Origin of the sequence: Pseudomonas sp. TH15 (assembly GCF_016651105.1) — a bacterium.
Lineage (GTDB): Bacteria > Pseudomonadota > Gammaproteobacteria > Pseudomonadales > Pseudomonadaceae > Aquipseudomonas.
This window is the reverse complement of record NZ_JAEKEL010000001.1, coordinates 2936364-2993834: the sequence shown is the minus strand read 5'-3', so window position 1 is coordinate 2993834 and position 57471 is coordinate 2936364. Positions and strand designations below refer to the sequence as shown.

The following is a 57471-nucleotide window of genomic DNA, read 5'->3' as shown; positions in this document are numbered from 1 at the left end:
AAGGGCTTCTTCGAGCGCCTGTTTGGAGGTAGATAATGAATCTTTTTGACTTCTTTCGTGCCAGCAAAAAGGTCAGCACCGCGTCGGTAGCGAAAGAGCGTCTACAGATCATCGTGGCGCATGAACGCGGCCAGCGCAGTACGCCGGACTACCTGCCAGCCTTGCAGAAGGAACTGGTGGAGGTGATCCGCAAGTACGTCAATATCGGGTCCGATGACGTGCACGTCGCCTTGGAAAACCAGGGTAGCTGCTCGATTCTGGAACTCAACATCACCCTGCCCGATCGCTGAGTCGATCCGGCAGGAACGACGGCGGTTCAGGGTCATTTCCATACGGGAATGACCCTGAACCGCCGTTGGCGTTTGTTACGAGGCTGTTTTAATGCCGTTGTCCAACGTTCACATCATCCATCAAGACGATGCCGTTCTGGTGGTGAACAAACCGACCCTGTTGCTCTCTGTCCCTGGCCGGGCCGATGACAACAAGGACTGTCTGATTACCCGTCTGCAAGAAAACGGCTACCCGGAAGCGCGAATCGTCCATCGGCTGGACTGGGAAACCTCGGGCATCATCCTGCTGGCCCGTGACCCGGACACCCATCGCGAATTGTCTCGGCAATTTCACGACCGTGAAACCGAAAAGGCCTACACCGCCCTGTGCTGGGGTCAGCCGGAACTGGACAGCGGCAGCATCGACTTGCCCCTGCGCTACGACCCGCCGACCAAGCCTCGGCATGTGGTGGATCACGAGTTCGGCAAGAATGCCCTGACCTTCTGGCGTGTGTTGGAGCGTTGCGGCGATTGGTGCCGCGTCGAACTGACGCCGATCACCGGCCGCTCCCATCAGTTGCGCGTGCACATGCTGTCCATCGGTCATCCGCTGCTGGGTGACGGGCTCTACGCTCACGAACAAGCCCTGGCTGCCTGGCCACGCTTGTGCCTGCACGCCAGCATGCTCAGCTTCACCCACCCGCAAAGCGGTGAGCGTTTGCGCTTTGAGTGCCCTGCACCGTTCTGACGGGTAATGAATGGTTTATTGTGGTGAAGGGGCTTTTGTGGCGAGGGAGCTTGCTCCCGCTGGAGCGCGAAGCGCTCCCCAAAACCAGCAATGTCATTCTGTCTGGCACACCGCGCGTGCAGGTTTTACGACTGCTACGCAGCCGAGCGGGAGCAAGCTCCCTCGCCACACTAAACTTCCCACAGCACAAGTGCGGTGCCCGCCCCGCACTTTGCGCTTTCAATACGTTAAACTCCCGCCCATTGCTGTCTGGAGTTTCTTATGCGCGAAGAGTTGAACCAAGGCCTGATCGACTTCCTCAAGGCCTCCCCTACCCCGTTTCATGCCACTGCCAGCCTCGTTCAGCGTCTGGAAGCGGCGGGTTTTTCGCGTCTTGATGAGCGTGAGCCCTGGACCATCGAAAACAACGGTCGTTACTACGTCACCCGTAATGACTCCTCGATCGTCGCCTTCAAGATGGGCCGCCATTCTCCGCTGCACGGCGGCATCCGCCTGGTCGGCGCTCACACCGACAGCCCGTGCCTGCGGGTCAAGCCGCAACCCGAGCTGCAACGCCAGGGTTTCTGGCAACTGGGCGTCGAAGTCTATGGCGGCGCGCTGTTGGCACCGTGGTTTGACCGTGACTTGTCCCTGGCCGGCCGCGTGACCTTCCGCCGTGACGGCAAGGTCGAGAGCCAGTTGATCGACTTCAAGGCACCGATTGCCACCATCCCGAACCTGGCCATTCACCTCAACCGTGAAGCCAACATGGGTTGGGCAATCAACGCCCAGACCGAGCTGCCGCCAATCCTCGCGCAATTTGCCGGTGACGAGCGCGTGGACTTCCGCGCCGTGCTCACCGACCAACTCGCCCGCGAACACGGCCTCAACGCCGACGTGGTGCTCGACTACGAGCTGAGCTTCTACGACACCCAAAGTGCGGCGGTCATTGGCCTGCATGGCGACTTCATCGCCGGCGCACGCCTGGACAACCTGCTGTCGTGCTACGCCGGCCTGCAAGCGTTGCTGACCACCGAAACCGACGAAACCTGCGTGTTTGTGGCCAACGACCACGAAGAAGTCGGTTCCTGCTCGGCCTGCGGCGCTGACGGCCCGATGCTGGAGCAGACTTTGCGTCGCGTGCTGCCCGAAGGTGATGAATTCGTACGCACCATTCAGAAATCCCTGCTGGTCTCGGCTGACAACGCCCACGGCGTTCACCCCAACTACGCCGAGAAACACGACGCCAACCACGGCCCGAAACTCAACGCCGGCCCGGTGATCAAGGTCAACAGCAACCAGCGTTACGCCACCAACAGCGAAACCGCCGGGTTCTTCCGCCATCTGTGCATGGCCGAAGAAGTGCCAGTGCAGAGCTTCGTGGTGCGCAGCGACATGGGCTGTGGCTCGACCATCGGCCCGATCACCGCCAGTCATTTGGGCGTGCGCACCGTGGACATCGGCCTGCCGACCTTCGCCATGCACTCGATCCGTGAACTGTGCGGCAGCCACGACCTGGCTCACCTGGTCAAAGTGCTGAGCGCGTTCTACGCCTGCCACGAGCTTCCATAGCCCCTGTAGGAGCTGGTAGGAGCTGTCGAGGGAAACGAGGCTGCGATCCTTTGATCTTGCCTTTAAAAAGCAAAATCAAAAGATCGCAGCCTTCGGCAGCTCCTACGATTCGAAATCGACCTAAACTTTAAATATCCCCCACGACAAGGCAGTCACCCATGATTTCGATGTCTTCGTTCCACGCCATGCTCATCCCCATTCTCGCCGGGATGATCATGCTGGCAATCGGCTTTAACTTTCGTGACAAGAACGCCGGCGTCTTCGCCATGTGGGTCGGCATGCTGGTGATCCTCGCCACCGTGGTCTACAAGATCCTCGCCAAGCTCAACGAATAAATCCGTGCGCCTGGCTCGCATTGATTTTGACGGGCTCGTACACTCGGCCGATCCGCTCTTCCTAAGGTTGACCGCCTAGTGTTCGCTCGTCTTTTCGCCCTTCCGTGTTTCCTCCTAATCTGCCTGATGACGCTGCTGCCGATGGCGCCTGCCCAAGCGGTCAGTTTGCCGGGGCTGCTCAGCAACTCGGCGAAAACCCAGCCCGAAGCCCAGGAACCGCTGGGGCAATCCCTGGACGAAGTAATCAAGTCCCTGGAAAACGATCAGCAGCGGACCAAACTGCTGGCAGACCTGAAGAAACTGCGCGACGTCACCAAACAGGCCCAGCCGGCCACCGAGGTCGGTGTTCTCGGACTGATCGGCGGTACCCTGAGCAGTTTCGAAAAGCAATTTTCCGGTGCCGACAGCCCACTCACCCGCTGGTCTGAAGAGTTCGGTCTGGCCAAGGATGAACTGTCGGCCCTGATGATGCCGGCCAATGAGTGGCTGCCGATCATCTTTGCCTTCGCCATGATCCTGATGGTCTGGAGCCTGCTGGCCGCCGCCCTGATCTGGCTTGGCCATCGGGTGCGCATGCGCTTCGGCCTGACCGAAGAACTGCCGCAACACCCCAAGGCCCTCGACATGTTGCGCTTTGCCTTGCGCAAACTCGGGCCGTGGCTGATTGCCTTGGTGATGACGGTTTATATGACTTACGCACTGCCTTCGTCATTGGGCAAAAGCCTGGCGATGGTGCTGGCGTACGCGTTGGTGGTCGGCACCTGTTTTTCGGCGATCTGCGTGATTGCCTTCTCCGTGCTCGACGGCCCGCACCGCCATCGCGCCTTGTACATCCTGCGTCATCAGGCTTTCCGGCCGTTGTGGCTGATCGGCAGTTTCGCCGCGTTTGGCGAAGCCCTGAACGACCCGCGCCTGGTCGCCAGTCTTGGTGTGCACCTGGCACACACTGCCGCCACCATCGCCAACGTACTGGCGGCGCTGTCCACCGGACTGTTCATCCTGCGCTTCCGCCGGCCCATCGCTCACCTGATCCGCAACCAGCCACTGTCCCGCCGCCTGACCCGCCGCGCCCTGAGCGACACCATCGATATCCTCGGCACCTTCTGGTATGTGCCGGCGCTGGTGCTGGTGTGCATTTCGCTGTTTGCCACGTTCATTTCGGCGGGCGACACCAGCACCGCGTTGCGCCAGTCGCTGATCTGCACCGTGCTGCTGGTGTTGTGCATGGTCATCAACGGGCTGGTACGCCGGCACTCGCTCAAACCGCAACGGACCATCAAGCGTCACGCACTGTATTCCGAGCGACTGAAAAGCTTCTGCTACACCCTCGCCCATCTGTTTGTGTGGCTGGTGTTTATCGAACTCGGCCTGCGGGTCTGGGGCATGTCACTGATTGCCTTCACCGAAGGCGAAGGCCATGACGTCAGCGTCAAACTGTTCAGCCTCGCCTTTACGCTGATTTTCGCCTGGCTGATCTGGATCCTCAGCGACACCGCGGTGCATCACGCCCTCACCCGCTCGCGCAAAGGCCTGGCCAATGCCCGGGCGCAGACCATGATGCCGCTGATCCGCAACGTGCTGTTCGTGGCGATCTTCATCATTGCGCTGATCGTCGCGCTGGCGAACATGGGCATGAACGTCACGCCACTGCTGGCCGGTGCCGGTGTGATCGGCCTGGCGATTGGTTTTGGTGCGCAATCGCTGGTCGCGGACTTGATCACCGGGCTGTTCATCATCATTGAAGACTCGCTGGCCATCGACGACTACGTGGATGTCGGCGGCCACCTCGGCACCGTCGAAGGCCTGACCATCCGTACCGTGCGTCTGCGGGACATCGACGGCATCGTGCACACGATCCCGTTCAGCGAAATCAAAAGCATCAAGAACTACTCCCGGGAATTCGGCTACGCGATCTTCCGGGTGGCGGTGCCCTACAACATGGAAATCGACGACGCGATCAAACTGATGCGCGATGTCGGCCAGAAGATGCGCACCGATCCGCTGCAGCGGCGCAATATCTGGTCGCCACTGGAGATTCAGGGCGTGGAAAGTTTCGAGTCCGGCAGCGCGATTCTGCGGGCTCGGTTCAAGACCGCGCCGATCAAACAATGGGAAGTTTCCCGAGCGTTCAACCTGTCGCTCAAGCGCCATCTGGATGAGGCTGGACTGGATCTGGCAACACCGCGCATGAGCGTACAAGTGATCACTGCCGGTGGCGGCCAGCCGAAGGAATAGCACGCACGCGCGCGCGCGGTTGCAGTCACAGGCAGAGAAGCCCTAACAACAATAATCAAGGAGAGCCCGATGCTACTGACGCGCATTGCCCAAGCCGTACTACTCACCCTTTTCGCCGGCCACGCCGGCGCGGCGACAATGGACAGCACCCGTACGCAAATTGCCGAACAAGCGCAAAAGCTCGAACCCGAATTGCTGGAAACCCGCCGCGACATCCATGCCCACCCCGAGCTCGGCAACAACGAAAAGCGCACGTCCGAGTTAGTCGCCAAACAACTGAAAGCCATGGGCCTGGAAGTCAAAACCGGCGTCGCCCGCACCGGCGTCGTTGCCATCCTCAAAGGCGCCCTGCCCGGCCCGACCGTAGCCCTGCGCGCCGACATGGACGCGCTGCCGGTCAAAGAAGTCTCCAACCTGCCCTTCGCCTCGAAAGCCAAAGGCACCTACCTCGACAAAGAAGTCGACGTCATGCACGCCTGCGGCCACGACGCCCACACCGCCATCCTGCTGAGCACGGCAAAAATTCTCACCGGCATGCGCGACACCCTGCCCGGCACCGTGGTGTTCTACTTCCAGCCTGCCGAAGAGGGCCCGAGCGACTTCATCCCCGACGGCAAAAACACCTGGGGCGCGAAAATGATGGTCGAGGAAGGCGTGATGAAATCACCCAGACCCGACGCCGTCTTCGGCCTGCACGTCTGGGCCGGCGTCCCCGCCGGCCAAATCGCCTACCGCCCCGGCCCGACCCTGGCCAGCTCCGACGACCTGCGCATCAAAATCCTCGGCAAACAAACCCACGCCGGCCGCCCCTGGGACGGCATCGACCCGATCACCGTCGGCGCCCAAACCATCGTCGGCCTGCAAACCGTAGTCAGCCGCCGCACCGACATCTCGTCTTATCCATCGGTGGTCAGCATCGGCACGATCAATGGCGGGACGCGTTACAACATCATTCCCGAATCGGTCGACATGAGCGGAACGATCCGCTCCTACGACTACGGCATCCGCCAGAAACTGCACGCCGACGTACGCCAGACCATCGAAAAAATCGCAGAAAGCGGTGGTGCGAAAGCGGACGTCACCATCATCGAAAAATACGACCCGACGATTAACAACCCGGCACTCACCGAAAAAATGCTACCGACGTTGAAGTGGGCGGCCAAGGACGACGTGGTGAATGCCCCGCTGGTGGGCGGCGCAGAAGACTTTTCTTTCTATGCCAAGGAAGTGCCGGGATTGTTTGTATTTCTCGGGGTGACGCCACGGGATCAGGACATGAGCAAAGCGGCGCCGAATCACAACCCAGGTTTCTTCGTGGATGAATCGGCACTGGTGGTGGGCGTGAGGACACTCGCCTCGTTGGCGACCGATTATTTGTATGCCAATGCGGGGGTAGGCAAATAAGGACAGGGATTAGGGCGATTGTGGGGGCGCTTTCGCGAGCAGGCTCGCTCCTACATCTAGACCATGTGCAGCCTGCCAGAGATTGGTCGGCTGTTCGGGCGCCTTCGCGAGCAGGCTCGCTCCCACATTTGGACCATGTGCAGCCTGCCAGAAATTGGTCGGCTGTCAGGTTGCCATCGCGAGCAGGCTCGCTCCCACATTTGGACCATGTGCAGCCTGCCAGAAATTGGTCGGCTGTCAGGCCGCCTCGCGAGCAAGCTCTGCTCCCACGAAGAGCAAAAGCAGAACCCGCAACGCCTCTGCTCCTCACCACTCAACACAATGAGCGCAAGCTCGAGTACCGCTTTTGACCTTGCCGTGCTGGCCCCTTCGGCAGGCTGAGTGGAGGGATTTATCCGGGGGTGGGAGCGCAGCGACCGTTCGACGAAGTCGAACACATCGAGAGGAGGTGCAGCGAAGCAAACCGTAGGCGATGCCCCCGGATAGATCCCGTAACGAAGGAACCCCGAGCCCCAGCGAGCGGGCCGAACGCCGGGGCCCAGCGTTTTGGTTACTTTTGGGCGTCTGCAAAAGTGACTCGCTGTAAAAGCGAAACCGGAGAGTGTCAGATTTTTTGTGTGCGGGCCGTTAATGGCCTGCCGTCAGGCAGGCCTTCATTTCACCAGTTAGACCTGATGAATCGGTCCCCGTACAAAACCGCAAATTGATTCATAGCGTTTTTCCAGTCATGGGCGGCGCTTCCCCAGTTGGCGGTGATGTTTTGCAGTGCCAGCCAGATCAGTTTCGTCGCGGCTTCGTCGGTTGGAAAGTGACCTCTTGTCTTGATGATCTTGCGCAGCTGCGAGTTGATACTCTCGATGGCATTGGTGGTGTAGATCACCTTTCGTATGGCTGGCGGGAACACAAAGAACGGGATAACTCGATCCCAAGCGCGTCGCCAGGCTGCAACCACCGTTGGATATTGCTTGCCCCAAGGCCCCGATTCGAAGGCATCCAGAGCTTGCTCGGCGACTTCGGCGTTGAGTGCTTGATAAATCGGTTTCAGGGCCTTGGCCAGTTCGCGACGCTTGTCCCATGCCGCGTAATCAAGGCTGTTGCGGATCAGGTGAACGATGCATGTCTGCAACGCTGTCTGAGGAAACACTGCACTCAAGGCTTCAGGCATGCCTTTGAGACCATCCGTTACCGCAATCAGGACATCTTCGACACCTCGGGTTTTAAGGTCGTTGAAGACTTTCATCCAGAACTTGGCGCCCTCTGTGTTCTCAATCCAGATGCCCAGAATGTCGCGGGTGCCGTCCGGAAGTACGCCCAGAGCCAGGTAAATCGCTTTGTTGCGAACCACGCCTTCATCACGGATTTTAACCCGCAGCGCATCAAAGAAAATGACCGGGTACATGGGCTCGAGGGGCCGTTGTTGCCACGTACTGACTTCCTCCAGAACAGCGTCGGTAACGGTGCTGATGAAGTCATGGGAGACATCTGTTGCGTACTGTTCCGAGAGAAATGCACGAATCTCACGAACGCTCATGCCGCGGGCATACATGGCAATGATCTTGTCATCAAAGCCTGTAAAACGCCGCTCGTGTTTGGGGATCAAAATCGGAGAAAAGCTGCCGTCACGGTCTCTGGGAATATCCAGACGCAACGGGCCGTCATCGGTCAGCACGGTTTTGCCGCTCTTGCCGTTACGCTGGTTACTCGAATCCTCAGGGCGCTCCGCGCCCTGAGGATAGCCAAGGTGAAGTCCCAACTCGGCACCAAGGGCTCTTTCGATAAGCGCCTTTTTGAACGCCATCGCGGCATCCTGAATCGCTTCGGCACTCATCGTCTCGCTGAGGAACTGGTCGATCAGCTCTTTTGGAATGGACGGAAGGTCACGCTTGGCCTCACGGGCCGGTTTCTTTTGGTTGGCATACATGCACCTCTGCAGCATGTTATGCCCGAACACAAAATTTATGACACTCCCCGAAACCGCCAGCCGCAGCAACCAAAGAAACGGATATTCACACAGCCCCCAAAAGCCTGGTCGGCCCACAGGCCGCCAAGGCAAAAGCCTCAAACCACATCGACACCCACATGAATCGCATCATGGCGCCAAAACTCCAGATCACAGTCGATCAGCCGCTCATGCTGATCATAATTGACCCGGGCAATCCGCAACCCCGGACTCCCCACCGACACCCTTAGCGCCGCCGCCGCATCCACCGACAACGACGTCGGCACGATCTCGAACCGCACCCGCCCGTAGTGCAAATCGTAGTGCCGCGCGTACAGCTCGGTAATCGACTGATTCAAATCAAACTCGAGAATCCCCGGGAAAAACTGTGGATTCAAATAGTGCTCCACATACAACACCAGACGCCCGTCGATGCGCCGCGCACGGCAAATCTGAATCACGCTCGACAACGCCGGCAACTGCAACCAGGCACACACCGCCGCCGACGCCGGCTGCAAACGCGCTGAAATCACCTCGGTGGACGGCACTCGCCCCTGGGCACTGACCATCGCGTGAAAGTGGCTGCGCTGCATCAAGTTGTAGGCCAGGCGCGGCGGCGAGACGAACCAGCCGCGGCGCTCCTCGCGATAAATCTGGCCCTGCGCTTCCAACTGTAACAACGCCTCACGCACGGTAATCCGTGTGGTCCCGAACAACTCACTGAGCTTGCGCTCGGCCGGCAGCTTGCTGCCAGCCGCCAGCAAGCCGTGGTCGAGCTGCTCCTGAAGGACCTGGCCAATGGCTGTCACTGCTTTTGTTGCCTCATCACGCATCAACGTTACCTATCTGGACTAGACCAGCACTGTTTCGGGGCAGAACCGCGCGGCAAAACCCGCTTATCGAACGTTCTGCAAGCCTAGGCAGTGCAGATGACTGAGAGATGACAGCTGCCCAACGGTCATCTTTAAATTCTTTTCAAACCCTGCAATACATCGGCCAAGTCCCTTGTGTAGCGGGCCTTTGCCCATGGTCTACGCTTACCGGGCACCCGCCAATTCCGGGCAAATAAAAGTCCTGCTGGGCGACGACCGACATGAAAGTGTCATCCACTGCCCTTAAATTGGCTCAGGTATTGCTGACCTAGACCAACACAACCGCAATCGCAGCGTTGAAAACGCCCAAAGGAGCTTCGGATGAAACAGCTTTTCCTGGCATCACTGTTAGGCTCGACCATTGCCATGTGCACCGCCGCCATGGCTGCTGATACGGATTTGAAAACTTTGGAAGCCGCTGCGAAAGCGGAAGGCGCCGTCAACAGCGTCGGCATGCCCGATGACTGGGCCAACTGGAAAGGCACCTGGGAAGACCTGGCCAAGACCTATGGCCTGAAACACATCGACACCGACATGAGCTCGGCCCAGGAAGTGGCCAAGTTCGCCGCTGAAAAAGACAACGCCAGTGCCGACATCGGCGACGTGGGCGCCGCTTTCGGCCCGATCGCCGTCAAACAAGGCGTGACCCAACCGTACAAACCAACCACCTGGGCGCAAGTCCCGGACTGGGCGAAAGACAAGGACGGCAACTGGGCCCTGGCCTACACCGGCACCATCGCTTTCATTGTGAACAAAAAACTGCTGCACGGTTCCGAAGCCCCGAAAAGCTGGGCTGACCTGAAAACCGGCAAATACAAAGTCTCCATCGGCGACGTGAGCACCGCCGCTCAAGCCGCCAACGGCGTCCTGGCCGCAGCATTGGCCAACGGCGGCGACGAAAAGAACATCCAGCCTGCATTGCTGATGTTTGCCGAGATCGCCAAGCAAGGTCGTCTGTCGCTGGCTAACCCGACCATCGCCACCATGGAGAAAGGTGAAGTGGAAGTGGGCGTGGTCTGGGACTTCAACGGCCTGAGCTACAAGGCCAAGATGACCAACCCGGATGACTACGTGGTGCTGATCCCGTCCGATGGCTCGGTGATCTCCGGCTACACCACCATCATCAACAAATACGCCAAGCACCCGAACGCCGCCAAGCTGACCCGCGAGTACATCTTCAGCGACGCCGGCCAGACCAACCTGGCGCGCGGCAACGCCCGTCCAATCCGTGCCGAGCACCTGACCCTGCCGGAAGACGTGAAAGCCAAGCTGCTGCCGAACGAGCAGTACAAAAAAGTAACGCCGATCAAAGACGCCGACGCATGGGAGAAGACCTCCAAGGCCCTTCCTCAGAAGTGGCAGGAAGAAGTCATCGTAGAGATGAAGTAATCCTTCATCTGTAGGAGCAAAGCTTGCTCGCGAACCGCAGCACCACGGTTTATCGAAAACCGCGCCGCGCCCTTCGCGAGCAAGCTCTGCTCCTACAGTTTTTAACGACTTTTATTGTTTTGCGGAGTCATCGCCCCTATGAAGCACAACGTCATCCTTGTCGTGCTCGACGGCCTCAACTACGAGGTCGCGCGCCACGCCATGGGGCACCTGCAGGCTTACGTCGGCGCAGGACGCGCAGCGCTCTACAAACTGGAGTGCGAACTGCCGGCCCTGTCCCGACCGCTGTATGAATGCATCCTGACCGGCGTAACGCCGATCGACAGCGGCATCGTCCACAACAACGTCTCGCGCCTGTCCAACCAGCGCAGCATCTATCACTACGCCCGCGACGCCGGCCTCGTCACCGCAGCAGCGGCCTATCACTGGATCAGCGAGCTGTACAACCGTTCGCCGTTCGTGGCCGCTCGGGACCGTCACACCGACAACCCGGAACTGCCGATCCAGCACGGGCATTTCTACTGGAGCGATCACTACCCTGACTCGCACCTGTTCGCCGACGCGGAAAACCTGCGCCTGCGTCACGCACCGAACTTTCTATTGATACACCCCATGAACATCGACGACGCCGGGCACAAGCACGGCCTCGACACCCCGCAATACCGCAACAGCGCCCGCTCGGCCGACATCATCCTCGCCGACTACCTGCAAACCTGGCTCGACGCCGGTTACCAGGTGCTGGTGACCGCCGACCACGGCATGAACAACGACCGCTCCCACAACGGCCTGTTGCCGGAAGAACGCGAAGTGCCGCTGTTCGTCCTCGGCGACGCCTTCAGTTTCAACGCCGGCGCCGCACCGAAACAGACGGAAATCTGCGGCACCGTCTGCGAACTGCTGGGCGTGGCCCACGACAAACCTGTGTGCCAGGAGCTGCTCAAGTGAACGCCATGACCCGTGGTAAATGGCTGGCAGCCTTATGCCTGGTGCCCTTCGCGATTTTCTTTATCGTGTTCGAGATCGCCCCGCTGTGCTGGGTGATGATCAACAGCGTGCAATCGGAAGAGTTCGGTTGGGGCATCGAAAACTTCACCAAGATCTTCAATTCGAAGTTCTATTTGCAGGCGATCCAGTACAGCCTGGAGATCAGCTTCTGGTCCAGCGTGTTCGGGATCATCATCGCGGTGCTCGGCGCCTACTCGCTGCGCCGGGTCGATTCGAAGCTGCGCAACTTCGTCAACGCCTTCGCCAACATGACCAGCAACTTTGCCGGCGTGCCGTTGGCCTTCGCCTTCATCATTCTGCTGGGCTTCAATGGCAGCTTCACGATCATGCTGAAGCAGGCCGGGGTCATTCAGGACTTCAACCTGTACTCGAAAACCGGGCTGATCATTCTCTACACCTACTTCCAGATTCCCCTGGGCGTGCTGCTGCTCTATCCGGCCTTCGATGCATTGCGCGAAGACTGGCGTGAGTCCGCCGAACTGCTGGGCGCCAGTGGCTGGCAGTTCTGGCGCCACATCGGTTTGCCGGTGCTGACCCCGGCGCTGCTCGGCACCTTCGTGATCCTGCTGGCCAACGCCCTCGGCGCCTACGCCACGGTGTACGCATTGACCACCGGCAACTTCAACGTGCTGCCGATCCGTATCGCGGCGATGGTCTCCGGCGATATTTCCCTGGACCCGAACATGGCCAGTGCCCTGGCCGTGGTGCTGGTGGCGTTGATGACCCTGGTGACCATCGTGCATCAGCTGCTGTTGAAGAGGAGCTACCATGTCTCGCGCTGAATTAGGCCCGGTCGGTGTCTATCACCGGGTCGTGGTGTATTTGCTGTTTGCCATTCTGTTGCTACCGCTGGCCGGCACGTTGATTTACTCGATTGCCAGCAGTTGGTCGGCGACCATTCTGCCCAGCGGTTTTACCTTCAAGTGGTACATCCAGCTGTGGAGTGATCCGCGGTTTCTCGACGCGTTTGGCCAGTCGCTGCTGGTGTGTGTCGGCTCGCTGATCCTGTCGGTGGTGCTGATTCTGCCGCTGCTGTTTGTGGTCCATTACCACTTCCCAAAACTGGATGCGCTGATGAACATCCTGATCCTGCTGCCCTTCGCGGTGCCACCGGTGGTGTCGTCGGTGGGGCTGCTGCAGCTCTATGGTTCCGGGCCGTTTGCAATGGTCGGTACGCCGTGGATTCTGATCGGTTGCTACTTCACCGTGGCGCTGCCGTTCATGTACCGGGCGATCACCAACAACCTGCAAGCGATCAACCTGCGCGACCTGATGGACGCCGCCCAACTGCTCGGTGCCAGCACCTGGCAAGCGGCGTTCCTGGTGGTGCTGCCGAACCTGCGCAAAGGTTTGATGGTGGCGCTGCTGCTGTCGTTCTCGTTCCTGTTCGGTGAGTTCGTGTTCGCCAACATCCTCGTCGGCACCCGCTACGAAACCCTGCAGGTCTACCTCAACAACATGCGCAACAGCAGCGGCCACTTCACCAGTGCACTGGTGATTTCCTACTTCTTCTTCGTGCTGGTTCTGACCTGGGCGGCCAATATCTTGAACAAGGACAAAAGCGAATGAGCTATGTCAGCGTCCAACACCTTCAAAAGAATTACGCCGGCACCACGGTGTTCAGCGACATCAACTGCGAAATCAAGAAGGGTGAATTCGTCACCCTCCTCGGCCCGTCCGGTTGCGGCAAGTCCACGCTGCTGCGCTGCATCGCCGGGCTGACCTCGGTGGATGGCGGCAAGATCCTGCTCGATGGCGTCGACATCGTGCCATTGAGCCCGCAGAAACGCGGGATCGGCATGGTGTTCCAGAGCTATGCACTGTTCCCGAACATGACCGTGGAGCAGAACGTCGCGTTCGGTTTACGCATGCAAAAGGTCAACGCTGACGACAGTCACAGGCGCGTTACCGAAGTGCTGAAACTGGTGGAGCTCAATGACTTCGCCGCCCGTTATCCGCATCAACTGTCCGGCGGCCAATGCCAACGGGTTGCGCTGGCCCGTTCGCTGGTCACCCGGCCGCGGCTGTTGCTGCTGGATGAACCGTTGTCGGCCCTGGATGCGCGGATTCGCAAGCACTTGCGCGAACAGATCCGCGCAATCCAACGCGAACTCGGCCTGACCACGATCTTCGTCACACATGACCAGGAAGAAGCCCTGACCATGTCTGACCGGATTTTCCTGATGAATCAGGGAAAGATCGTACAAAGCGGCGATGCCGAAACCCTTTACACCGCGCCAATCGATGTCTTTGCCGCCGGCTTCATCGGCAACTACAACCTGCTGGATGCCGACAGCGCGACGAAACTGCTGCAACGGCCGATCAGCGGGCGCATCGCGATTCGCCCGGAAGCCATCGAACTGAGCCTCAACGGCGAGCTCGATGCGCAGGTCCGCAGCCACAGCTTGCTGGGCAACGTGATTCGCTATCGGGTTGAAGCCCGTGGCGTGGAATTGGTGGTGGATGTGCTGAACCGCTCGGCGGCCGATCTGCATCCCGATGGTCAGCGCCTGGCACTTTCCATCGATCCAACGGCCCTGTGTGAGGTAGCCTGATGCCTTTGCTGATGTTGAAGAGAGAACTGCACTGATGGCCCTGGCAATTTTTGATCTGGACGAAACCCTGATCCACGGCGACTGCGCCACCCTCTGGAGCGAACAGATGGGCCGGCTGGGCTGGGTCGATCCTGAATCGTTCATGCGGCAGAACAACGAACTGATGGACGCCTACAGCCACGGCAAACTGCGGATGGAGGACTACATGACCTTCAGCCTGGAGCCGATGATCGGCCGCACGCCGGAAGAGGTCGACCACTTGGTCGGCCCGTGGGTGGAAGACTTCATCGAACCGATTATCTTCAGCGATGCGACCAAAGCCATCGCCGCCCACCGCAAGGCCGGTGACCGGATCCTGGTGATCTCGGCCTCGGGCACGCACTTGGTCCGACCGATTGCTGATCGCCTGGGAATCGACGAGATTCTCGGCATCGAACTGGAAGTCGCGCATGGCGTTTATAGCGGCCATACCGTCGGCACCCTGACCTACCGCGAAGGCAAGATCGCCCGGTTGCTGGAATGGCTGGATGCTGAAGAGGAAAACCTTGAAGGCGCGAGTTTCTACTCGGACTCGCGCAATGACTTGCCGTTGCTGCTGAAGGTGGATTTCCCGCACGTGGTCAACCCGGACCCGGTTTTACTGGAGCACGCGCAAAAGGCCAACTGGCCGATCCATATCTGGAAGTAACCCGGATCCCCCTGTGGGAGCGGGCTTGCTCGCGAAAGCGGATTCACATTCAACACATGTGTGACTGACACACCGCCTTCGCGAGCAAGCCCGCTCCCACATGGATCAGGTCAGGCTGTCGTCGATCACCAGCACCAATTTCCCGGACACCTTATTGCTCGCCAACTCCGCAAACGCCGCTTCGGCATCCTTGATCGGGAAGGTCTTGGCCAACTGCGGGCTCAACCGCCCTTCAGCAAACAGCGGCCACACATGCTGGCTCAGATCACTGAACAAATCCGCCTTGAACTGATCACTACGGCTGCGCAACGTCGAACCCAATAACTGCACGCGTTTGCCCAATACCTGCGCCAAGTCCAGTTTCGCCTCGCGACCACCCATCAAACCGATCAGCACCCATCGACCATCGAGCGCGGTCAGCTTGAGGTTCAGTGCCGCGTAATTGCCGCCCACCGGATCCAGGATCACATCGAACGGCCCCAGATCATTCAGGCTGTCCAGATCCCCGGTGCGCACAACGCCACCCTGCGCCCCCAGCGCTTCGCAATAAGCCAAGCGTTCGTTAGAACCGACGCTCACCCAGCAAGGGTTGCCAAAGGCCTTGCACAACTGAATGGCAGCTGAACCGATTCCACTTGCTCCGGCGTGCAGCAGAACTTTCTCACCCGGTTTGAGCCCGGCAAGATGAAACAAATTTAACCAAACAGTGGCGTACACCTCCGGCAACGCGGCCGCCTCGGCCAACGACAAACCTTCAGGCACCGGCAGCACATGCCGTCCGTCGACAACTACCTCTTCGGCCATCCCGCCCCCGGCCAGCAAGGCGCAGACCCGGTCTCCCACCTGCCAGGACGAGCCCGGACCGACCTCGCTGATCACCCCGGAACACTCAAGACCCAGCACCTGGCTGGCCCCAGGCGGTGGTGGATAAAGGCCAGCTTTTTGTAATAAATCGGCCCTATTGAGCCCCGCTGCCGCCACTCGAATGCGAACTTGTCCTACATCACACGTAGGACTCGGCTCTTCAAGCCACTCCACTCGACCTTCAACGCCTTGCAATGCTTTCACAGTGCCTCCATAGTGAGTCTGGACTGAGCCCGTAGCTGTAGCGCCGGGCTTTCTTGCATTATGCGACCGGCTCTTCACGGACCGGCGACTTCAAAGACGGCCTAATATGCGTGATCAATTGTCCCCGCGTCGAATCAGCATGAAGCATCTGTTCCCCAGCACCGCCCTCGCCCTATTTATTGGTATCGGCCTTTTGCCGGTGTCGAGCAATACGTTTGCAGCCAATAGCTGGGACAACCTTCAGCCTGATCGTGACGAAGTAATCGCCAGTCTGAACGTCGTCGAGTTGCTCAAGCGCAATCACTACAGCAAGCCGCCGCTCGACGATGCGCGCTCGGTGATCATCTACGACAGCTACCTCAAGCTGCTGGATCCGTCGCGCAGCTACTTCATGGCCAGCGACATTGCCGAATTCGACAAGTGGAAAACCCAGTTTGACGACTTCCTCAAAAGCGGCGACCTGAACGCCGGGTTCACCATCTACAAGCGCTACCTGGATCGAGTCAAATCGCGTCTGGACTTCGCCCTTGCAGAGCTGAACAAGGGCGTCGACAAGATCGACTTCACCACCAAGGAAAACTTGCTGATCGATCGCAAGGATGCCCCTTGGCTCAAGTCCACCGCAGAGCTGGACGACCTGTGGCGCAAACGCGTCAAGGACGAAGTCCTGCGGATGAAGATCTCCGGCAAGGATTCCAAGCAAATCCAGGAAACCCTGACCAAGCGCTACAAGAACCAGTTGTCGCGTCTGGACCAGACCCGTCCGGAAGATATCTTCCAGGCGTACATCAACACCTTCGCCATGTCCTACGACCCGCACACCAACTATCTGTCGCCGGATAACGCGGAGAACTTCGACATCAACATGAGCCTGTCCCTCGAAGGCATCGGCGCCGTGTTGCAGAGCGATAACGACCAGGTGAAAGTCGTGCGTCTGGTGCCGGCAGGCCCGGCCGACAAGACCAAGCAGGTTGCACCGGCCGACAAGATCATCGGCGTGGCCCAGGCCAACAAAGAGATGGTCGACGTGGTCGGCTGGCGCCTGGACGAAGTGGTCAAGCTGATCCGTGGGCCAAAAGGCACCGTGGTGCGTCTGGAAGTGATTCCGGCCAGCAATGCGCCGAGCGACCAGACCAGCAAGATCGTGTCGATCACTCGTGAAGCCGTGAAGCTTGAAGATCAGGCCGTTAAGAAGTCGATCCTCAACCTGAAACAGGACGGCAAGGACTACAAACTCGGCGTCATCGAGATTCCAGCCTTCTACCTGGACTTCAAAGCGTTCCGCGCTGGCGATCCGGACTACAAGAGCACCACTCGCGACGTCAAGAAACTGCTGACCGAGTTGCAGAAAGACAAAGTCGACGGCGTGGTCATCGACCTGCGCAACAACGGCGGCGGCTCCTTGCAGGAAGCCACCGAGCTGACCAGTCTGTTCATCGACAAAGGCCCGACCGTACTCGTGCGTAACGCCGATGGCCGCGTCGATGTGCTGGAAGATGAGAACCCGGGCGCGTTCTACAAAGGCCCGATGGCATTGCTGGTCAACCGCTTGTCCGCCTCGGCTTCGGAGATTTTCGCCGGCGCCATGCAGGACTACCACCGCGCATTGATCATCGGCGGCCAGACCTTCGGTAAAGGCACCGTGCAGACCATTCAGCCGCTGAACCATGGCGAACTGAAACTGACCCTGGCCAAGTTCTACCGGGTTTCCGGCCAGAGCACCCAGCATCAGGGCGTACTGCCGGACGTTGATTTCCCGTCGATCATCGACACCAAGGAAATCGGCGAGAGCGCCCTGCCGGAAGCCATGCCGTGGGACACCATCAAGGCTGCCATCAAGCCTGCGGTCGACCCGTTCAAGCCTTACATCGCCGAGCTCAAATCCGAGCACGACGTACGTTCGGCCAAAGACGCAGAGTTCGTGTTTATCCGCGACAAGTTGGCCTTGGCCCAGAAACTGATGGAAGAAAAAACCGTCAGCCTCAACGAAGCCGATCGTCGCGCGCAACACACCGACATCGAAGCCAAGCAGCTGGTCATGGAAAACATCCGTCGCAAAGCCAAGGGCGAAGAACCGCTCAAAGAGCTGAAGAAAGAAGACGAAGATGCGATCGCGGCCGAGCCGGACAAGATCAAACCGGAAGACGATGCATACCTGAGCGAAACCGGTCGGGTGCTGCTGGATTACTTGAAACTGAGCAATCAGGTGGCCAAGCACTAAGATGATGGCAATTTAATGCTGACGCTCCCCGGAGCGTCATCAAATAGTCATCATTCTGTCGTGAAATACAGGACTGGGCGCCCTCTTTAACCAAGAGCGCGCCCAGTCCTTTTTTTATCGCCAGAGAACGCCATGACCACAACCGAACAGCTGAGTGCCTTGAGTTCAATTCTGGCTCAAAGCGGTTTGCACAGTCTGTTCCAGCCAATCATCTCCCTCTCTGAACGACGCATCGTCGGCTATGAAGCCCTTAGCCGTGGCCCCTCCAACAGTCCGCTGCACTCCCCTATTGCACTGTTCGCTGTGGCCCGTCAGGCCGGGCGCCTCAATGAACTGGAAATTGCTTGCCGGGAAAGTGCCTGTCGCCGGTTCAACGAACAGCAACTGCCGGGCAAACTGTTTCTCAACGTCTCTCCCGAATCACTGCTCGAAGCCGCTCACCAACCCGGTCGCACCCTGCAACTGCTGCAGGATTTCGGCATACCGCCGAGCCAAGTGGTGATCGAACTCACCGAACAGACCCCGACAGACGATTTCCAGCTGCTGCAAAATGCCTTGCATCACTATCGGGCGATGGGGTTTTCCATCGCGCTGGATGATCTCGGCGCAGGGTATTCGAGTCTGCGCTTGTGGTCGGAACTGCGGCCGGACTACGTAAAGATTGATCGGCACTTCATCGACGGCATCCACCAAGACGCGCTCAAGCGTGAGTTCGTCGGCTCGATCCTGCAAATCGCCAAGGCGTCCCGTGCGCAAGTGATCGCCGAAGGCATCGAACTGCCGGAAGAACTCGCGGTGCTGACCGAGATGGGTGTGGACCTGGTGCAAGGCTATCTGCTCTGCCGCCCGCAGGAACATCCGCCACGGGATGCCCGCACGCTGATGCCCAAACAGGAAAGCACCACCGTCGCGCTGAACGACGAAGGCAGCGACCTCAGCGCCCTGCTCAACGACCAACCCGCCGTGGACCGCGACACCCCGACGGCCGCCGTGCTGGAAGCCTTCCGCCGCCAAGCCAACCTGAACTCCCTGGCGGTGCTCGACGAGCTAGGTCAGCCGTGCGGCATCGTTCATCGGCATTCGCTCTCTGACGCACTGCTCAAGCCGTTTGCCACCGACCTGTTCGCCCGCAAACCCATCAGCCGCCTGATGAACGACGACTTCCTCGCGGTCGAGATGAGCCAGTCGCTGCAACAAGTCAGCCGCCTGATCACCAGCCGCGCCCGGCAACGCATCGAAGAAGACTTCATCATCACCCTCAACGGCGGTTACCTGGGACTGGGCCGGGTTATCGACGTGCTCAAACTGATTACCGAATTGAAAATCCAGCAAGCCCGCTACGCCAACCCACTGACCCTGCTGCCCGGCAACGTGCCGATCCAGCAATGCCTGACGCGGCTGCTGCAACAAGCGCGGGAATCGGTGATCTGCTACGTCGACATCGACAGCTTCAAACCCTTCAACGACATCTACGGCTACGGCCGCGGGGATGAAGTCCTACTCTGCCTGGCGCAATGCCTGAACGACCGCGTCGACCCATCCCGCGACTTCGTCGGCCATATCGGCGGCGACGACTTCCTGATGGTGCTGGGTCCGGAAGACTGGCGCAAACGCCTGAACCAACTGCTCGACGATTTCCAAAGCCAATGTCGGCGCTTCTACCGCAGTGAACACCTCGAAGCCGGCTGCTTCATCGCGCCCAACCGCCAAGGCGTACGGCAAGAATTTCCGTTGTTGTCGTTGTCGATTGGCGTGGTGCATTTGCACCCTGAGGCCTGTGCCGGGCTTGATGCAAGCCTGCTGGCGGAGATGGCATCACAGGCCAAACACCACGCGAAAAATGTGCCGGGGTATAGCGTGCACCTACTAGACAGCCTCAATGCCCCTGACCTGCATACACCACAGCTAATCGGCCAACGATAATCTCCCAACAACACAATTTCCCTCTTGATCTCATCCTGTTGTAGGTACTACCTCAGGCTAAGTTATTATATTTTTTTGAACCTTACCATTTCGGCGAGTCGAAAATAGAACTTCCTAATTTTCACCATGTTGAACGGTCCTCCCGCCCTGCCTTACACAAATCATTAAGCCAGACCTCAGATAGCTTTATGTATATATCTTCAAAAAAAGCCCTTGGATTTTTCATATTACTCAACCCAAGAGGAAGCAAGGAGGGAATCAACGGATCATGTTTAAAAGCTTCAATAAAAATACTAACATCACTCTCCAGAGTATCTCCCAACATATTAAACAAAACAAATTTGTGCCGATAACTCAACCCCGAAAATCGATTAACGATAAAGCGAAATATTAGATAATCTCTGTCTGAGGGACACTCAGGATCGTACCCTGACAGCTCTACTCCAAGGCTCTCCTCTCTATCATACGTATCAAAACCACCTAGAAAATTCTTCAGGCGCGGATTGTACGGAATATCAAGATAAGGATGCATCAACATCAAACTGACTCCACAGGATAAAGAGCTATTGGTCGCAATGTTTCAAAGTCAAATCTCATTTCAAACGCGTTCATTTTAGCAATGAAGCGCGGATTGGAAGGGTCTAACGGGTCAGGTTCATATCCACGACCTACATTTTCAGCCGCCATCCTGACGACTAGATGCCCCATACTATCTTCACCTGTAAAGCGGGGAAGCTTTCTAAGTTCTCTTGTCGTTGCTTGTGTATATGCATTCAACTGCGCTCTATGGCTGGTGAATTGCGAACTCGGGACAGCCCTCCACTCTTCTATAACGTGATTGATTAACTCAGAATCCTTTGATTCATTTTTATTCATTTTCGCCCGAACTCCTTGTGTTTAATTTTAATTATTTCTAGATCAGACTAAAAACTTCGAAAAACCTACCAATCTAATTGATTCTCCAAACTAGCTTTTTCAACATCATCCTTCCACTCAACGCTTGCTAGACGATATACATCCTCAAAAAAAACCCTTGCGCTTTGCATTTCGTCCCACCGATATGGAAAAGAGGAACATGCCTCAGGATCATACTCAAACAGAACCTGAAAGTCATACTCCACATTATCAAGGGCCTCTTTCAAGCACTTAAAAATCATGAATTTATGCCTATAGGTTCTTTTACTAGGCAAACAATATTTCAATATTATCAACTCTCTATCGCCCGGATCATTAGGATCAAGCTTTTCTAACTCCACCCCCAAAGTCTCCTCACGATCATAAATATCTACCCCAGCTAAGAAACACGATGGGGTTGGAGCGAATGGCTGACCATCACCAACATCTATAAACATTATTAGCCCTACTTGATTGGAAACAAGGTGAATGGAACTCCAGTCACGCCATCAAATTTCATCTCAAATCTATTCAACAAGAGTAACCTTGGATTTTGGGGGTCTTGTGAATTTGGCATATAACCCTTTCCTGCGCCAGGCAGATCCATCCTTACAATATCTGCCAATTGAGCATCCTTTCCTGTGAACTGCGGCAAGCCATTTGCAACTCGCGTCGTCGCTAAAGTGTAGGCCTCAAGCATTATTTCATAACTATTAAATATAGAGCTGGGATTGCCTCTTTGGTCTCGCGGCGTTCTTCCCGTCATTGGATTCGTGCCATCAATAGCTCTCTGTTTCCATTTGACAGGTGGGACCTCTGGCCCATGCTTGCCAACCATGTGCATACCCTGACTATCGTTCAACCTATGAATCTCTATCTTTGCTAGCTCCTTCGCGCTCAGTTTTGGCTCCGGCAGCTCAGGTTCACCTTTATCAACCTTAGCGCCATTGGCTGCACCCGGCACCGCACAACCCGGCCTATTCGGCGGTGGACAATTCCCACTCAACCCCAACGGATCCACCCACCCCGTAGGGTTAGGCACGTACTGGTAGTTATTCAACCCACCCGCAAGCTTGATCGGATCCGGCGTCAGAAACCTTCCAGTCCCCGGATTGTAGTAGCGATGCCGGTTGTAGTGTAAGCCTGTCTCAGCATCGAAGTATTGACCCTGAAAACGCAAAGGGTTGTCGATTTCAGCAATGTCCAGCGCGGCAAGGTTGCCATAGGCGCGGTATTTCGCCGCCCAGACGATCTCGCCGCTGTAGTCGGTCAGTTCCTGCGGCGTGCCAAGGTGGTCGAGTTGGTAGTAGAACGGGCAGGCCTTGCGCGGGCCTTTGCCATCGAGCATGGCCAATGGGCGGAAGGTGCCAGGCTCATATACATAGCTGCGGTAATGCTCGCGACTGCTTTCAGCGACGAGGTGATCGCCTTGCCAGAAGAATTCGGTGGTTTTACCGTCGACGGTTTTGCTGATGCGACGGCCAAAGGCGTCGTAGCGATAACTCACACAACGACCATCCGGCGGCGTGACGCCGATCAGGCGGTGCTGACAGTCGTATCGATACTCTGTGACGAGCTTCTGCCCAGTGCCGCGGCGTTCGCGAATCAGGTTGCCGAAGGCGTCATAGTCGTAATGTCGGTCACCCTGCATGAGCAGGCGATTGCCCTTAACACGCGCCGGGCCGGGGCGATCCTGCATCAGCAGGTTGCCCGCCGGGTCGTGGGCGAAGCTTTCCGGCAGCTCGTCTCGACTATGCCGAACGCGGGTCAGTCGGTTGAGGGCGTCGTAAACATAGCTGCGCTGGCCGTGGCGGGTGTCGGCGATGCTGTCGAGGTTGCCGTTGAGGCTGTAGGCATAGTCGCGGCGGTACAGCGGTCGTTGCTGTTGGCTGACGGCGTGGGCTTTGAGGCGTCCTTGGTCGTCGTAGGAATATTCGCTGAGCAGCAGACCTTGTTGGCGATTTTTCTCACGACCGAATTGAAACTGGTGAGTGGTAAGTCGCGCACCGTTGAGGTCGATGGCGCTGAGTGCGCCGCCCTTGGTGTGGTGATAATCAAGTTTGCTGTTGTCCGGCAGGCGTAGGTGGTTGAGTTGGCCGCAGGCGTCGTAGCCATAACGCAAAGTGCCCCAGCCCTGGTGCTCGGTGATGAGGCGGTCTTGCCGGTCGTATTCAAATTCCAGCGGATGGTCGTGGCCATCATCGACGCCGACCAGTCGACCGAGGCTGTCGTAGCGGTATTCGACCTTGATGCCGTCGGGCAGGGTCTTGACCAGCAACCGCCCAACCGAATCGCGCTGGTAACCGGTGACGAGTTGCGAGCCGTCATCGCCGAACTCGGTTTTCTCCAGCAGGTGCCCGTTAAGGTCGTAGGCATACGCCGTGCGCCGGCCGTCGAAACCGGTTTCTTGCCGGATCAAACCGTTGGGCGTGTAGTCCAGCTGATATTGTTCGCCGGATTCGTTTTCGATCTCGGTCAGAAGAAGCTGCGCGTTGTCGTAGCGATACTTCAGCTGCGTGCCGTCAGGGTTGATCCGGCGGCTGACCAGGTGCAAGTCGTCGGCGTATTCGTAGCGGGTGATGCGGCCGAGTTCGTCACGTTCAGCGGTGATCTGGCCGTAGGCGTTGTAGCTGAAAGCTCGGGTGGCGCCTGTAGGTAAAGTCGTCTGGATCAGTCGGCCGACCGCGTCCCACTGGTAACGCGTGACGGCACCGTGTTCGTCCTGCCGCGTCGTCCGCCGCCCCAGCACATCGTAGGAAAAGCGTCGCCGACCGCCGTCCGGCAGCGTTTCTTCGATCAGTTGCCCCAGGTCATTCCAGACGAACAGGTGCCGGCTGATGTCCGGATAACGGATCGACAGCAGCCGCCCTTGAGCGTCGTAGTGGTAATGGGTTACATGCCCATCCGGGTCGGTAGCTTCGGTAACATCACCCTGTGCATTACGCTGATACTTCCAAACCGCTTCGCCGCGATACCGCGCGTGCAGGAAACCGTTGCGGTACTCGTAGGCCGTTGGCTCGTCGTCGGGCGGAATCAGTGCAACGAGGCGTCCGATTTCGTCGTAGCGGTATTCAGTCACCGCGCCGAGCGGATCCTGCTCGGCGATCAATCGTCCCTGTTCGTCGTAGGCCTTGAGGTGTTCGCCACCATCGAGCTCGACCTTGCGCACCAGACGCGCCCGGTCGTCGTGGACGTAAACCTCTTCGCTGCCGTCGACGTTTTGCACCGCGACGCTGCCCTCGTCATCCCAGGTACAAGCCGTGTCCATCTGCGAAAACGACGCCCAATGTCGGACACACCGCGCAGCCTTGCCGGACTCTTTCCCACTCCCAGAAGAAACTCGCCCCACCGGTCAATTGCCGCTGCAGGATCACGTGCTGATCGTCGTAGTCGTACCGCTCGCTTTCGCCGACGGCATTGGTGGCTTCGATCAGGCGATGACGCGCGTCGTAGTGGTAACTGACCAGCGTCTGCTCGGTGCGCCAAGCCTCGGAAAGGTTTTGAGTCGAATCGAAGCGCTGATAATCGACGCCAACCAAATGTGCCCGGTCGTAACGCAACAACAGCGCCCGACCCGCGCCGTTTTCCAGACGTTGAACACGATCCTGACGATCCCGGACAAGGCGCAACCGGTTGTCGTACGCATCGCTGATCGCTGTCAGCCGTCCGGCTCGAAAGTGATAAAACTGCGATTTTTCCCCGGCCAGCGCGAGAATCAACTCCTGTGGCTCATCCCCGAGAAAGATCGCCGCCCGCGACAGGCTGTTGTGAATCGCCGGACGCGAAACACTCGGTAACGGAAACTGTGTACGGCGGTTTTCATGGTCAACCCAGACAACGCCGTCGTCAGCAAACTCCAGCCGATGCGCCAGCGAATGACTCCAGCCAGACCCCAACCCAATATCGACTTCACAAGCACTGCTGCGATACAACCGCGTGAACTCGAACGGAAACAACCCATCAAGGACACCATCTGTCAGGGTCAGCAGTTCCTCGCCGGTGACCATCGATACCGGGCAGCCGTTGGTGCAGGTCTCCGGCCCACAGTCAGCGCTGTCGCCGTTAGGATTTTTCGCCTGATCCGGCGCGTCATCGTGATGTTCGTTTTTCTTTAACAAAGCATTGCGCCTGGCGTCCCAGCGCAACTGCATCCGGCCTTTTTTCACACCCGTAGCGATACCTCGGGCGGCCACTTTTTTGTATTTGTCGACGTATTTGATGAACCCCTCGACGATGGCGAACATCGCCTTCACCAAACGCACCACGGCCGACAACAATTGCCCTGCACGTTGCGCCAGACGTAGCGTCAGATAGGCGATTCCTGCTGCGGCGCCGACGAACGTCAAGACAACACCGATCAGCACATCGATCAGCACTTGCACCACGACCATCGATACCGCTTCAGCGGTCTTGCCGCTCATTTCGCCGGGGGCAACATTTCCAGCCAAAGGCTCGCGGTTCGCAGCAACAGACACAGCGCCGCTTCGTCACTGACCAGCAGCTGCAGTTTTTCCATGACCTGGGGAGCTGTCTCCGCCAGCACTTGCAGTTGCGTGGCGCCCTCCCCCAACCGTTCGGCGAACGCTCCCGGATCCTTGAGGATGTCGGACAGCATGCCAATGCTGTCCCACACACCCTCGATCGCCGCCCAGCTCCCGGCGAGCATGCCGTTACCCGCCGCCGTCGCTGCCGACAGCGGCCACTGCGGCTTGAATGTCTGCCACTCGTTACGCAACCAGCCATCCAGCTCAGCGTTCAAGCCATCGTAAGCAGTGAACAAATCCTCGACCTGCGCCGGCGAGACCTCGCTGTGTACATGCACTCGATAGAACTTGCCCGCGATCCCTGCGAACGTGCCCCTGCCTTGCGCATCGAGGGTCACGGGCGTGGTTTTGCCGCCATCCACGGCCACCACATCGACGACGATGTCGCCGAGCGCAATGTCGTATACCGACTCGAATTTGCTCTCGATCTCCATCACCCCACCCTCAGGGCACTGGATGACGCTGGAGAAAAAATTGTCGTCGCTGCTGCTGACGGCGGAACTGCGATCACCGAAGCGGATGACCCGCTCCATGCCCATCAGCGATGGCAGATCCGTGGCGTGGCTGACTTTGTCCGCTGTTTGACTGGCCCAGTGTTTGAGCTGTTCGCGGTAGAGGCTGAGGGTGTCAGGGAAGCTGTCGAGTTCCTGCTCGATACGAGCGATGGCTTCCATCAGCGCACGTCTGGATGCGGGTAGAACTGGTTGACCGGGTCGAACATGAGCGTTCCCTCGCGCAAAAAAATTTAGGCGCGGGAACTGTGCGGGGGATCAATCAGGAAAGAAGTCAGGCAAGTAGGCGATAGCTGTAGGACTAATCTGTAAAAAACTGCCAGAAAATAAACAGCCAAACAAAACGCAAACGCGGCGTGAGGTTTCCCTCACGCCGCGTTTATCAAACAGACAACAACAGGTTTATGGTGCGGTGTCGCGCGAACTCAACTCTCTGAGTTTGTGTTCGGCCAACGGATGCCCGGCCTTGGCGGCCATGCCCCACCAGCGAGCGGCTTCATCAGGATCCGGTGCCTTGCTTGGGCTGCCGGCAAGGCTGATCACCCCAATCTGATACGCCGCTTTGCCATCCCCCGCCAACGCCGCCAAACGCAGCAATCGCACGCCTTCCTCACGAGCACCAAGCCCAACACCGCGAAAGGTCAGGATGTGGCCATAGAAGCTCTGGGCGCCGACATTGCCGAGGTTGGCCATGCGGGCGAATTGGCCCTCGAGCCATTTCCAGCCTCGGGGCTGTCGCACAAACCATGACCAATGAAACAACCGGCGGGCCAGCCAGTAACCGGCCCGCGCTTTGAGGCGTAAAAACACTCAGGCCTCCGCTGATTCTGGGTACTCGTATTCGAACACGCGCACTACTTCCGACGCATGCCAGGACGCGGCGGCGACGCCGTCGGACGGGCCGGAGAAACGTCCCAGGCGTTCGACGCATTCGAAGAAGCCGGTGCGTGGCAGGCGACTGGCACCCTGGCTGATCACCAGCGAGCTGCGCAGTGGCTGCTCGGCCTTGGCGTCCAGTGCGGCGAGGTGTTCAAGGGCTGCGGTCAGGGTTTGCATGGCCGGCGTCGGCAACTGCAATCGCTCGAGCAGCGCTCGGTAAGTCAGCAGATGGCGCTGGCGGCGCGCCTGATCCAGTTCACCCAGCAACCCGTCCCAATGTTGACGACTGATGCGTACGCTCACGATTCATCCCTCCACCCTGGCACCGTCAATTCCCAGGCCAGGCTGCGGCGAATCGCAGCGTCGGGTTGACGCTCGCCACTTTCGATCAAGGCCAGATAAGACGGGCTGATGCCTACCGTGCGGGCGAGCGCCTCAATGGCGATGCCCTTCCCTTCGCGCAATTTGCGGAGTTGATCCAGACCCGGAAGGATCTGGTCTGCAACGACTGCCGGACGCTCTACGGCGGCCCTTGGCGGTTGTTGCTCGATGCCTGCTGCTTTCAGTAAAGCCTGGTACTGAGCCCAAGGTAGAACCGCATATTCGGGCTCGCCTTCGCGTGTGATTATCTGAATATCCATGACTTCCCCGTAGGACAACGACACTTAGCGAGTCGGCACTTTTCCCTTGAAGTGTAATCCTAACAGCGGCCAAGGTCGCGGGGGCATGAAACTATGGCTGAAACTGAAACAACTCAGTCATCTTTGGGGCCCTGAAGCTGAAGTTGCTCCGGGGTATCGGGCAGTCGCTCGACCGACGCCAGCTTCTCCGGCAGCTGACGATCGCGCCAGGCACGGAAGGCATTGAGTTCGTCGTCGAGGGTTTTCATGACCCAGGCGAGCACTGCGATGTCGTCGAGCATGCCGAAAACCGGGATGAAATCCGGAATGGCGTCCAAAGGGCTGAGGAAGTACATCAGGCCAGCCACCACGATCAGCATCGATTTGCGGCTGATGGCCCGGTACTCGCCGCGCCAGTAGGCCAGGCACAGGGCCTGCAACAGGCGCAGGTCATCCTTGAGCTTACCCAGGCGACCGCCCTGGCTGGCACTTTTGCTGGCCACGGCAAACAGCAGGGTCGGCAATCGACCTCTGGCCAACAAGCGACCGGCCAGTGGCAGGAATCGAGCGAAATTCCAGGGTGCTTTCATCTTTTCCTCCCGCTGAAATGTTATCCACACAAATTGTGGATAACCTTGTGAACAGAGCTGCATTTCACGGCTGGAAGCCCCGTTTTATAAGGGCTGAACTCAGATCGGGCGTTTTTTACTCACATAAAAAAACCCAAGATTTCATTGACTTGGCTGTGCAGTACGTCTAGCACAGGTGTCTTCACTGGCTATGACTCCACCCTACAGCATCCGTTCGCTTTGTTTGTACTTTGCCAAACGCCAGATACAACAACGCCCCACATAATGCGGGGCGTTGTTTTTGCATCAGACGACGATTACTTCGCGGCGTCTTGTTTCGCTGGATCTTTGATCGCCAACAGCTCCAGATCGAACACCAGCACCGAGTTGGCTGGAATTGCCGGGCTTGGGCTTTGCGCGCCGTAAGCCAGGTCGCTAGGGATGTACAGTTTGTACTTCTCGCCAACGTGCATCAGTTGCAGGCCTTCGACCCAACCAGGGATCACACCGCTGACTGGCAGATCGATCGGGCTACCGCGATCAACCGAGCTGTCAAAGGTAGTGCCGTTGGTCAGCTTGCCGGTGTAGTGAACAGTCACCACATCGGTCGGCTTAGGCTGAGGACCATCAGCTTTCTTCACGACTTCATACTGCAGACCGGAAGCAGTGGTCACCACACCGGCTTTCTTGGCGTTTTCTTCGAGGAATTTTTTGCCGGCGGCTGCCGACTCTTCGCTCATCTTCGCCATGCGCTCTTCAGCACGTTTCTGCAGTGCTGCAAAGGCTTCGACCAGTTCGTCGTCCTTCAGCTTCTGTTCTTTCTTGCCGACGGCATCTTCGATGCCTTGGGCTACGGCCTTGGAATCGAGATCATCCATGCCTTCCTGAGCCAGGCTCTTGCCCATGTTCAGGCCAATCCCGTAGGAAGCTTTTTGCGCCGGGGTTTTCAGCTCTACGCTGGTCTGCGAGTCACAACCCGCAAGTACCAGGCTTACCAGGGCCACCGCCGCCGCCAACCGATGCTGTTTCATGCTATTTCCTTGTTCATGCGCCTAAAGGGCAATCGAATAAAGCCGCGAGCTTATCAGGCGGCCACGACCAATGGCTACCGGCATGAGAGCAGGAAACTTCTGATAAGTTCAGGTCTTTTAAAGCATTTCGGGAATGGGCTGGATGAAGTTTCTGTCATCTTGCTCTCACAGACGCCGATGCCGGATCCTACAACACTTGGCGTAATGGCCACTTGCCGCCACCTAAGGAGCTGAGGCATAAGAGAGCCATAAATTGACAAGGACGTTTATCTTGCGCCTCTTACTCCGCCTGCTGGGTCTGATCGCCGTACTGCTGGGGCTGGGCCTGGCCGTGGTTCTGTACTACATCGCCAACCCTAAACTGCCCGTCTATACCCCTGCGCAACAGGTGCATTACCTGGAGCAGTGGAGCGCGGCCGACCGTCAGACTTACTACTTCACCCCTCAAGGCACCCAGGTCAAAGGCTTGCGCTATGACTGGTTCGCGGCACTGGAATTGCCTTTTTCACAAGAGCGCTTCGCCGCCCCCGAATACATGGCGCGCTTTGGTTTTCTGATCGATCCCGCTCAGAAAGCCACACCGAATAATCCCGGCAACTTGCCCGTAGGTTTCGCCCGGCACCAAAACCCCGACAGCAAGGACCAATTCCTCGATATCACTTGCGCCGCCTGCCACACCGGCGAACTGCGTTTTAACGGCCAGGCCGTGCGTATCGATGGTGGCTCGGCGCAGCATGTTCTGCCGGCCAGCGTGCCGACCCTGCGCGGAGGCAGTTTTGGCCAGGCACTTGTGGCCAGTCTTGCCTCAACTTATTACAACCCTTGGAAATTCGAACGTTTCGCACGCAACGTATTGGGTTCGGACTACGACGCCCAGCATCAAGTCCTACGCGAGGACTTCAAGAGCTCGCTCGATACCTTCCGGAAAGTCGCCTGGAATGACACCCATCGCGGGCTCTATCCGACCGAAGAAGGCCCCGGCCGCACCGACGCGTTCGGCCGCATCGCCAATGCCAGTTTCGGCGATGCGATTTCGCCGGATAACTACCGCGTGGCCAACGCCCCGGTGGACTATCCACAACTGTGGGACATGTGGACCTTCGACTGGGTGCAGTGGACCGGTTCGGCACAGCAACCGATGGCGCGCAATATCGGCGAGGCGCTGGGTGTTGGCGCCACGCTGAATTTCTTCGACGCCGACGGGCAGCCGCTCAAAGGTGATGCACGCTACCCCTCCAGTGTCCGTGTGCGCGACTTGCAACTGATCGAACAAACCCTGCAACGGCTCAAGCCGCCGGCGTGGCCGGAAGACCTGCTCGGCAGCGTCGACAAACCCTTGGCCGCCAAAGGTCGTGCGCTGTTTGCCGAGAACTGCGCCAGTTGCCATGTGCCGCGTGTTAAGCAGGTCGATGGACGTGCGGTACAACAACTCAAACTGCTGCCGGTCGCGGCGATAGGTACCGACCCCACCGCTGCGAACAACATTGCCGACCATCGTTTCGATCTGACGGCCCTGCAATGGGACCCGGCGGAGTTGGCGACACTCGACGTTCAGTTACATCCCAAACCCACCGAGCCGCTGGACCTGAGCAAGCTCTCGGTGGCCAAGGGACTCGCGTATGTCACGGCGTTCGTTGAGAACCATGCTTACCGCGAGGCCAACGTCACGCCGGCCGAGCGACCGGACATCGATGGCTTCGGTCTGCCGATCGGTGTCCAGGAATTGCGCGTCTACAAGGCCAGGCCGCTGACCGGCGTGTGGGCCACGGCGCCCTTCCTGCACAACGGTTCGGTGCCGAGTATTTATCAACTGCTCTCGCCCCAGGACGAACGTGCGACCACGTTCTACAAAGGCACCTTCGAGTACGACCCCAAGCACCTGGGCTATCGCACCGAAGCCTTTACTAACGGCTTTGTGTTCGACACCCGCATCACCGGCAATCACAACAGCGGACATGAATTTCGCGCCGGCGAGCGCGGTAATGGCGTCATCGGGCGCCTGCTGCAACCGGAGGAACGCTGGGCGCTGCTCGAATACCTGAAAGTGCTGGGCGGCCCACTGGAGGCGCAATTGCCATGACCGCCCCCTCAGTCAAAAGGACTTACCCATGCTGATCACCCTGTGGCTGCGCCTCGGCGCGTTTCTAGCCAAGACCCTGCTCTGGTTGCTCGGCCTGGGGTTGCTGGGCTGGGCGCTGGCCACCGCATGGTTTGCCTGGCAGCACAGCGGCCCGGTCTCCGCGCAGGAAATGATCCCGGACGGTGAATCAGCGATGACCCAGGACATCATTCAGACTGCTGTGCGCATCGTCGACCAGCACCGGGAAAGCACTCGCTACCTGCGCGACGCCCACGCCAAGGCCCATGGCTGTGTGAAGGCCGAGGTTCAGGTATTGCCGGATCTGGCAGCAGAACTGCGTCAAGGTGTGTTCAGCGAACCCGGCAAAATCTGGCAAGCAAACATTCGACTGTCCAATGGCAACGCCTACCCGCAATTCGACAGCATTCGCGATGCCCGTGGTATGGCCATCAAATTGCTCAATATGCCCGGCAAACAATTGCTGGCCGACCAACCGGCGCGCAACGAGCAGGACTTCGTGATGTTCAGCCATCCGAATTTCTTCGTCAGCGATGTCGCCGAGTATCGTCAGAATGTGGCGGCCCAGGCTGACGGCAAAAAGGTCATGGCGTTCTTCCCGAGCTGGGACCCGCGCAGTTGGCAGGCTCGTCACCTGCTTATCGCGCTGGCAACGTTGGCGCCGCCGCCGGACAGTCCGACGGGGACTGCCTATTTTTCGGTATCGCCCTACAAGTTCGGGGAAGCCAATGCCAAGTTTCGGGTGATGCCGGATCCGGACAACTGCCCGGCTTACACACTGCCCAAACAGAACCACGACTTGCCGAACTTTCTTCGTAGCGCGCTGAGCCAGCAGCTATCTACGGATCGCGTGCCCGCCTGTTTCGTCCTGCAGATCCAGCGTCAGGACGCGAACAAGTACATGCCGATCGAAGACACCAGCATTGAGTGGCGCGAGGTGGACGCACCCTTCGAAACCGTGGCGCGGATCACTTTGCCGCCACAGGACTTCGATACACCGGCGCTGAATCTGGCCTGCGATAACCTGTCGTTCAATCCGTGGTTTGGCGTTGAAGCGCATCGGCCGATTGGCGGGATCAACCGCTTGCGCAAAGCGGTGTATGAGGCAGTGAGTGACTATCGGCATAGCCAGAATGCCGCCCAGTAAAAAGACAGACACATGACCCGTGGCGAGGGGATTTATCCCCGTTGGGTTGCGCAGCAGCCCCGGCTTTAAAAACCTGGGCCTGCTGCGCAACCCAGCGGCGATAAATCCCACCACCACAGAGCCCGCGTCGACATTCATAAATCCCGGACAGCAAAAAGCCCGCATTAAGCGGGCTTTCTGTGTGGTGACCTGGCGTTCAGCGTTCCAGATTACCGAATATGGCGCAGCGGACGGGACTCGAACCCGCGACCCCCGGCGTGACAGGCCGGTATTCTAACCGACTGAACTACCGCTGCGCGTAGCATTGAAAGTAATGGTGGGTGATGACGGGATCGAACCGCCGACATTCTGCTTGTAAGGCAGACGCTCTCCCAGCTGAGCTAATCACCCAGTACCTTCGTTACGGGGCGCATTATGCCACAAGTTTTCGTAACGTGTTGATTTAATTGAATATTTTTTCAAATAAATCCGAAAACCGGTGAAATGACACATCCCGCAGGAACAACAGACAGAAAAAAACCCGCGTTAGCGGGCTTTTCCGTGGTGACCTGGCGTTCAGCATTCCAGGTTACCGAATATGGCGCAGCGGACGGGACTCGAACCCGCGACCCCCGGCGTGACAGGCCGGTATTCTAACCGACTGAACTACCGCTGCGCGTAACACTAAAAACGAATGGTGGGTGATGACGGGATCGAACCGCCGACATTCTGCTTGTAAGGCAGACGCTCTCCCAGCTGAGCTAATCACCCTTCGCTTCGGTGTGGCGCGCATTCTACGGAGCGACCCAACCTCTGGCAAGCACTTTTTTAAATAATTTTCTCAGGCCTTCCAAAGGCTTAGAGAAGGGTTGGCCTATGGCGCCGCGAAGAGAATAATGCCCCCCTTTGTATAAAGGAGAGACTCGCCTCATGTGGTTCAAAAACCTGCTTATCTATCGCCTGACCCAAGATCTGCCTTTTGATGCCGAGGCGTTGGAAACTGCACTGGCGACCAAACTGGCGCGTCCATGTGCAAGCCAGGAGTTGACCACCTACGGTTTCGTCGCGCCGTTCGGCAAGGGCGAAGATGCTCCGCTGGCGCACGTCAGCGGCGACTTCCTGCTGATCGCTGCCCGTAAAGAAGAACGCATTCTGCCGGGCAGCGTCGTGCGTGACGCGGTGAAGGAAAAGGTCGAAGAGATCGAAGCCACGCAAATGCGCAAGGTCTATAAGAAGGAACGCGATCAGATCAAGGATGAAATCATCCTGGCGTTCCTGCCTCGTGCCTTTATACGTCGTTCGTCGACCTTCGCCGCCATCGCGCCGAAACAAGGCCTGATCCTGGTGAACTCGGCCAGCCCGAAACGCGCCGAAGACCTGCTGTCGACCCTGCGTGAAGTGATCGGCTCGCTGCCAGTGCGTCCGCTGACCGTGAAAATGGCCCCGACCGCCACCATGACTGACTGGGTCAAAACCCAGAAAGCTGCGGACGACTTCTTTGTACTGGACGAGTGCGAACTGCGCGACACCCACGAAGACGGCGGCATCGTGCGTTGCAAGCGTCAGGACCTGACCAGCGACGAAATCCAGCTGCACCTGAGCACCGGCAAAGTCGTCACTCAGCTGTCGTTGGCCTGGCAGGACAAGTTGTCGTTCATGCTCGACGACAAGATGACCGTCAAGCGCCTGAAGTTCGAAGACTTGCTGCAGGATCAGGCGGAACAGGACGGCGGCGAAGAGGCCCTGGGCCAACTGGACGCCAGCTTCACCCTGATGATGCTGACCTTCGGCGACTTCCTGCCGGCACTGGTTGAAGCGTTGGGTGGTGAAGAGACTCCGCAAGGGATCTAACAACCGGTTCCCGCTGAGGAAACCGGATCAACTGTGGGAGCGGGCTTGCTCGCGAAAGCGTCATAACATTCAACATCAATGTTGACTGTCAGTCCGTCTTCGCGAGCAAGCCCGCTCCCACAGTTGGTTTTGTGGTGCTAATTACATAATAAGGATCAGGCCATGCGCGCCCTCGCCGCTTTAAGCCGCTTTGTCGGCAACACCTTCGCTTACTGGGTACTGGTTTTCGCCGTTTTGGCGTTCCTGCAACCCACGTGGTTCATTGGCCTGAAAGGCGCCATCGTCCCACTGCTGGGGCTGGTGATGTTCGGCATGGGCCTGACCCTCAAACTCGAAGACTTCGCCGAAGTCGCTCGCCATCCGTGGCGCGTGGCGTTGGGCGTGGTTGCGCATTTCGTGATCATGCCCGGTATGGCGTGGTTGCTCTGCCAGGCGTTTCACCTGCCGCCGGAAATCGCCGTCGGCGTGATCCTGGTTGGCTGTTGCCCGAGCGGCACTTCGTCCAACGTGATGACCTGGCTGGCTCGCGGCGACCTGGCGCTGTCAGTGGCCATCGCCGCCGTTACCACCCTCCTCGCCCCGCTGCTGACCCCGGCGCTGATCTGGCTGCTGGCTTCTGCATGGTTGCCGGTGTCATTCATGGAGTTGTTCTGGTCGATCCTGCAAGTGGTGCTGCTGCCTATCGTGCTCGGTGTGGTTGCGCAACGGCTGCTCGGCAACAAGGTTCGCCACGCGGTGGAAGTGTTGCCGCTGGTGTCGGTGGTGAGCATCGTGATCATCGTCGCCGCGGTGGTCGCGGCCAGTCAGGCGAAGATTGCCGAATCCGGCTTGCTGATCATGGCGGTGGTGATGCTGCACAACAGCTTCGGCTACTTGCTGGGTTATTTCACCGGACGCCTGTTTAAGCTGCCGCTGCCCCAGCGCAAATCCCTGGCACTGGAAGTCGGCATGCAGAACTCGGGCTTGGGTGCCGCGCTGGCCAGTGCGCACTTCTCGCCACTGGCCGCGGTGCCAAGCGCGTTGTTCAGTGTGTGGCACAATATTTCCGGGGCGCTGCTCTCGACCTATTTCCGCAGGATGAGCGAGAAAGAAGACCGGGAAGCGGCTGCTCGGCAAGCGACTGAGTAAGCGTAAAACTTGATCCCCGGGTTAATGCTGGGCACTCTATTGCGCAACGCGGGGACGACCTCGCGGCTCGATCGAGTCATTAATCTGGGGACGACCCCGTCAATCGATGGAGGTCTCTCATGTCCTGGATCATTCTGTTTTTCGCCGGCCTGTTCGAAGTCGGCTGGGCCGTCGGCCTGAAATACACTGACGGCTTTAGCCGCCCGCTCCCCACTGCATTAACCGTCGCCGCCATGGCTATCAGCCTTGGTTTACTGGGCCTTGCCATGAAGGAATTGCCGCTGGGCACGGCCTACGCAATCTGGACCGGCGTGGGGGCCGTGGGTACGGTGATCGCCGGGATTATTCTGTTTGGGGAATCCATGGCGTTGTTCAGGCTGGCCAGTGTGGCGTTGATTATTGCCGGGTTGGTTGGACTCAAGATCAGCGCCTGATCTTTCGACCGCTATCGCGAGCAAGCTCGCTCCCACAGTGGATGGATGGTGTGCCTACTATTTGTGACACAACACATTTCCCTGTGGGAGCGAGCTTGCTCGCGATGAGGCCCGCCCAGTCACTAACTACCTGACAGTCCCGCGCAACTCCCCAACCAACGCCTGCAATGCGGCCGGTTCCGCCACTTCAACGGCCACCGCCGGCCCCGCCACCAACGTCACCCGCGACCACAACCGGTGAAACAAGCCTTTGCCCGGATCGCGGCTGAAGAAACTCCCCCACAACCCTTGCAACGCCAGCGGAATCACCGGCACCGGTGTCTCTTCGAGAATCCGCGTCAGCCCGCCCTTGAACTCGTTTATCTCACCGTCAGCGGTCAGTTTTCCTTCAGGGAAGATGCATACCAACTCACCGTCCTTCAGATACTGGGCAATCCGCTTGAAGGCTTTTTCGTAAATCTGAATGTCTTCCTGCCGTCCGGCGATAGGAATAGTCCCAGCGGTGCGGAAGATAAAGTTCAGCACCGGCAGGTTGTAGATTTTGTAATACATCACAAAGCGAATCGGCCGACGCACAGCACCGCCAATCAGCAAGGCATCGACGAAGGACACATGGTTGCACACCAGCAGCGCCGCGCCTTCATCGGGAATCAGGTCCAGGTTGCGGTGCTCCACGCGGTACATGGAATGGCTGAGCAGCCAGATCATGAAGCGCATGCTGAACTCGGGAACGATGCTGAAGATGTAGGCGTTGACGCCGATGTTCAGCACTGACACCACCAGGAACAGCTCCGGGATCGACAGCTTGACCACGCTCAGCAGCACGATCGAGACAATCGCCGAGACCACCATAAACAGTGCGTTGAGAATGTTGTTGGCGGCAATTACCCGCGCCCGTTCGTTCTCGGCGGTGCGCGACTGAATCAGCGCGTACAGCGGCACGATGTAGAAACCACCGAAAACCCCGAGCCCGAGGATGTCGATCAACACCAGCCAGGTGTGGCCAAAACCAAGCACTTCGATCCAGCCATGGCCAGTCACGCTGTCCGGAATTCCGCCGGAATGCCACCACAGCAGCAAGCCAAACACCGTCAGGCCAAACGAGCCGAACGGCACCAGACCAATCTCGACTTTGCGCCCGGAGAGTTTCTCGCAAAGCATCGAACCGAGGGCGATACCGACCGAGAACACGGTCAGGATCAGCGTCACCACGGTCTCGTCGCCGTGCATCCATTCCTTGGCGTAGGCCGGGATTTGCGTCAGGTAAATCGCCCCGACAAACCAGAACCACGAGTTGCCGACAATCGAGCGCGACACCGCCGGGGTTTGCCCCAGGCCCAGTTTCAAAGTGGCCCAGGACTGAGTGAAAATATTCCAGTTCAGGCGCATCTCCGGCGAAGCGGCCGCCGCGCGAGGAATGCTGCGACTGGCCAGGTAACCGAGCACCGCGACACCGATGATCGCCGTGGAGACGAGGGGCGCGTAGTGACCGGACGACATCATGATCCCGGCACCGATGGTGCCGGCGAGAATCGCCAAAAAGGTGCCCATTTCCACCAGGCCGTTGCCACCGACCAACTCATCTTCACGCAAGGCCTGGGGCAGGATCGAATACTTAACCGGCCCGAACAGCGCCGAGTGCGTGCCCATGGCGAACAACGCCACCAGCATCAGCGACAGGTGATCGAACAGGAAACCGACCGCGCCCACCGACATGATGGCGATTTCGCCAAGCTTGATCAGACGAATCAGCGCGTCCTTGGCGAATTTTTCCCCAAACTGCCCGGCCAGTGCCGAGAACAGGAAAAACGGCAGGATGAACAACAGCGCGCACAAGTTGACCCAGATCGAACGATCACCGTCGATGGTCAATTTGTACAGAATGGCGAGGATCAGCGACTGTTTGAAGATGTTGTCGTTGAAGGCCCCAAGGGACTGTGTCACGAAAAACGGCAGAAAACGCCGGGTGCGAAGCAAGGTGAACTGTGAGGGGTGACTCATCTTCCGTGTGTCCCTGATTGGCGTTGAGAATGGCTTGGATACTGTTATTGGAATATCGAACGTGGATCCAGGCCACACATTACCTAATCTTTGCAGGTTATTTCTTTAATCCTGCAATACAAGGCGAGACAAACAGCTCTCCGCGCCATGCGCCCTGCACTGTCCGCTTGCCGACGATCAGCCACATCACGGTCAACAACGCCACCAATACGCCGCCAAACACACTGAAAAACATCAGGTTCAAAGTGCTGGCCAGCTTCAGCGTGGCCAGGGAATAAACACCCAACGGGAAGGTAAAACCCCACCAGCCAAGGTTGAACGGGATGCCGGCGCGCAGGTAACGCACGGTGATCAGCACCGCGATCAGCATCCACCAGAGCCCGAAGCCCCACAGCGTGATCCCGGCCACTAGCCCTAGCCCCGCGGCGATTTCACCAATACCTGGCAAACCGTTGGCGGCAAAGATCGCTGGCGCATCGGCGCCCAGCAGCAACATGCCAAGCGCCCCGGTACCAATCGGCCCAAGCGCCAACCAGCTCGATGCGGCCATGTTCTCGTGAGGCAATTTATGCAGCGCCATGCGCAGCAACAGGATGGTCAAAATGCTGAACGCCACCGGCAGGGAAAATGCCCACAGCACGTAGCTGGTAACCAGCACCACCAGTTGTGAATGGGCTTCGACCAAGTGCGGCGCCAACAGACCACCGCTGGCGGCCGCCACTTCTGCGGCCACTACCGGCAACAGCCAGACAGCGGTCATCTGGTCGATGCTGTGTTCCTGGCGGGTAAACATCATGTACGGGATCAGCACGCCGCAGGCCAGAGACATCGCCACATCCAGCCACCACAGCACTTCGGCGATCTGAATCACCCCATCGCCCCAACGCGGCAAACCGAACAGCAGAAAACCATTGATGATGGTCGCCAGGCCCATGGGAATGGTGCCGAAAAACATCGAAACCGTGGAGTGCCCGAAAATCCGCCGCGCTTCATCGAAGAACAACACCCAGCGAGCGGCATACAACCCAGTGAACAATACAAACAGAAGGATGTTGAACAGCCACAGGGCTTCGGCAACCGCGTGCACACCGGGAATCGCGACCGGCAATTGCGCCAGCGCCAGAGCGAGCACGCCGGTACCCATGGTGGCGGCGAACCAGTTCGGGGTGAACTGGCGAATCGCTTCCAGCGGGCGTGGTAGATGACTGAAAGGTTTGAAACCGGGTTTGGCAGTGTTGGGGCATGTCATGGCGAACTCCTGTCCTCTGGTGAGGTGGAACCCATGGTAGAACTGAATCGAATATCTATATAACGGGTAATATCTCTAACTGTTATCTGTTTTGCAGATATAGGCCTATACGCTGCCTTCAGACTCGATCACCAGAATCCGCGCCGCACCCAGCGGATGCGCCACATGCTCGGTGCCTACCGACGCATAAAAAATATCGCCGACGTCGAGCAAGGCCTGCTGCTCGATGCCCTCTTCACGATAGTGCATCTGCACTTGGCCATCGAGCACGACGAACACTTCCTGACCATCGTTGACGTGCCACTTGTACGGTTGGTCGGTCCAGTGCAAACGGGTGGTGATGCCGTTCATGTTGGCGATGTCCAGTGCGCCCCACGCACGCTCGGCGGTGAAAGATTTGCTGCGGATGATCTTCATCGTACGGTCCGTCGAAATGAATAGTGAATGGCGGTGCCAAGGCTATCGGTCAGCGAACATCGGCGCCACAGACTTTCACAGACCGCTGGCGCACCAAGCCCAGCAATGCCCCCACCGCCAGGACGATCAGCACTGCGCCATAACCATCGGTGGTCGCGATCAGCCCAAAGCTGCGGGTCAAACTCCCGGCCAGCAACGACGGCAAGCAAAAAGCCAGGTAACTCAGCGCATAAAACGCCGACATCAACCCGGCCCGCTCATGGGGCAAGGCCAACGGCACCAGGGTGCGCACCGCGCCGAGGAAACCGGCACCGAAACCGCAGCCGGCGATGAGGGTGCCGATGAAAAACAGCGGCAGACTGGCGATGTGAACAGCGACCAGAATCAGCGCGACACCTGCCGGCAATAAACTGGCGCCCAGGCGTAACACCTTGACCGCCGGCCGATTGCGCGAGGTGTAGATCATCAGCGCACCGGTGAGCGTCAATGCTGCGACCGTCGCGCCGCCAATCAGGTTTGAAGTCGAGCCGGTGGCTGTCCGCACCAATGACGGCGCCAATGAAGCGAAGAAACCGCCTAGCGCCCACACCGCGGTGTTGATCGGCAGCACCGACCACAAGGCCCGCCGCGCCTGGACTGGCACATGCAAGGTCGGGCGCAGCGAAGCCCAGGCACCCGGCTGCCGACTGACACTTTCCGGCAGGCGCCAGACGTACAGTGCTTGCAGCACAAACAGCCCGAACAATACCCAAAAAGTCAGTTGCAACGGCAGCGGCGCAAATTCGGCCAACAAACCGCAGCCCATCGCCCCCGCCGCCATGCCCAGCAACGGAGCAACACTGTTGACCAATGGACCTTGCTGGCGGTCGGTATCCAGCAACGCGGCACTCAAAACCGCCGTGGCCATCCCGGTCGCAAAGCCCTGAAGCACCCGGGCACTGATCAGCCAAGCGACGCTGTCGGCATTGATAAACAGCAACATCGCGAGCATGTTCAGCAATAGCGCGGTGAAAATCACCGGTTTACGCCCGAGGAAATCCGAGAGTGAGCCGACGGTCAACAGCGCCGCCAGCAAGCTGAGAGCGTACACGCCGAAAATCAGGGTCAGGGTCGCTGCCGAGAAATGAAGGTGTTCCTGATACAGGTGATACAACGGCGTCGGCGCAGTGGAGGCGGCGAGAAAACTGAGTAAAGTGATCGCCAGAAACCACAGGCTCGATCGGTTTGAGGTTGGATGAGGCATGGGCACACTCCACAAAAGCTAAGTTTTTGCTTTTGCGGAGTGTGCTACTCGCTAGCGCTTAAAGCAAATTCTTTGTGTTAAGGTCCGCCGCATGGCTATTAGGGACCTGTCATCACTTATTTCCTGCGTCGCGTTGCCACCTGAAAGCTGGCCAGGCAAGGCGCAGTCCGTAGGTAATGTCGTTTCCTTGCCAAGGACTGCAACGCAGCATGGCCAGCTTTCAGGTGGCAACCCGAAGGGCCGGGCCTGCTGTTGCGCAGGCCTGCGTTGCTCGTCGTTCATTTGGAAAAACCAAACCACACTCCTCGCGCCTTGGCCTGCGCAACAGCAGACCCGGCGCGACGCAGGAAATAAGTGATGACAGGTCCTAGTTTACGCCCAGGTGGCCGCAGTGCCAGGGTGCAAGAGTCGATTCATTCGGCGGTCCGCGCGCTCCTCGAAGAGCAGGACCGCGCGAGCGTGACCGTGCCGCAAATCGCCGCGCGCGCGGGGGTTACGCCGTCGACAATCTATCGGCGCTGGGGCGATCTGTCGGTGTTGCTGGCGGATGTCGCCCTCGCCCGCCTGCGCCCCGACAGCGAGCCGGCCAACACCGGCAGCCTGCGCGGTGATGTGCGGGCCTGGGCCGAGCAGTATCTGGACGAAATGAGCTCCGAGCCTGGCCGCAACATTTTGCGCGATGTGCAATGCAGCGCAACGCCGGGCTATTGCGTGACCATCATTGGCGCGCAGTTGCAGACGATTCTGGATCGTTACCCGGATCAGCCCAAGCCGAGCGTTGATCGGCTGATCAACATGGTGGTGGCGCCGACGGTGTTTCGCATCCTGTTCTCGGCGGCGGCGCTGGAGGTTGAGGAGTTGCATCGGTTGATCGAGATTGCGTTGAGTCAGTGATACCGCCATTCGCGAGCAAGCCCGCTCCCACATTGGCTCTTAGGTGTTCACAATTTATGTGTTCACAGAAGATCCAATGTGGGAGCGGGCTTGCTCGCGAAGGGGCCAGTGAATACAGCCCACCTGCAACTGACACAAAGCCTGCGACACCCCGCCACGCCACGACCTTGGTCGACACTGACGAACCCCGGCCATCGTGCGAGACTGTCTGACCGGGCAGGAGTCCCGGATGTCTTTTGTCTGGAGTTTCCATGTCGCTGTCCAGCGGGCTGATCGCCGCCGTTGCCCTGGCCTATATGGCCATCATGTTCGCCATCGCCTTCTACGGCGACCGTCGCAGCGCGCCGTTGCCGCCGCGTGTGCGTGCCTGGGTCTACAGCCTGTCGCTGGCCGTGTATTGCACCAGTTGGACGTTCTTTGGTGCCGTGGGCCAGGCCGCCGAACAGCTTTGGTCATTCCTGCCGATCTACCTCGGGCCAATCCTGCTGCTGGTGTGCGCGCCGTGGGTCCTGCAAAAAATGGTGATGATCAGCAAGCAGGAGAACATCACCTCCATCGCCGACTTTATCGCCGCGCGCTATGGCAAGTCGCAGTCGCTGGCGGTGGTGGTGGCGCTGATTTGCCTGGTCGGCGTGTTGCCCTACATCGCCTTGCAGCTCAAGGGCATCGTGCTCGGGGTGAACCTGCTGATCGGTGCTGGCGCTGATGCCATGGGCACCCGCGCCCAGGACACGGCGCTGATCGTCTCGCTGGTGTTGGCGCTGTTCACCATCGTATTTGGTACGCGCAACCTCGACGCCACCGAACACCACCGCGGCATGGTGCTGGCGATTGCTTTTGAATCACTGGTCAAGCTGTTCGCTTTTCTGGCGGTCGGCGCGTTCGTGACCTACGGCTTATACGACGGTTTCGACGACCTGTTCGACCAGGCCATGCTCGCCCCGCGCCTGGAAGAGTATTGGAAGGAAACCATCAACTGGCCTTCGATGGTGGTGCAAACCGGCGTCGCAATGATGGCGATCATCTGCCTGCCAAGACAGTTCCACGTCACGGTAGTGGAGAACATCGAACCTCAGGATTTGCGCCTGGCCAAGTGGGTATTCCCGGCTTATCTGGCATTGGCGGCGCTGTTTGTAGTCCCTATCGCGCTGGCCGGTCAGATGTTGCTGCCGAGCTCGGTGCTACCGGACTCTTTCGTCATCAGCCTGCCCCTCGCCCAGGCCCACCCGGCACTGGCGTTGCTGGCGTTTATCGGCGGTGCTTCGGCGGCCACCGGCATGGTGATCGTGGCCAGCGTGGCGCTGTCGACCATGGTCTCCAACGACATGTTGTTGCCGTGGCTGCTGCGCCGCAACAACGCCGAGCGACCTTTCGAAGTGTTCCGCCAGTGGATGCTCTCGGTGCGCCGGGTGAGCATCGTGGTGATTTTGCTGCTCGCCTACGTCAGCTATCGCCTGCTCGGCTCTACCGCCAGCCTGGCGACCATCGGCCAGATCGCCTTCGCCGCCGTGACCCAATTAGCCCCAGCCATGCTCGGTGCGCTGTACTGGAAACAGGCCAACCGTCGCGGCGTATTTGCCGGGCTCGCCACCGGGACGTTCCTCTGGTTCTACACGTTGATTTTGCCAATTACCGCCCTCAGCCTGGGTTGGTCGCTAAGTAGTTTTCCCGGACTGGCCTGGCTGCACAGCAACCCACTGCACTTGCCCATCACCCCACTGACCCAAGGCGTGGTGCTGTCGCTGGCGGGCAACTTCACTCTGTTCGCCTGGGTCTCGGTGCTGTCACGCACACGAGTGTCAGAGCACTGGCAGGCTGGCCGGTTCATTGGTCAGGAAATCAGCGCCCGGCCCAGCGCTCGCTCGATGCTTTCGGTGCAAATCGACGATCTGCTGCAACTGGCCGCACGTTTTGTCGGTGAAGAACGCGCCCGCCAAAGCTTTATCCGCTTCGCCTACCGCCAGGGCAAAGGCTTCAATCCGAACCAGAACGCCGACGGTGAATGGATCGCCCATACCGAACGCTTGCTGGCCGGTGTCCTCGGCGCATCTTCGACGCGTGCTGTAGTAAAAGCCGCCATCGAAGGTCGGGAAATGCAGCTTGAGGACGTCGTCCGTATCGCCGACGAAGCGTCGGAAGTTTTGCAGTTCAACCGCGCCTTGCTGCAAGGGGCGATCGAGAACATCACCCAGGGCATCAGCGTGGTCGACCAGTCGCTGAAACTGGTGGCCTGGAACCGGCGTTACCTGGAGTTGTTCAACTACCCGGACGGCTTGATCAGCGTCGGTCGGCCGATTGCCGACATCATTCGCTACAACGCCGAGCGCGGACTGTGCGGTCCCGGCGAAGCGGAAGTCCACGTCGCCCGCCGCCTGCACTGGATGCGTCAGGGTCGTGCCCACACCTCTGAACGACTTTTCCCCAATGGTCGTGTGATTGAGCTGATCGGCAACCCGATGCCCGGCGGCGGTTTCGTCATGAGTTTCACCGACATCACCGCGTTCCGCGAGGCCGAGCAGGCGTTGACCGAGGCCAACGAAGGCCTGGAGCAACGGGTGACCGCACGTACCCACGAACTCTCGCAACTCAACGTCGCCCTGACCGAAGCCAAAGGCACCGCCGAGTCGGCCAACCAGTCTAAAACCCGCTTTCTGGCGGCAGTCAGCCATGACTTGATGCAACCGCTGAACGCCGCGCGATTGTTCTCTGCGGCCCTGACTCATCAGGATGATGGCTTGTCCAGCGAAGCACAGAAGCTGATCCAGCACCTGGACACTTCACTGCGTTCCGCCGAGGACTTGATCAGCGACTTGCTGGACATTTCCCGCCTGGAAAACGGCAAGATCAACCCGGATCCCAAGCCGTTCGTGCTTAATGAACTGTTCGACATCCTCGGCGCCGAGTTCAAGGCACTGGCGCAGGAACAAGGGCTGAAATTCCGTCTGCGCGGCAGCACGTTGCGGGTCAACAGCGACATCAAGCTGTTGCGCCGGATCCTGCAGAACTTCCTGACCAACGCGTTCCGTTATGCCAAAGGCCCGGTGCTGCTGGGGGTTCGGCGGCGAAACGGCGAACTGTGCCTGGAAGTCTGGGACCGTGGCCCAGGGATACCGGAAGATAAACAGAAAGTGATTTTCGAAGAGTTCAAACGCCTCGACAGCCACCAGACCCGCGCCGAGAAAGGCCTGGGTCTGGGCTTGGCGATTGCCGATGGGTTGTGTCGGGTGCTGGGCCATACCTTGCGCGTGCGCTCCTGGCCGGGGCATGGCAGCGTGTTCAGCGTCAGCGTGCCGCTGGCTAGGGCGCAGACTGTAGCGGCGCCGCATAACGTCACCGAACTGAACGGTAAATTGCCGACGGGCGCGCAGGTGCTGTGCATCGATAACGAGGACAGCATCCTGATCGGCATGAACAGCCTGCTGACGCGCTGGGGTTGCCAGGTCTGGACCGCGCGCAACCGTGAAGAGTGTGCCGCATTGCTCGGCGATGGTGTACGGCCGCAGTTGGCACTGGTGGATTACCACCTGGACGACGGTGAAACCGGAACCGAGTTGATGGCCTGGCTGCGTACCCGTTTGGGTGAACCGGTTCCGGGCGTGGTGATCAGTGCGGATGGGCGGCCGGAGACGGTGGCGCAGGTGCATGCGGCGGGGTTGGATTATCTGGCGAAACCGGTGAAGCCGGCGGCGTTGCGGGCGTTGTTGAGTCGGCATTTGCCGTTATAAATGAGGCCTACGGGCTAACCCAAAACCTGAGGCGAGGGAGCTTGCTCCCGTTGGGCTGAGAAGCAGCCCCCAAATGCTGCCACTTTGGCTGTCAGGCATACCGCGCTGCCTGCTTTGCGGCTGCTGCGCAGCCGAGCGGGAGCAAGCTCCCTCGCCACACAAGCAGTTACTCCGGCAACTCGGCCAAGCCATCCACATCGGTCATTGCCCGCTCCAGCAAATCCGCCGGCAAGCTCTTGCTCGCTCGTGCGCCGAGCAGCTTCAGTTGCTCGCTGCGACTGACCAGATTACCGCGCCCTTCTGTCAGCTTATTGCGCGCCGAGCTGTAGGCTTTATCCAGCTGCTGCAAGCGATTGCCCACCTCGTCCAGATCCTGGATGAACAGCACAAACTTGTCGTACAGCCATCCGGCTCGCTCGGCGATTTCCCGGGCATTCTGGGTCTGGCGCTCTTGCTTCCACAGGCTATCTATGACCCGCAACGTGGCGAGCAACGTGGTCGGGCTGACGATCACGATGTTGCGGTCGAAGGCCTCCTGAAACAGCGTCGGCTCGGCTTGCAATGCCGCTGAAAACGCGGCTTCGATAGGCACGAAAAGCAGAACGAAATCCAGGCTATGCAAGCCATCCAGTCGCTTGTAATCCTTGCCGGACAGCCCTTTGACGTGATTACGCAGCGACAGCACGTGCTGCTTGATGGCGACCTGGCCGATGGCATCGTCTTCGGCCGCCACGTATTGCTGATAAGCCGTGAGACTGACCTTGGAGTCGACCACCACCTGCTTGTCGCCGGGCAAATAAATGATGACGTCCGGCTGGAAACGCTCGCCGTCCGGGCCTTTGAGGGTGACCTGAGTCTGGTACTCACGGCCCTTCTCCAGGCCCGCGTGTTCAAGCACCCGCTCAAGAATCAGCTCACCCCAGTTGCCTTGGGTTTTCTGGCCTTTCAAGGCCCGGGTCAGGTTGGTGGCTTCGTCACTCAGGCGCAGGTTGAGGGCCTGCAACCGCTCCAGTTCCTTGGCCAGGGAAAAGCGTTCTCGCGCCTCGGCCTGGTAACTTTCTTCGACGCGTTTTTCGAAGGACTGGATGCGTTCCTTCAACGGATCGAGCAACTGCCCCAGGCGCTGCTGACTGGTCTCGGCGAAACGCTGCTCGCGCTCGTCGAAGATTTTCCCCGCCAGCTCGGCGAACTGCGCCCGCAGCTCGTCGCGCGAGCCCTGGAGGTCGTTGAGGCGCTGCTGATGGCTTTCCTGTTGCTCTCGCAGCTCGGCGTTGAGGGATGCAGCCTGCGCGTCGAGGCGACGCAACTCAGCCTCTTTGCCGGCGCGCTCGATATTCCAGGCGTGGGACGCGTCGCGGGCATCGTCGCGCTCGATTTGCAGCAACTCGACTTCACGGCGTACAGCGGCCAGGTCGGCCTGCTTGGCGGAATTGGCCTGGCTCAGGTCGCCGATTTCGTCGCGGCACGCATCGAGCTGGGCGTTCAAACCGTCCTGAGCCAATTGGGCCGTGGCCAACCGCTCTTCCAGCAACGCCACGTCGGCCTGCCCGGCGCTCGCCCGGCGCTGGATTTGCCAGGCCAGTGCCAGCAATGGCAATGCAGCGCCCGCCAGACCGAGCAATATGCTGGTCAAGTCCATAGCCATAGCCACTCCTGCCGATGAGATAAAGCTTGAAGGTTAACCAAGGCGTCAGGTCTTGGACAGCTCAGTCTTCGATCAACCCCAGTTCCTGCTGAGCGCGACGGTCACCTGCGCGGGCGGCCTGACGCAGCAAATCGTGGCCGATGCGCCGATCCCGCGCATTGCCACACTCGCGGCACATCAACTGCCCCAGACGACTTTGGGCGGCCACCACGCCTTCCCGGGCCGGTTGCTTGAGCAAGCGTCCGGCAAAGTGTTTGACGTTGGGGTTATCGCCCAGGCGCGGACTGTCCAGTAGCCACTCGGCCACACGCATGGAAAAGCGCTTGGGTGGGGTAACAGGAGGGGGCGTGTCGGTAACAGAGGTTGATACTGAGCGAAACTTCATAAAGCACTGTGGGGCAGATCGGAAGGCGCGCCACTCTACTCTTTTTTTCCTACAGGTAAAGTTGAAAAAAACCCGGCACGCCCGTCCTAGAGCAAGCGCTCGGGACAATCCACAGAAGCTGTGGATAACTCAGTGGACAACCGCCCTTGAACTCTCGCAAAGCCCTGTGGAATGGGGCTCGCAGTCAAACTGACGATTTTTTCACCAGTTAAAAAAAGCGATGTTTTTCATTGACTTAAATTTTCATTACAGGCACCCACTACGTTTGAAGCCAAGGTGACAGTGGTGTGACAGCCTGCGCAACTAATGTGCACAAGTACCTTTGCGGCGGTTATATCAATGCGCTTTTTCGGCGCGTTTTGCAGACCAGGCCTGGGGATAAGCCGTGACAAACTCCTGATCCAGACCCATTCAGGGCCATGCCAGCGCGGCGACAAACGGTAAAAACCTCGGCGATTACAGGGCAAGCCCAGTGTTTACAGCCCTCGAAGCGCTTGGCGAAAGCACCTAAAAGGCCCTGCACAAGATCTTTTTTTGCTAACACACTTCCTTTCTAAAATTCAATCAGTTAGTATCCGCGGCGTTAGTACCAAGCTGAAAGTCAATTCTGGTCGAACAAATCCCCACGGTCAGCCTTCCCTGAGAAGCCTCCACCGACAAAGCGGGATCGACCACCTCGATGGTTTCCAGGTAAACCTTGCGTCAACACTGCCTTTGAAATGAAAGCAAAGGGTGTTGCGAAGCTCACTTACTCTGACCGAACCAGCCTGCAAATTGATCAGGATCTTCACCCCGGGCCCAGAACCTTTGCCCTTGATGTGTTGCCTGCCCTCCTAAGTACCTACCTGCCAGCCCAAGCGCGCCAATTATCAGCGCTTCAAACTGGCTGCTTTGTTCCAGTCGGGTTCTTCGTTCGACCAATGGTGGTCGTCGTCACTGGAACGTTTTAATTTTGCACGGATCTTATCCGTGTCGCTTGTAGGAACACCCAATAACTATGTCTACTCAAATCCACACTCAGGATGCCATTCGCACCCTAACTAACGCTTTTGCACCAATGAACTGCCTGATCATGGCCGCTCGCAAAGGCTGCTTCAGCTTCACTCTGGTCAACGAACACGGCATCGCTCGTCACAGCGAACGCCTGTACCCCGATCAATACTCCAGCGCTGAACCGCTGCAGGCCGTGATCGATCGTACTCGCCAGGCACTGGTTGCCTGAGACGCCAGAAAGACTGAAAACCTCAAAAGCCCTGCTCAAAAAGCAGGGCTTTTTATTGCCTGATATTTCTCTTTTTACCCTCAACGCTTAAGCACTAACCGATATAACGGTTATAACTGCCTGCCGGAAATATTTTAAAAACAGTCCTTTACAGCGCGAATATGACACTACACTTCAACTCAAGCGGCTTGATCCGCTTCCGGCGAGCCTGAGTCGATTCACTGCTGCCAAGCCCCCCTTCAGGTGTCGCCGCCCATTTCATGTTTCGAGGGCTTTATGGGTATCGCTGCCAGCGAACTGTGCCGTTATGTGATCCGCCCGACATTGATTTACCTCGGGCGCCATAGCGCAACTGCCGAATCCCTGCTGCTGGGCATCGCCGCCAGCCAGTCAGCCCTTGGCTCCGCCCTGCATGACCGCCGTGGACACGGCCTGTACCGAATCGCCGAGCCCCGTCACCGGGCACTCTGGGATGACTACCTGGCACTGGACCCGGAGCGGGCGAGCCTGGTTCGTGGCCTGGCCAGCCAGCACGCCTTTTTAAGCAGTCCGCACCTGGAATTGACCGTCAACCTGCGCTACGCCACGGCCATCGCCTGGCTGTTAGTAGAAGAACAAAACACTCCCCTCCCCGACCCCGACGATGTGCTGGGAATGGCCCGAATATGGCGCCAGACCTTTCAACCGCAAGGACGCCTTCGCGATTTTACCTGCGCCTGGCAAACCTGTGTTTCATCCCTGAATCAAGTCGCTTGCTGACCGGCCCGTTTCACAAGATCTTGCAACAGGTCGCGAATCTGGTCGGATTGTCCTACAAAAGCGCTCTAGCTCAACCCATACAGGCTATAGCGCCGAGACGAAAATCTTGGTAATTTTCGCCCCGGTGATCATCAGGAGTTCTAATAATGAAAAAAGTAATGCTCAAAACCACCCTTAGCCTCGCCGTTGCCTTGGCATCCACCCAAATTTTCGCAGCTGGCTTTGCCATCAACGAACAAAGTATCAGCGGGATGGGTACAGGTTTTGCCGGGCGATCTTCCTCTGCCGATGACGCAAGCACAATTTATGGCAACCCTGCCGGCATGTCCCGCATCAAGCGGGAACAAGTTACCGGCGGTTTTGCAATGCTCGACGCGCACACCGATATCAGCCAAGCCAGCTCCAGCCCGAACAGCGGCACCAACAAAGGTGACATGGTTCCGTTCATCGCCGTGCCGATGGGCTACTACGTCAAGCCTATCGATGATCATTGGGCATTCGGTATCGGTGTTTACGCACCGTTCGGCCTGGTAACCGACTATGAAAGCAACTTTGCCGGCCGTTACTTCGGCAGCAAGAGCGACGTTAAAGTCGTGACCATGCAGCCGACTGTCAGCTACGCCTTCAACGACAAGGTGTCCATCGGTTTCGGCCCGACCATCAACCGCATCGACGGCACCCTGGAATCGAACCTGTCGGTCACTCAGGCAGCGCCGGATGGCCAGGTCAAGATCAAAGGTAACGATACCGCTCTGGGCTACAACATCGGGATATTGGCTCAGTTGACCGACAGCACTCGCGTCGGCCTGACCTATCACTCGAAAGTGAAGTACAAGCTCGAAGGTGACACTAAGGTCTACTACGGCTTGTTGGCTGCCGTACAGCAAAACCCAAACCAAAAGTACGACGCCTCGCTGGGCTTGACCACGCCTGAATCTGTGGACTTCTCGGTCACTCACCAGATCGACGACAAGTGGACCGTCTACGCGGGCAGCACCTGGACTCGCTGGAGCCGCCTGCAAGAAATCACTGTCAACAACAAAGATGTTCCGGCTGGCCTGAGCAGTCAATTCGGTACCATTACCGAAGAACAAAACTGGCACGACACCTGGGCTCACGCCATCGGTGCCTCGTATCAGCTGAACAAGGAATGGGTACTGCGTACCGGTCTGTCGGTTGACCAGTCGCCAACCAACAACGTCGACCGCTCGCCACGTATTCCTACTGGCGACCGGACAATCTTCAGCATCGGTGCCGGCTGGAGCCCGACCGAAGACCTGACCATCGACGTTGCTTACTCGTACCTGAAAGAAGAGTCGGTGAAGATCCACAACGAAAACGATCGTGGCCAGACCTACGACGCCAAGTATGAAAACTCGGCGAACGGTTTCGGTGTCGGCGCTACTTACCGCTTCTGATGCTGCGCGGCGAGGCTAACCCCTCGCCCACTGAAAAGCCCCGCTCTCTTTGCAGAAAGCGGGGCTTTTTCATGCCTGTTCAAAACACCACAACCCCAGCAGGAGCAGAGCTTGCTTGCGAAAGCGGTAGGTCAGGCAGCTTATCCATCAACTGACACACCGCTTTCGCGAGCAAGCTCTGCTCCTACAAAGGCTGTGCGCGTCAGGGGTTGAGGGGCTTCGAGGCGATGGCTTTCTCTACGGCCTCGATGAATTCCGGGTTGTCAGGTTTGGTCAGGCTGGAGAAATTGGCAATCACTTTGCCTTGGCGATCGATGACGTACTTATAGAAATTCCACTTCGGCGCGCTGCTCTGCTCGGCGAGAACTTTGAACAGATGAGTCGCCTCGTCGCCGCGGACTTTCTGCGGCTCGGTCATGGTGAAGGTCACGCCATAGTTGACGTAGCAAACCTTGGCCGTTTCAGCGCCGTCCTTGGCCTCTTGTTTGAAGTCATTGGACGGAACGCCGAGCACCTCCAGCCCTTGGTCCTTGTAACGCTGATACAGCGCCTCAAGGCCTTTGAACTGTGGGGCGAAGCCGCAGAAGCTGGCGGTATTGACCACCACCAGCGGCTTGCCCGCATAACGCTGGCACAGATCGATCGATTCCTTGGCCCGCAACTTGGGCAGCGAGCCCTGCAACAGCTCCGGACACTCGGCCGCTTGGGCCAATCCGGTAAACGCCATCAGCAACGCGGGGACTGCGAGCCAGCGCATCAGCATGTCGGTGCATCCTTGAGGAATCGTCAGAAAGCGAACTTACTCGTCCTCACATCCTGCTAGCAAGCGCCCATGCCCAATTGCATCAGCGCCAGCCCGCCCTGATGCCAACCCCACCACGCCAGGGCCAGCAGCAAGGCGCCGACACCGGCTACAACTATTCGCGGCCAGAGACTGTTCATATCGCGCTCATCTGGGTTTGCAGCCGCGCTACCGGCCGTTCACGCACTGGCCAATTCAGGGCTGCCGCCAACAGACTCAAGAGAATCGCTACCTGCCAGATCAAGTCGTAGCTCCCGGTACGGTCATACACCACCCCGCCCAACCAGCCACCGAGGAACGATCCGAGCTGGTGGAACAGGAAAACAATCCCACCGAGCATGGACAGGTTTCGCACACCGAACAAGGTTGCCACGGTGCCATTGGTCAACGGCACCGTGGACAACCACAGAAAGCCCATCGCCATGCCGAACAGATAAGCACTGGTCGTTGTGACCGGCGCCCACAGGAACAGCCCGATCACCACCGCTCGCAACAGGTACAAACCCGTGAGCAAGCGCGGCTTGGACATCCGCCCGCCGAGCCAGCCTGCCGTGTAAGTACCGAAGATATTGAACAACCCGATCAGCGCCAGCACCGTGGTGCCGACGGTGGCCGGCAGGTGTTGATCCACCAGATAGGCCGGCAGGTGCACGCCGATGAATACCACTTGAAACCCGCAGACAAAAAAGCCGAACGCCAGCAGCCAGAACCCGGAATGGGAACAGGCTTCACGCAGGGCTTCGGACAAGGTTTGCTCATGACCAAGCACCGGCAGCGGCTTGTCCTTGAGCATGCTCACCAACGGCACGATCAACGCCACCAGCAAGCCCAGCACCAACAAAGCGGCGGACCAGCCGAGCCAGCCGATCAGCCCCAGCGTACCGGGCAACATCGCGAACTGGCCGAAAGAACCGGCAGCGCTGGCGATGCCCATGCCCATGCTGCGTTTCTCCGGCGGCACCGCACGCCCGACCACGCCGAGGATCACTGAGAACGAGGTGCCTGACAGGCCGATACCGATCAACAGACCGGCACTCAGGGACAAGGTCACCGCCGAGTCAGACAAGCCCATGCAGACCAGGCCCCCCGCGTACAACACACCACCGACCAACACCACTTTTGCGGCACCGAAGCGGTCGGCCAGGGCGCCGGTGAACGGCTGTGCCAGGCCCCAGATCAGGTTCTGCAAGGCGATGGCAAACGCAAAGGTCTCGCGCCCCCAGCCGAACTCAGCGCTCATCGGCGCCAGGAACAGCCCGAAGCCATGCCGCACGCCCAGAGACAACGCCAGAATCAGCGCACTCCCCACCAACACCCAACCGCACGTACGCCACATCGATGTCATTCTTATTCTCCGGTAGCGGGTATATACCCGCTTAAGATCGAACAAACTGGCATCAAGCCAGTTCGTCCAGCAACTTCAGCAAGGTTTCACGTTTTTCGGCGCCCAGACGATCAATCAGCCGCTGCTGCGCCGCTTCCCAGGCCGGCAACGCCGCTGCCAGGCGCTCAGCGCCAGCCTCGGTGAGCCTGACGATGCGATTGCGCATATCCTCGCCCTCGTTCAGCGCCACCAGCCCCTCGCCTTCCAGCACCCGCAGATTGCGCCCCAGGGTGCTGCGGTCCAGGCCCATGGCTTCGGCCAGGGTGGAAATACTCGGTTGATCCAGACGCTGCAGATTGCACAGCAAAGAATACTGGGCAACGTTGATCCCGAAGCCGTCGAGAGCGCCGTCGTAATGCCTGCTGACGCCACGAGCGGCGCGACGCAGGTTGATACATAAACATTGGGAATCGAGCATCGTGCGTGTATATACCCGCGGTTGAATGAAAGCAAGGTTCAAGAATATCGTTATCAGGCAGATCGCCATCGCGAGCAGGCTCGCGAAGGGGCCAGCACATCCACCCCAACAGTCAGCAGACCAACGCCAACCCCACCAACACCACCATTTCCAACAACTCCAACAACGCCCCTGCCGTATCGCCGGTCGTGCCACCCAATCGCCGCTGCATAACTTGCCGCAACCAGACAAACACCACCGCAGCGAGCACGATAGCGAACACGCCGCTCAGCCCAGCAATCAAACCACACGCCTGCGCACTGACCGCCAACACCTGCCAACCGGCCTTGCGCGGCAAATGATCAGCCAGCGCCTGCCCCAACCCACCGGCACGCACATAAGGCGTAGTCAGGAACAACCCCAACAGCGCCGCACGGCCAATCAACGGAACGACGATCAAAACTACGCTGTGTCCCTGCTCGATCAGCGCCAGCAACGCAGCAAATTTAAGCAGCAGCACCAACACCAAGGTCACCACCGCAATCGGCCCGCTGCGCGGGTCTTTCATGATGGTTAGTGTGCGTTCCCGGTCGCCAAACCCACCGAGCCACGCATCAGCGCTATCGGCCAGGCCATCCAGGTGCAGCGCGCCGCTGAGCAACACCCAAGCAGTCAGCAACAATGCAGCGTGCAGCAACAACGGCGCGCCCGACAACAACCCGTTCAGCGCAAACAACAGCCCGCCGAACAGCAGCCCGACCAGCGGATAAAACAGCAGCGAGCGCCCCAATTCCTGAGGCGCCGGCATGCCCGGGAGTCGAATCGGCAGACTGCTCAAAAATTGCAGGGCGATCCAGAAAGGCAACATATCAATGACCTTCCTTGAGCGAACCGTCGGCCTCAACCGTCAGGGAAAACAGCGCACCATGCGCCACTTCAACGCTGAGCAATTGTTCACGCGGCAAACCCCGCGCCTGTGCCAGCAGCAAACGCATCACACCGCCATGACTGATCAGCAACACCCGTTCACCGGCATAGGCCCCGTGCAGGCGCTTGACCGCCGCCAATACCCGCGCAGAAAAATCACTGACCGGCTCGCCCTGTGGCGGTGTAAACGAATAAGGATCAGCCCAGAACAGCCCGAGTGCTTGCGCATCCGTCTCCATCAACGCCGCCGCACTCTGCCCTTCCCACGCGCCGAAATGCAGTTCCTGCAGATCCTTGTCCCGTTGCACCGGCAGATTCAGTTGCTCGCCAAGTTCATCAGCGAAACGCGCACAACGCTGCAATGGCGAGCTGACCAGACGATCCCATGGCCCCGCCGCAACCACCGCCGTGCGCATCTGTGCCCAACCGGTGTCGGTCAGTGCGTCGTCGAGGCTGCCGCGCAAGCCGCCACCGAGTTCGGTCTCGCCGTGGCGCAACAGGTCCAGGCGCAAGGTCATGCCGGGCGATCCGCCACAGCGGCTTCGGCGAAGGTCGCCATCTGCCCGTGAAGATCGCACGCCAGACGCAACAACGGCACCGCCAACGCGGCACCGCTGCCCTCGCCCAGACGCAAACCGAGGTCCAGCAACGGCTCAGCGTTCAGGGTTTCCAGCACATGGCGATGGCCCGGCTCGGCACCACGATGGCCGAACAGCAACCACTGGCGGCATTGCGGATTCAAACGCACCGCGACCAACGCGGCGACGCTGCAAATAAAGCCATCCACCAGCACCGCGATGCCTTCCTGGGCACACGCCAGGTACGCACCGACCAACGCCGCAATTTCAAAACCACCGAGGTTGAACAGCGTTTGCAGCGCATCCCCTCGCTGAGCGCCGTGCAAGGCCAACGCACGCTCAATCACTTGCGCTTTATGGCTGACACCCGCAGCGTTCAGCCCAGTGCCCGGCCCGGTCAGATGCACCACCGGGCAATCCAGCAAGGCGCAGGCCAAAGCGCTGGCCGCCGTGGTGTTGCCGATGCCCATTTCGCCGCCGATGAACAACTGCGCGCCCGCCGCGATGGCGCGCAACACGCTGTCGCGACCAGCCTGTAAGGCCAGTTCGCCCTGGGCGACGGTCATGGCTGGGCCGTTCACAAAGTTGGCCGTGCCCGGGCCGACATTCAGATGCCGCACGCCCGGCAGGTTCAAGGACGGTGTAACCGTGCCGAGGTCGACCACTTCAAGGGAGGCGCCCAACTGCCGCGCCAACACACTGATCGCCGCGCCGCCGGTGACGAAGTTGTGCAGCATCTGCCCGGTGACTTCCTGGGGAAACGCCGACACCCCTTCCGCGACCACACCATGATCACCGGCAAAGATCGCGATCCACAGTTGATCGAGGCTCGGTTTGACCTGCCCTTGCAATCCGGCCAGTTGCACGGCGACCGACTCCAGCCGACCGAGGGAACCGGCCGGTTTAGTCAGTTGCTGTTGACGGGCTTCAGCCTGCTCAACGACTGCTGCATCGATCGGCTTGCACGGGTTGAGCCACCAGGATTGAGTCATAACGCATTACCTTTAAGAGTCAGGGGCAGGCCGGCGACGGTCAGGACGACTCGCTGACAGCGCTCAGCCAAGGCTTGATGCAGCCAACCGGCTTCATCGACATAGCGGCGAGTCAATTCGCCCAGCGGCACGACACCCATTCCGGTCTCGTTGCTGACAAAAATAATTTCGCCCGGCAGCGACGCCAGGCAGTCCAGCAAGGCATCACGCTCGGCCGTCAGGCGCTCGGGGTTATCGAGCATCAGCAGATTGGTCAGCCACAGGGTCAGGCAATCCACCAGCAGGCAACGCTCGGCACTGGCGTTTTCGTGCAGGACGCGGGCCAGCTCAAGCGGTTCTTCGATCAGCGCCCATTCGACGGGGCGACGGGCGCGGTGATGAGCCACCCGTTCGTTCATTTCGCCGTCCAGCGGTTGGCTGGTGGCGATGTAGGTCACCCGGAGCTGGCTGTCAGTGGCGAGTTTTTCAGCCAGGCGACTTTTGCCGGAGCGGGCGCCGCCGAGGATTAGTTGGAGCATGGTTTATTCCTTTATATGGGCGGTGAGGCGAATTACGCCTTCGCGAGCAAGCCCGCTCCCACAGTTGATCGCATTCCAATGTTGGAGCGAGCCTGCTCGCGAAGGGGCCATCAAACCCACCCTAAAACCCACAGAGCTCACGCAACAGCGCGGTATCCAAATGCTTCTCCACCAAATCCGCCAACCGCTCGATATCGCGTTCGCGCAAGGCGTGATAATCCACCGCCTGCACGTTCTGCAATCCGGCCCAACGCAACAGCGCACTGCTCGCCGCCGGTGACTCAAACAGCCCATGCAGGTAGGTGCCGAAAATCTGCCCGTCGAGACTTTGCGCGCCATCGCAGCGACCATCGTCCAGCTGCACAGCAGCGTTTTCCAACGCCGGTCCAGTGGTTACGCCGGCATGGATTTCGTAGCCACTGACCTCGGCATTTTCCAACGCCAGACGCCCGCGCACATTGCGCAACTGCTTCTCTGCTTCGAGCAAGGTTTCGAACGCCAGCAAACCCAAACCGGCACTGGAACCCGGCGCGCCCTCGAGGCCCAGCGGATCGTGAACCTGCTCACCAAGCATTTGTAGACCGCCACAGATCCCCAACACTTTGCCGCCGTAGCGCAAGTGTCGGGAGATCGCGGTGTCCCAGCCGTTGGCCCGCAGGTACGCGAGGTCGCTGCGCACACTTTTCGAGCCCGGAAGAATAATCAGGTCAGCGGCCGGAATCGCTTGGCCGGGACCGATGAATTGCAGGTCCACTTGCGGATGCAGGCGCAGTGGATCGAAATCGGTGTGATTGCTGATGCGCGGCAGTACCGGCACCACCACTTTCAGCACTTGGTCAGCCTTGTCGGTCTGGCGTTGATCGATGCCGTCTTCAGCCTCCAGGTGCAGGTCCATGACGTAGGGCAGGACGCCGATCACCGGTTTGCCGGTGCGTTCTTCGAGCCAGTCGAGGCCCGGTTGCAGCAGGGCAATGTCACCGCGAAAACGGTTGATGATGAAACCTTTGACCCGCGTCTGCTCGCTCGG

General features: G+C 58.9%; 51 protein-coding genes, 4 tRNA genes and 1 pseudogene (2 of these 56 running past the window's edge). 25 read left to right on the top strand and 31 right to left on the bottom strand.

Annotated features, from left to right (window positions below):
* The 7 genes from minD to JFT87_RS13580 all read left to right on the top strand — a co-directional run.
* On the top strand, positions 1-36 hold the end of the coding sequence (gene minD / locus JFT87_RS13610; RefSeq protein WP_150631077.1) for a septum site-determining protein MinD. It extends 777 nt beyond the left edge of the window; 36 of the gene's 813 nt are visible here — the last part of the coding sequence; its start codon lies beyond the left edge, outside the window; the stop codon is at positions 34-36.
* Positions 36-290 (top strand): cell division topological specificity factor MinE, encoded by a 255-nt coding sequence (gene minE / locus JFT87_RS13605; protein ID WP_007898843.1) that lies wholly within the window; start codon positions 36-38, stop codon positions 288-290. Before minD ends, minE begins: the two co-directional genes overlap by 1 nt.
* 91 nt (positions 291-381) lie before the next feature.
* Positions 382-1017: an RluA family pseudouridine synthase gene (locus JFT87_RS13600; RefSeq protein ID WP_201194812.1), complete on the top strand. Its 636-nt coding sequence runs from the start codon at positions 382-384 to the stop codon at positions 1015-1017.
* A 261-nt stretch (positions 1018-1278) separates the two neighbouring features.
* Complete coding sequence (locus tag JFT87_RS13595; protein WP_201201958.1) at positions 1279-2568, top strand: M18 family aminopeptidase; 1290 nt, start codon at positions 1279-1281, stop codon at positions 2566-2568.
* Between the two features lie 158 nt (positions 2569-2726).
* Positions 2727-2903, top strand: coding sequence for a hypothetical protein (locus tag JFT87_RS13590; protein WP_201201957.1), 177 nt, complete (start codon positions 2727-2729; stop codon positions 2901-2903).
* Between the two features lie 78 nt (positions 2904-2981).
* Positions 2982-5138: a mechanosensitive ion channel domain-containing protein gene (locus tag JFT87_RS13585; protein ID WP_201201956.1), complete on the top strand. Its 2157-nt coding sequence runs from the start codon at positions 2982-2984 to the stop codon at positions 5136-5138.
* Positions 5139-5207: 69 nt separating this feature from the next.
* A complete protein-coding gene (locus JFT87_RS13580; RefSeq protein WP_201201952.1) occupies positions 5208-6542 on the top strand; it encodes an amidohydrolase in 1335 nt (444 codons plus the stop codon).
* 658 nt (positions 6543-7200) lie between these two features.
* Here the strand turns inward: JFT87_RS13580 and JFT87_RS13575 are convergent.
* Together JFT87_RS13575 and JFT87_RS13570 are read right to left on the bottom strand one after the other, a co-directional pair.
* Positions 7201-8463 carry an IS256 family transposase gene (locus JFT87_RS13575; RefSeq protein WP_201205128.1) on the bottom strand — a complete coding sequence of 421 codons (1263 nt, stop codon included), beginning with the start codon at positions 8461-8463 and terminating at the stop codon, positions 7201-7203.
* 137 nt (positions 8464-8600) lie between these two features.
* Complete coding sequence (locus JFT87_RS13570) at positions 8601-9314, bottom strand: UTRA domain-containing protein (protein ID WP_201201950.1); 714 nt, start codon at positions 9312-9314, stop codon at positions 8601-8603.
* A gap of 360 nt (positions 9315-9674) precedes the next feature.
* On the opposite strand from JFT87_RS13570, the gene JFT87_RS13565 reads away from it, so the two are divergent.
* The 6 genes from JFT87_RS13565 (at position 9675) to JFT87_RS13540 (ending at position 14990) form a co-directional block, all read left to right on the top strand.
* On the top strand, positions 9675-10742 hold the full coding sequence (locus JFT87_RS13565; RefSeq protein WP_201201949.1) for an ABC transporter substrate-binding protein: 1068 nt from the start codon (positions 9675-9677) through the stop codon (positions 10740-10742).
* Between the two features lie 138 nt (positions 10743-10880).
* The gene (locus tag JFT87_RS13560; RefSeq protein WP_201201947.1) at positions 10881-11687 is read left to right on the top strand and encodes an alkaline phosphatase family protein; all 807 of its coding nucleotides are present in this window, start codon (positions 10881-10883) and stop codon (positions 11685-11687) included.
* A gap of 5 nt (positions 11688-11692) precedes the next feature.
* Positions 11693-12529 (top strand): ABC transporter permease, encoded by an 837-nt coding sequence (locus JFT87_RS13555; RefSeq protein WP_201205184.1) that lies wholly within the window; start codon positions 11693-11695, stop codon positions 12527-12529.
* Entirely contained in the window at positions 12516-13316 is an 801-nt protein-coding gene (locus JFT87_RS13550) for an ABC transporter permease (protein WP_008005677.1), read from the top strand. Before JFT87_RS13555 ends, JFT87_RS13550 begins: the two co-directional genes overlap by 14 nt.
* Positions 13313-14302, top strand: coding sequence for an ABC transporter ATP-binding protein (locus JFT87_RS13545; RefSeq protein WP_201201946.1), 990 nt, complete (start codon positions 13313-13315; stop codon positions 14300-14302). Before JFT87_RS13550 ends, JFT87_RS13545 begins: the two co-directional genes overlap by 4 nt.
* A gap of 34 nt (positions 14303-14336) precedes the next feature.
* The gene (locus JFT87_RS13540; RefSeq protein ID WP_201201945.1) at positions 14337-14990 is read left to right on the top strand and encodes an HAD family hydrolase; all 654 of its coding nucleotides are present in this window, start codon (positions 14337-14339) and stop codon (positions 14988-14990) included.
* A 105-nt stretch (positions 14991-15095) separates the two neighbouring features.
* Here the strand turns inward: JFT87_RS13540 and JFT87_RS13535 are convergent, their stop codons facing one another.
* On the bottom strand, positions 15096-16058 hold the full coding sequence (locus tag JFT87_RS13535) for a zinc-binding dehydrogenase (protein ID WP_201201944.1): 963 nt from the start codon (positions 16056-16058) through the stop codon (positions 15096-15098).
* A 139-nt stretch (positions 16059-16197) separates the two neighbouring features.
* Here JFT87_RS13535 and JFT87_RS13530 point away from each other — a divergent pair, with 139 nt between their 5' ends.
* Together JFT87_RS13530 and JFT87_RS13525 are read left to right on the top strand one after the other, a co-directional pair.
* The gene (locus tag JFT87_RS13530) at positions 16198-18279 is read left to right on the top strand and encodes a carboxy terminal-processing peptidase (protein WP_201205182.1); all 2082 of its coding nucleotides are present in this window, start codon (positions 16198-16200) and stop codon (positions 18277-18279) included.
* 132 nt (positions 18280-18411) lie between these two features.
* A complete protein-coding gene (locus JFT87_RS13525; RefSeq protein WP_201201943.1) occupies positions 18412-20202 on the top strand; it encodes a bifunctional diguanylate cyclase/phosphodiesterase in 1791 nt (596 codons plus the stop codon).
* 121 nt (positions 20203-20323) lie between these two features.
* Here JFT87_RS13525 and JFT87_RS13520 read toward each other — a convergent pair whose 3' ends face one another.
* From JFT87_RS13520 to JFT87_RS13480, 9 genes and pseudogenes are all read right to left on the bottom strand, one after another.
* Positions 20324-20740 (bottom strand): hypothetical protein, encoded by a 417-nt coding sequence (locus JFT87_RS13520; RefSeq protein WP_201201942.1) that lies wholly within the window; start codon positions 20738-20740, stop codon positions 20324-20326.
* Complete coding sequence (locus JFT87_RS13515; protein WP_201205333.1) at positions 20740-21078, bottom strand: hypothetical protein; 339 nt, start codon at positions 21076-21078, stop codon at positions 20740-20742. The genes JFT87_RS13520 and JFT87_RS13515 overlap by 1 nt, the downstream gene beginning before the upstream one ends.
* A gap of 65 nt (positions 21079-21143) precedes the next feature.
* Complete coding sequence (locus JFT87_RS13510; protein ID WP_201201941.1) at positions 21144-21554, bottom strand: hypothetical protein; 411 nt, start codon at positions 21552-21554, stop codon at positions 21144-21146.
* Between the two features lie 8 nt (positions 21555-21562).
* Positions 21563-26314 (bottom strand): annotated as a pseudogene (locus JFT87_RS13505) (RHS repeat-associated core domain-containing protein).
* Positions 26315-26554: 240 nt separating this feature from the next.
* Positions 26555-26962, bottom strand: a complete 408-nt coding sequence (locus tag JFT87_RS13500) for a sel1 repeat family protein (protein ID WP_201201940.1) — start codon at positions 26960-26962, stop codon at positions 26555-26557.
* Positions 26963-27334, bottom strand: a complete 372-nt coding sequence (locus JFT87_RS13495; protein ID WP_003223109.1) for a hypothetical protein — start codon at positions 27332-27334, stop codon at positions 26963-26965.
* Entirely contained in the window at positions 27331-27672 is a 342-nt protein-coding gene (locus JFT87_RS13490; RefSeq protein WP_201201939.1) for a helix-turn-helix domain-containing protein, read from the bottom strand. The genes JFT87_RS13495 and JFT87_RS13490 overlap by 4 nt, the downstream gene beginning before the upstream one ends.
* Before the next feature lie 113 nt (positions 27673-27785).
* A complete protein-coding gene (locus JFT87_RS13485) occupies positions 27786-28241 on the bottom strand; it encodes a YkvA family protein (RefSeq protein WP_201201937.1) in 456 nt (151 codons plus the stop codon).
* Between the two features lie 296 nt (positions 28242-28537).
* Entirely contained in the window at positions 28538-29251 is a 714-nt protein-coding gene (locus JFT87_RS13480; protein ID WP_201194840.1) for an FKBP-type peptidyl-prolyl cis-trans isomerase, read from the bottom strand.
* A gap of 271 nt (positions 29252-29522) precedes the next feature.
* Between JFT87_RS13480 and JFT87_RS13475 the strand changes: the two genes are divergently transcribed.
* Together JFT87_RS13475 and JFT87_RS13470 are read left to right on the top strand one after the other, a co-directional pair.
* Positions 29523-31331 (top strand): di-heme-cytochrome C peroxidase, encoded by a 1809-nt coding sequence (locus JFT87_RS13475; protein WP_201201935.1) that lies wholly within the window; start codon positions 29523-29525, stop codon positions 31329-31331.
* Between the two features lie 28 nt (positions 31332-31359).
* The gene (locus tag JFT87_RS13470; RefSeq protein WP_201201934.1) at positions 31360-32496 is read left to right on the top strand and encodes a catalase family protein; all 1137 of its coding nucleotides are present in this window, start codon (positions 31360-31362) and stop codon (positions 32494-32496) included.
* 219 nt (positions 32497-32715) lie between these two features.
* Here JFT87_RS13470 and JFT87_RS13465 read toward each other — a convergent pair.
* From JFT87_RS13465 to JFT87_RS13450, 4 genes are all read right to left on the bottom strand, one after another.
* A tRNA-Asp gene (locus JFT87_RS13465) sits at positions 32716-32792 on the bottom strand.
* 18 nt (positions 32793-32810) lie between these two features.
* Positions 32811-32886: transfer RNA gene (locus JFT87_RS13460), tRNA-Val, on the bottom strand.
* Positions 32887-33074: 188 nt separating this feature from the next.
* A tRNA-Asp gene (locus JFT87_RS13455) sits at positions 33075-33151 on the bottom strand.
* A 19-nt stretch (positions 33152-33170) separates the two neighbouring features.
* A tRNA-Val gene (locus JFT87_RS13450) sits at positions 33171-33246 on the bottom strand.
* A 159-nt stretch (positions 33247-33405) separates the two neighbouring features.
* Between JFT87_RS13450 and rdgC the strand changes: the two genes are divergently transcribed.
* From rdgC to sugE, 3 genes are all read left to right on the top strand, one after another.
* Complete coding sequence (gene rdgC, locus JFT87_RS13445; RefSeq protein WP_201201932.1) at positions 33406-34326, top strand: recombination-associated protein RdgC; 921 nt, start codon at positions 33406-33408, stop codon at positions 34324-34326.
* Positions 34327-34488: 162 nt separating this feature from the next.
* Entirely contained in the window at positions 34489-35454 is a 966-nt protein-coding gene (locus JFT87_RS13440) for a bile acid:sodium symporter family protein (protein WP_201201931.1), read from the top strand.
* 119 nt (positions 35455-35573) lie between these two features.
* A complete protein-coding gene (gene sugE / locus JFT87_RS13435) occupies positions 35574-35888 on the top strand; it encodes a quaternary ammonium compound efflux SMR transporter SugE (protein WP_123599434.1) in 315 nt (104 codons plus the stop codon).
* Between the two features lie 126 nt (positions 35889-36014).
* Here the strand turns inward: sugE and JFT87_RS13430 are convergent, their stop codons facing one another.
* The 4 genes from JFT87_RS13430 to JFT87_RS13415 all read right to left on the bottom strand — a co-directional run bounded on the left by JFT87_RS13430 (position 36015) and on the right by JFT87_RS13415 (position 40798).
* Complete coding sequence (locus JFT87_RS13430; RefSeq protein WP_201201930.1) at positions 36015-37889, bottom strand: MFS transporter; 1875 nt, start codon at positions 37887-37889, stop codon at positions 36015-36017.
* A 97-nt stretch (positions 37890-37986) separates the two neighbouring features.
* Positions 37987-39138, bottom strand: coding sequence for a TDT family transporter (locus JFT87_RS13425; RefSeq protein ID WP_201201929.1), 1152 nt, complete (start codon positions 39136-39138; stop codon positions 37987-37989).
* Positions 39139-39243: 105 nt separating this feature from the next.
* Positions 39244-39555 (bottom strand): cupin, encoded by a 312-nt coding sequence (locus JFT87_RS13420; protein ID WP_201201928.1) that lies wholly within the window; start codon positions 39553-39555, stop codon positions 39244-39246.
* Between the two features lie 49 nt (positions 39556-39604).
* Positions 39605-40798 (bottom strand): MFS transporter, encoded by a 1194-nt coding sequence (locus JFT87_RS13415; RefSeq protein ID WP_201201927.1) that lies wholly within the window; start codon positions 40796-40798, stop codon positions 39605-39607.
* A 357-nt stretch (positions 40799-41155) separates the two neighbouring features.
* On the opposite strand from JFT87_RS13415, the gene JFT87_RS13410 reads away from it, so the two are divergent.
* Complete coding sequence (locus tag JFT87_RS13410) at positions 41156-41692, top strand: TetR/AcrR family transcriptional regulator (RefSeq protein WP_201201926.1); 537 nt, start codon at positions 41156-41158, stop codon at positions 41690-41692.
* Between the two features lie 251 nt (positions 41693-41943).
* Positions 41944-45417 (top strand): hybrid sensor histidine kinase/response regulator, encoded by a 3474-nt coding sequence (locus JFT87_RS13405; RefSeq protein WP_201201924.1) that lies wholly within the window; start codon positions 41944-41946, stop codon positions 45415-45417.
* Between the two features lie 166 nt (positions 45418-45583).
* Here the strand turns inward: JFT87_RS13405 and rmuC are convergent, their stop codons facing one another.
* Positions 45584-46948, bottom strand: a complete 1365-nt coding sequence (gene rmuC / locus JFT87_RS13400) for a DNA recombination protein RmuC (protein WP_201205180.1) — start codon at positions 46946-46948, stop codon at positions 45584-45586.
* A gap of 175 nt (positions 46949-47123) precedes the next feature.
* Positions 47124-47447, bottom strand: coding sequence for a sel1 repeat family protein (locus tag JFT87_RS13395; protein WP_201201922.1), 324 nt, complete (start codon positions 47445-47447; stop codon positions 47124-47126).
* A 997-nt stretch (positions 47448-48444) separates the two neighbouring features.
* Between JFT87_RS13395 and JFT87_RS13390 the strand changes: the two genes are divergently transcribed.
* From JFT87_RS13390 to JFT87_RS13380, 3 genes are all read left to right on the top strand, one after another.
* Positions 48445-48669, top strand: a complete 225-nt coding sequence (locus JFT87_RS13390; RefSeq protein WP_003214941.1) for a hypothetical protein — start codon at positions 48445-48447, stop codon at positions 48667-48669.
* Positions 48670-48945: 276 nt separating this feature from the next.
* Complete coding sequence (locus JFT87_RS13385) at positions 48946-49428, top strand: hypothetical protein (protein ID WP_201201921.1); 483 nt, start codon at positions 48946-48948, stop codon at positions 49426-49428.
* 146 nt (positions 49429-49574) lie between these two features.
* Positions 49575-50846, top strand: a complete 1272-nt coding sequence (locus tag JFT87_RS13380; RefSeq protein WP_201201919.1) for an OmpP1/FadL family transporter — start codon at positions 49575-49577, stop codon at positions 50844-50846.
* Between the two features lie 202 nt (positions 50847-51048).
* On the opposite strand, the gene JFT87_RS13375 is transcribed toward JFT87_RS13380, so the two are convergent.
* From JFT87_RS13375 to JFT87_RS13340, 9 genes are all read right to left on the bottom strand, one after another.
* Complete coding sequence (locus JFT87_RS13375; protein ID WP_201201918.1) at positions 51049-51609, bottom strand: glutathione peroxidase; 561 nt, start codon at positions 51607-51609, stop codon at positions 51049-51051.
* Between the two features lie 56 nt (positions 51610-51665).
* Positions 51666-51788, bottom strand: a complete 123-nt coding sequence (locus JFT87_RS28610; protein ID WP_274610069.1) for a hypothetical protein — start codon at positions 51786-51788, stop codon at positions 51666-51668.
* Positions 51785-52993, bottom strand: a complete 1209-nt coding sequence (locus JFT87_RS13370; protein ID WP_201201916.1) for an MFS transporter — start codon at positions 52991-52993, stop codon at positions 51785-51787. Before JFT87_RS13370 ends, JFT87_RS28610 begins: the two co-directional genes overlap by 4 nt.
* Before the next feature lie 52 nt (positions 52994-53045).
* Entirely contained in the window at positions 53046-53450 is a 405-nt protein-coding gene (locus JFT87_RS13365) for a MarR family winged helix-turn-helix transcriptional regulator (RefSeq protein ID WP_201194864.1), read from the bottom strand.
* A gap of 112 nt (positions 53451-53562) precedes the next feature.
* Positions 53563-54297 (bottom strand): adenosylcobinamide-GDP ribazoletransferase, encoded by a 735-nt coding sequence (locus tag JFT87_RS13360; protein ID WP_201201915.1) that lies wholly within the window; start codon positions 54295-54297, stop codon positions 53563-53565.
* 1 nt (position 54298) lies between these two features.
* On the bottom strand, positions 54299-54874 hold the full coding sequence (cobC, locus tag JFT87_RS13355; RefSeq protein WP_201201913.1) for an alpha-ribazole phosphatase family protein: 576 nt from the start codon (positions 54872-54874) through the stop codon (positions 54299-54301).
* The gene (cobT, locus tag JFT87_RS13350) at positions 54871-55926 is read right to left on the bottom strand and encodes a nicotinate-nucleotide--dimethylbenzimidazole phosphoribosyltransferase (protein ID WP_201201912.1); all 1056 of its coding nucleotides are present in this window, start codon (positions 55924-55926) and stop codon (positions 54871-54873) included. Before cobT ends, cobC begins: the two co-directional genes overlap by 4 nt.
* Complete coding sequence (cobU, locus tag JFT87_RS13345) at positions 55923-56444, bottom strand: bifunctional adenosylcobinamide kinase/adenosylcobinamide-phosphate guanylyltransferase (RefSeq protein WP_201201911.1); 522 nt, start codon at positions 56442-56444, stop codon at positions 55923-55925. The genes cobT and cobU overlap by 4 nt, the downstream gene beginning before the upstream one ends.
* A 121-nt stretch (positions 56445-56565) precedes the next feature.
* A protein-coding gene (locus tag JFT87_RS13340; protein WP_201201910.1) for a cobyric acid synthase crosses the window boundary here: on the bottom strand, positions 56566-57471 show its 3' portion. 546 nt of this gene lie beyond the right edge of the window; the window shows 906 of its 1452 coding nt (coding positions 547-1452); its start codon lies off the right edge, out of view — the gene reads right to left on this strand; it ends in the stop codon at positions 56566-56568.

Coding starts and splice junctions, on each gene's coding strand:
- minE (WP_007898843.1), top strand. CDS start 36: ATGAATCTTTTTGACTTCTTTCGTGCCAGCAAAAAGGTCAGCACCGCG.
- JFT87_RS13600 (WP_201194812.1), top strand. CDS start 382: ATGCCGTTGTCCAACGTTCACATCATCCATCAAGACGATGCCGTTCTG.
- JFT87_RS13595 (WP_201201958.1), top strand. CDS start 1,279: ATGCGCGAAGAGTTGAACCAAGGCCTGATCGACTTCCTCAAGGCCTCC.
- JFT87_RS13590 (WP_201201957.1), top strand. CDS start 2,727: ATGATTTCGATGTCTTCGTTCCACGCCATGCTCATCCCCATTCTCGCC.
- JFT87_RS13580 (WP_201201952.1), top strand. CDS start 5,208: ATGCTACTGACGCGCATTGCCCAAGCCGTACTACTCACCCTTTTCGCC.
- JFT87_RS13575 (WP_201205128.1), bottom strand. CDS start 8,463: ATGTATGCCAACCAAAAGAAACCGGCCCGTGAGGCCAAGCGTGACCTT.
- JFT87_RS13570 (WP_201201950.1), bottom strand. CDS start 9,314: ATGCGTGATGAGGCAACAAAAGCAGTGACAGCCATTGGCCAGGTCCTT.
- JFT87_RS13565 (WP_201201949.1), top strand. CDS start 9,675: ATGAAACAGCTTTTCCTGGCATCACTGTTAGGCTCGACCATTGCCATG.
- JFT87_RS13560 (WP_201201947.1), top strand. CDS start 10,881: ATGAAGCACAACGTCATCCTTGTCGTGCTCGACGGCCTCAACTACGAG.
- JFT87_RS13555 (WP_201205184.1), top strand. CDS start 11,693: ATGACCCGTGGTAAATGGCTGGCAGCCTTATGCCTGGTGCCCTTCGCG.
- JFT87_RS13550 (WP_008005677.1), top strand. CDS start 12,516: ATGTCTCGCGCTGAATTAGGCCCGGTCGGTGTCTATCACCGGGTCGTG.
- JFT87_RS13545 (WP_201201946.1), top strand. CDS start 13,313: ATGAGCTATGTCAGCGTCCAACACCTTCAAAAGAATTACGCCGGCACC.
- JFT87_RS13540 (WP_201201945.1), top strand. CDS start 14,337: ATGGCCCTGGCAATTTTTGATCTGGACGAAACCCTGATCCACGGCGAC.
- JFT87_RS13530 (WP_201205182.1), top strand. CDS start 16,198: ATGAAGCATCTGTTCCCCAGCACCGCCCTCGCCCTATTTATTGGTATC.
- JFT87_RS13525 (WP_201201943.1), top strand. CDS start 18,412: ATGACCACAACCGAACAGCTGAGTGCCTTGAGTTCAATTCTGGCTCAA.
- JFT87_RS13520 (WP_201201942.1), bottom strand. CDS start 20,740: ATGTTGATGCATCCTTATCTTGATATTCCGTACAATCCGCGCCTGAAG.
- JFT87_RS13515 (WP_201205333.1), bottom strand. CDS start 21,078: ATGAATAAAAATGAATCAAAGGATTCTGAGTTAATCAATCACGTTATA.
- JFT87_RS13510 (WP_201201941.1), bottom strand. CDS start 21,554: ATGTTTATAGATGTTGGTGATGGTCAGCCATTCGCTCCAACCCCATCG.
- JFT87_RS13490 (WP_201201939.1), bottom strand. CDS start 27,672: ATGGATATTCAGATAATCACACGCGAAGGCGAGCCCGAATATGCGGTT.
- JFT87_RS13485 (WP_201201937.1), bottom strand. CDS start 28,241: ATGAAAGCACCCTGGAATTTCGCTCGATTCCTGCCACTGGCCGGTCGC.
- JFT87_RS13480 (WP_201194840.1), bottom strand. CDS start 29,251: ATGAAACAGCATCGGTTGGCGGCGGCGGTGGCCCTGGTAAGCCTGGTA.
- JFT87_RS13470 (WP_201201934.1), top strand. CDS start 31,360: ATGCTGATCACCCTGTGGCTGCGCCTCGGCGCGTTTCTAGCCAAGACC.
- rdgC (WP_201201932.1), top strand. CDS start 33,406: ATGTGGTTCAAAAACCTGCTTATCTATCGCCTGACCCAAGATCTGCCT.
- JFT87_RS13440 (WP_201201931.1), top strand. CDS start 34,489: ATGCGCGCCCTCGCCGCTTTAAGCCGCTTTGTCGGCAACACCTTCGCT.
- sugE (WP_123599434.1), top strand. CDS start 35,574: ATGTCCTGGATCATTCTGTTTTTCGCCGGCCTGTTCGAAGTCGGCTGG.
- JFT87_RS13430 (WP_201201930.1), bottom strand. CDS start 37,889: ATGAGTCACCCCTCACAGTTCACCTTGCTTCGCACCCGGCGTTTTCTG.
- JFT87_RS13425 (WP_201201929.1), bottom strand. CDS start 39,138: ATGACATGCCCCAACACTGCCAAACCCGGTTTCAAACCTTTCAGTCAT.
- JFT87_RS13420 (WP_201201928.1), bottom strand. CDS start 39,555: ATGAAGATCATCCGCAGCAAATCTTTCACCGCCGAGCGTGCGTGGGGC.
- JFT87_RS13415 (WP_201201927.1), bottom strand. CDS start 40,798: ATGCCTCATCCAACCTCAAACCGATCGAGCCTGTGGTTTCTGGCGATC.
- JFT87_RS13410 (WP_201201926.1), top strand. CDS start 41,156: ATGACAGGTCCTAGTTTACGCCCAGGTGGCCGCAGTGCCAGGGTGCAA.
- JFT87_RS13405 (WP_201201924.1), top strand. CDS start 41,944: ATGTCGCTGTCCAGCGGGCTGATCGCCGCCGTTGCCCTGGCCTATATG.
- JFT87_RS13395 (WP_201201922.1), bottom strand. CDS start 47,447: ATGAAGTTTCGCTCAGTATCAACCTCTGTTACCGACACGCCCCCTCCT.
- JFT87_RS13390 (WP_003214941.1), top strand. CDS start 48,445: ATGTCTACTCAAATCCACACTCAGGATGCCATTCGCACCCTAACTAAC.
- JFT87_RS13385 (WP_201201921.1), top strand. CDS start 48,946: ATGGGTATCGCTGCCAGCGAACTGTGCCGTTATGTGATCCGCCCGACA.
- JFT87_RS13380 (WP_201201919.1), top strand. CDS start 49,575: ATGAAAAAAGTAATGCTCAAAACCACCCTTAGCCTCGCCGTTGCCTTG.
- JFT87_RS13375 (WP_201201918.1), bottom strand. CDS start 51,609: ATGCTGATGCGCTGGCTCGCAGTCCCCGCGTTGCTGATGGCGTTTACC.
- JFT87_RS28610 (WP_274610069.1), bottom strand. CDS start 51,788: ATGAACAGTCTCTGGCCGCGAATAGTTGTAGCCGGTGTCGGCGCCTTG.
- JFT87_RS13370 (WP_201201916.1), bottom strand. CDS start 52,993: ATGACATCGATGTGGCGTACGTGCGGTTGGGTGTTGGTGGGGAGTGCG.
- JFT87_RS13365 (WP_201194864.1), bottom strand. CDS start 53,450: ATGCTCGATTCCCAATGTTTATGTATCAACCTGCGTCGCGCCGCTCGT.
- JFT87_RS13360 (WP_201201915.1), bottom strand. CDS start 54,297: ATGTTGCCTTTCTGGATCGCCCTGCAATTTTTGAGCAGTCTGCCGATT.
- cobC (WP_201201913.1), bottom strand. CDS start 54,874: ATGACCTTGCGCCTGGACCTGTTGCGCCACGGCGAGACCGAACTCGGT.
- cobT (WP_201201912.1), bottom strand. CDS start 55,926: ATGACTCAATCCTGGTGGCTCAACCCGTGCAAGCCGATCGATGCAGCA.
- cobU (WP_201201911.1), bottom strand. CDS start 56,444: ATGCTCCAACTAATCCTCGGCGGCGCCCGCTCCGGCAAAAGTCGCCTG.